Origin of the sequence: Shimia litoralis, from assembly GCF_005518135.1 — a bacterium.
Taxonomy (GTDB): Bacteria; Pseudomonadota; Alphaproteobacteria; order Rhodobacterales; family Rhodobacteraceae; genus Shimia_E; species Shimia_E litoralis.
This window is the reverse complement of the sequence record NZ_SULI01000001.1, coordinates 344,131-400,563: the sequence shown is the minus strand read 5'-3', so window position 1 is coordinate 400,563 and position 56,433 is coordinate 344,131. Positions and strand designations below refer to the sequence as shown.

Sequence of the window (56,433 nt, the reverse complement as noted above, 5' to 3'; positions counted from 1 at the left end):
GCGCATGCAGGAATAGCTGATGCCCCGCCAATTCCCAAAAATGGTGCGATGCACATGGCCAAAGAACAGATGCCGGATACGCGCCTTGTGAGGGGCGATGACATCATAGAGCGCCTCGGCATCCTGCAACATGATCCGGTCCATAGATACGATGCCTGTCTTGATCGGCGGGTGGTGCATGAACAGGATGACTGATCCATTGGTTTGCTCCAGTTCGCGATCCAACCAGGCTTGACGCGCGGAGCAATAGGCGCCCGCATGGGTTTCTGGGTCTTTTGTGTCCAGCAAGAGGAACCGCCCGAACGGGGTGTCAAAACCGCTTTGTACAAACCCGTTTTCGTCGCGGGGAATCTCTGGGAAGGCCTCAGTAAATGCCGCGGTGTCGTCGTGATTGCCGACCAGTAGGTGCAGGGGGATGTCGAGCTCTTTGATTTCGCGCGAAAACCGCGCATAGGCCGCCGTGTCGCCCCAATGTGTCATGTCACCGGTCAGGACAACAAAGTCCGCATCGCCGTGTTCTGCATTGATAGACGCGACAGCGGCCCGCAGCCGCGCGGCGGGGTCTTGGCCATAAAGCTCCCCTTCGCCGATGACATGAGTGTCGGTAAGATGGATAAATTTCATTCTACGGCCAAGGGCTTGGCCCAATCGTTCCACTCGGTCCCAGCACTAAAAATCGGTCCGTCCCAAGTGAACGGGATTTCATGAATGGTGGTACCCGTGTCCTGTGCAAGGATCACCCCATAAGACGGGGCCATCGGAGCGCCCTGCAGCAGCTCCTGCTCGTTCAGATTTGGCAAGGATTGGTTCCCGGTCGAGCGGACGGAAGCAAAAGGAATTCCGCACCAAGTCCCGTGCACAGGCGCATGGACATGGCCAAAATGGATGTAGTCGATACGATCACGGTACTTTGTCAAAAGCTCGGCCAGTGGTGCGCGGTCTTCTGGCACAAGGGCGATCTTGTCTTCGGCAGGCAGGCCAAGGGACATGGCATTGTGATGCATGAACAGGCGCGCATGGGTGCAGTGTAGGAGTTCGGCCTCCAGCCAGTCGCGGCGGCGGCTGCAAAAATGGCCTTCGTGGGTGCAAGGCTCGGTCGTGTCGAGGTAGATCAGGCGCGTGCCGTCCACCGTTTCTGCGTGGTTGATGAAACCCGCCGCGTCTTTGGGGTGGTCCGGGAAGGCAGCAAGAAAGGCCGCGCGGTCATCGTGGTTGCCGATCAAAAGACGCACGGGACAGGGCAGATCGATCAGGGCATCCACAAGGGCCGCATAGGCAGCGGGTTCGCCCCAGTGGGTCAAATCGCCTGTTATGATGATCCGCGCGGCATCGCTGTGCTGGGCCCGCACATCGTCGAGCGCTTGGGCGAAACGTCTGTGGGGGTTCAGACCCCCCATGCGTTCACCGGGGACCGTCAAATGAATGTCGGAGATTTGCACAAGCTTCATGGATCTTAGCCTTTCTAGAAGAGATATCTGGCCGCCCTCGGAAAGGGCGGCCAGAGGTTGGTTTAGCCATTTGGCAGAAGATCCGCGATTTCCTCGACCAGCTCGTCTTGCAGTTCTTGCATGTCGGTGGCATCGCCAGTGACGATGCGTTCGATCCCGTCATAAATCACCTGCGTGATCGCCAAGCCGTTGTCGCCGGGATAAGCCAGCCAGTCACGCAGCAGCGGAAGTTGGTCCACGGCAGTCTGCTTGTTGGGATTCTGCTCGTAGAAATCGGCCAGAATGATCTCGTTGGCAGCCTTGTTGGGGGGCATGTAGCCGGTCGTCATGGCGACCTGGGCAGCGCCCTCACCGGAGGTGATGAACTTCAGCCATGTCCAAGCAGCGTCGCGCACCGCAGGGTCATCCGAGGTCGAGGTCAGCAGCGCCGCGTTGCCGCCCGCAGGCAAACCCATTGGGGCGTCGTCAAGGCCCGGGAACGGGCCGGTCACCAGCTCGAAATCGCCCTGGCTGCGTTCAACTGTGCCCAATGCGGAAGTGGACCAGAACATCATGCCAATATCGCCTGCAGAGAAGGACGCAAGCGCCGCCTGCCAGTCGAGGTTCTGCATTTCACAGCCCTCGAAAATCTCTTGCATCTGCTCCAACGCAACCAGAGCCTCTGGGCTGTCCATGGTCACGTGGCCTTCTTCGACGATAGCTTTGTCCTGGCTCCACAAAAGGGCTTGTACGAACCAGTTGCCGGTGATGTTCCAGCCCCAGAAAATCGGGTTCTCGACGCCATTGGCTTTCATGGTCTGACAGGCGGAAATGACCTCGTCCCAAGTTGTTGGAAGTTCGGTGATGCCACCTTCGCGCATGATATCCATATTGTAGTAGCCAACCGGCAGGGAGATCGAGAACGGCAGGCCGTAGACTTCATCGTTAAATGTGGACAGGGACAGCATGGCTTCGTGGTAGCCATTTGTTTCAAAATCGGCCTCGGCGGCAATGAACGGTGTCAGCGACTGGGCGATGCCCTTGTCGACCAACGGTGCCTGACGGTTCAGGCCCTGCATGGTGACGTCTGGTAGATTGCCAGCTACGGCTTCGCGCAGAACAGTGTTTGTGGCATCCTCGTAGGATTCGTAGGTGGCGCGGAAGACGACGTCGATGTTCGGGTGGGCTTCGTTGAAGGCCGGCATCATTGCTTCATACGTCACATCAAACAGGTGGCTATAGGGATAGGCGAACTCGATCGTCACCTTGTCCTCGGCGAAAACGGCGGTGGCGGTAAGCGCCAAAGCCATTGCAGTTACGGTATTTTTCATTATCTCTACTCCAGTTGTCGGGGACGTCCGGTTTGGCGATTGGTAGACCCCAATGATGTTCCCCGTTTGGGGAGGTGATTATCCCCTTGCGGGGCTATGTGTAGGGCGGGCCAAGGCGCGCCCTACTTCATTCCAGACAGCGTGATCCCCTCGATAAAGCGGCGTTGGGCTAGCAAAAATGCGACGATCAAAGGTGTGACGATAACAGTGGCCGTGGCCATCATCGGACCAAAGAACGACCCATCCCCGTCGCCTTTGAATTCGCGCAGACCCAGTGGCGGCGTGAACAGATCGCGGTTTCCGGTCACGACGATGCGCGGCCAGAAATAATCATTCCAATGGGCCACCACAGAAAAGATCGCGAAAGCCAAAAGCGCGGGTATCGCGGTGGGCAACATGACCCGCCAGACGATGGCCAGCTCGGACATCCCGTCCATCCGCGCCGCATCAATCAGATCGTCAGGCACAGTCATGAAGAACTGACGCATCAGGAAAATTCCAAAGACCGAGATCGTCCACGGCACGACAAGGGCTGCATAGGTGTTGGTCAGTCCCAGCTTCGCCAACCCGATATAAAGCGGCAACGCAATGGCGTGGACAGGGATCAACAGGCAGAACAGGACCAGCCCAAAGACAGCATCGCGCCCCCAAAATTTTAGCTTTGCCAGCGCATAGGCGGCAGGTAGGGCCACAACAATCTGGATTAGGAAGATCGATGCCGTGACGAAGACGCCATTCAGCAGATAGCGGACAAGCGGCGCTTCGGAGAAAGCTTTGGAATAGTTGAACACAATGGGCCGCATGGAACAGTCCGCCTCAGCCTCGGCCAAAAGAGAGGCCTGCACGCTGGCGTCGTCTTGCCCCACAAACCGCGCGCGGGCGGCTTCGATATCGGCACGGTCTGGCTGGCGCAGGGCGACGCAGCGCGGATCGACCATCATCTCCTGCCGACCAAAGAAACCGCCTTCACCACGGTCGATTTCTCCAGGGCTTTTGAACGAATAGCTGACCATCATGTAGAAGGGCGCCAGCACGATTATCGTGCCTAGGATCAGCACCATATGTTTCCACCAATCATGTGTCATCAGTAGTGCACCTTGCGTTCGACCAGCCAGCGCTGGATCAGGGTCAAAAACATAACGAACAGCAGGAACAACATCGTGATGGCCGAGCCCATTCCGATCAGATTCTGCTGGATGCCTTTCTCGAAAATCGCGAACATCATCACGTAAGCGGATTTGTTCGGTCCGCCCCCCTGGGGCCAGAAGGCCTCTATCGTGTCAAAGACTTGAAAGGCGCGGATACAGGAAATGGTCACGACAAAGACGGTGGTTGGCCCGAGGGCGGGCCAAGTGACCAGTCGGAACCGCTCCCACCCGGAGCGGGCACCATCCATTTCGGCAGCGTGGTACAGCTCTCGGTGCACCGACGTCAAACCGGCCAAAAACAACACCATATTGAAGCCGAAGCCCTGCCAGATTCCAATGAAACAAACCACCCAGATCGCATAGTCACGATCCCCGAGCCACAAAGGGAAACCCTCGGAGCAGCCACCTGAAAAGAAGGGGATTATCTCAAACCATGTCCCGCAGGTCATCTCCAACGTGCGGTTCACCATGCCAATGGTCGGATGCAGCATGAATTCCCAAGCAATGGCCATCGCCAGCATCGTGGCCATCACTGGTAAGAAATAGATCGTCTTGTAGATGTCCCCGATCCGGCCCAACGAGTGGACCAGCAAGGCCGCCCCTAGGCCAAGGCCCACGGAAATTGGCACCACGGTCACCACATAGGTAAATGTCGCGACGAACATCTTTTCATAAGTGGAGCGGGTGAACAGGCGCTCATAGTTCTGCACTCCGACCCAGTCGAAGCCGGGATTGCCCAACGAATAGTTGGTGAAAGACAGCACACCGGCCACGATAATCGGTACCAGAAGGATCAGAACCATAAGAAACAAGGCTGGCGATGCCAACGCCCAGCCTGTGCGCGCTTGCCTGTTGTCGACTTTGAGCGTGGTAACGTCTGCTGCGACGTTGGGATCAACTGCCACCATGTCAGGCCACCTCACGTGCGGTGGTTGCGGCAAGTTCGATGTGGCGCAACCGCATGCCCTCAGCGTCGAATATCATGGCCGCGCTCAGATCAAAGCTCAGACCAACCTGCGCACCCAAACCTAAACTCTGGCGCTGCGCTGGCATGGCCCGCATGGTCACCCGCGATCCATCGGTGTCTAGGGCAACTTGGGCAAAGATTTCGGACCCGAGATTTTCTATATGCACAATCCGTCCGGTCAGACGTGGCGCGGATTGTGTCAATCGCAGGGCTTCGGGCCGCAGGCCCATCTGCATCATCTTCGGGCTCTCGATGGAGAGGCCAGAATTCAGGACCTGATCAAACACCGTTAGCTCGGTGCCGTTGCGCTCCAAAGGCAAGACATTGATCTTGGGCGAACCGATGAATTCGGCTACGCGAATGTTGTCAGGGTCTTCATAGATCACATCAGGGGCGGCACATTGCAGGATTTCACCGCCCATCATCACCGCGATCCGGTCGGACATGGTCATGGCTTCGACTTGATCATGGGTAACGTAGATAAACGTCGCCTTCAGGCGGCGGTGCAGCTCGGCGATCTCTGCGCGGGTCTGAACGCGCAGTTTCGCATCAAGGTTTGACAGCGGCTCATCCAACAAGAACGCCGCCGGATCGCGCACCAAAGCGCGGCCCAAAGCAACACGCTGTCGTTGCCCACCCGACAATTGCCCGGGCTTGCGGTCAAGAAGTGCCGCAATTTCCAAAATCTCGGCCGCATGCCGGACCGCTTGGCCAATATCGGCTTTTTGCGTCCGCGCTCCTGGCAGGATACCGCCCAGCACTGGCAACCGCTGCAGCGCTGTCATTTGGCGCATCTGCAAAGGCACAGCAATGTTCTCGGCCACAGTCAAATGCGGATACAGCGCGTAGGATTGAAACACCATCGACAAATTGCGATCCGCCGCGCGGAGCTGTGTCACATCCATTCCACCGATTGCGATGTTACCGCTCGTCGGTGTTTCAAGCCCAGCAATGATCCGCAACAATGTCGATTTTCCGCAGCCAGAAGGCCCCACCAACGACACGAATTCTCCATCCTTCACATCCAAGGTCACCCCTTTCAAAACGGAGGCTTCGCCGAAGTGCTTGGTGACAGATGCGATCTGCAAATCTGACATTTGATTCCCCTTTGGTACAGCCAGAGAAGTAGGGGCTGAACACAACCGTTTTGTGTCGTCATATTAGTGAAACCGATGGGTTCTATCTGGGAGGCGAAAGGAAAAATCATGCGCCCAAACCACCATCAGTTCGAAGCATTTGCCTATGTCGTCCGCGAGGGGAGCTTTTCCGCCGCTGCCGCGCGGCTGGGCGTCACCCAATCCACGATCACACAACATATTGCGAATCTTGAAAAAAGTGTCGGAACGCATCTCCTGCTGCGCGGTCGGGATGGCGTGGAACTCACCCCGACCGGACAGGATTTTTACGACCTCGCGGACCGCATGATCGCGCTGAGCGCAGAAGTCACCGAGCGGCTCGAGGGGTTCAATGCCATGAAAGAAGGTCGCCTCAAGATCATCGGAAATGCGCCACAACCAGCATTGAAGATCATTGCGCGGTTTCAACGCCGATTTCCTGATATTCGTGTCGATTTCGGGCTTTACGATTGGACGACAGCCAAATCAATGATCGGGAACCGCCTTGCGGATGTCGGCTTGATCACGGATGCGCCTGATCATGAGCATTGGGAAAAGATCCACATAGAAAGCGCGCGTTATATGATCTATTGCCGCAGCGATCACCCCTTCGCCAAGCGCGCTAAGATTTCACTGGCCGAGCTTGAACAAGAGACGGTCATTGTGCCGGAGAAGGGGTCGCTCACGCGACGCTTACTTGACCGAGCTTGCGATCGCTACGACATATCGTTCAATCGCGTGGCCACGATGACGACCTTCCCCTTGATGTGCGAAGCTGTGTTGCAGGGAATTGGTGTGGCGCTGTTTTTGCAAAACAGCAGCCTCATCAAAAACAATCTTTGCGAAATTGACATCGAAGAAATGCCAGAAGCCCGGAACACGTCCCTTATCGCCACCAAAGACCGCACGCGGTTGAAGCTCGTTTCCGAATTCATCAATGCCGCCATTGAATGAGCCCCCTGAGCGTTCAGTTTCACTTTGTGAACCTAAGACGAGTGGTTCATGTATCTTGCAGCGCTGGACGGTTTGGGCTCCTTTGTCCCGCAGATTGTTGTTGCCGCCATTCGCGCAACCGCTGCGGGGGCAAATCTGACAAGGAGAAAAGCGCGGGCAGCGCTCGGTTCTACGGGGGTTGTGCGTAAGGTTTGCATTGGTTGATGCGCATACCCAACGACCGTGTGAGGACTGACGGCAAAGGTAGGTCGGTTTTCTTGCCACGAGATGGCCGACTGGCCTTCCTTTTTACGACCGCTGGCCCAGACTGGCGGGGATTTTGGGGAGATGGCCGCAGCGAGTGGCCGGGCAACCGGGGATTGCAGTTTCGGAAATCGTGATTGGGTCATGCGACCTCCGCCCATGGTGGCACCCGGGATTTGGGTGCCGCGCCGCGCAGGAACGTTTCGCCGAGACCCATTGCGACACCGCTGGGCTCGGGTACTTCGGGCAATGTCGGTTGCGCCCGCGGAAGAGCCAGCATGCGGTCGGGATTCACGGTAATAGTCGCGCAGAATTTCCCGCAGGTTTGGAGGCCGTATCACATGGCGGTCCTCGCGACCCTTGCCCTGGTCAACACGGATTAACATGTGGTCACTGTCGATGTCGCCGATCTGCAAATGGCTGATAGCGCTGGCGGGCAGCCCGCCGCCATAGGCAACGCTGATGGCAGCGCAGTATCGCAAGCCGGGTGTTGAAAGTCGGTGCACCGACACACCGTTCCTTCATATCCAGTTGAAACGCCCTCAGTTCGTCCGGTGTTGCTCTATCCCCCGCGTGACCCAGAAACCGGATGAAATCCCGCATCACCGCAGGTACATCGCATGCAACTTTGGCTACAGCCCCTTGATCAGCATGTCTTCTATTAATCGCTGGCGTCGTTTGGGAATATTTTGATCCGTCATCAGATTGAGAAGGTCCCAATCGTCAGACAGGTTCGTCAGTTCGCAACATCCACAGCTCCAATCCGCGCGCTGTACCCGCACAAACACCAATACCGCAAGACCAGTCTCGTCCTCGCCACGCATAAGAAACGCAGTAGATAGCCGCAGAATAAGCCTGTTTCCCGTGCTGCGAAACGAATATTTATACCCTCTCACACGTCAAAAATCACGAGCACAAAGGTCGTGAACCGTATTTGAGCTTTGAGGAGTTTGCTCAGGTTGCAGGGGGTGATGCACACCGCCAGCCGCCGAAAGCTCCGGTACACCCATATCATCCGTGAAGGGAGCGGGGGTACAATTGGCAGACATGATCGCGCCGAAAAGCCATTGAGGCGTCACAGGTAAAACGTACGTAGAAGGGGGGTAAGTGGTACCACCTCCCCGGCTCGAACGGGGGACCTCCTGATCCACAATCAGGCGCTCTAACCTACTGAGCTAAGGCGGCACTGTCACGCGATTTACATATCCTGTTCAGCGATTGCAAGCGCCTAAAACACAAAAACATCGCTTTGTTTCTCAAGAATGCCCCGAGTACCTGACGCGGGCCGCAAAACACGGCTATTCGCCGAGCAATGACGGACACCGACAGCACAGGTCGACGAATTTTTCATTTTGTTCAGAGTCTAATGCGCGTTGTACCTTTGCGCGCACAATGGATTTCTGCTGTGCGCATCACGTGGCCGGAACACGGTCCCTGAGGTCACCCAGCTTGCCAATTGCTTCAATTCGCGCTAGGCGAATTCTTGAAACAGGAGTACAGAAATTGGGCATCAACACCGAACGCGACATCGAAGCCAACCTCCAAATCGGCCCGACCGATCAAGGATTTGTGCGTATTTTCATCGAGGCCAATGGCGTAGAAGTTCCTATGGATTTCTCCCCAGAGGAAGCTGACGAAATTGCCGAAGAAATCAGAGCCGCAGCCGCGACCGCCCGTACAGTCGCCAAATAAGCGACGCTGGTCATAACCCAGCCCCCTGCCCTTTGGGAACCGCACTGACACTGCGCAGTTTGCTTGCACCCCCTTGTCGCGCGCACACCGAAGGATTAGGTAAGCCTTGGCGGGTTCTGCCCTTCTCGTGATACGGTAGCATTCCGGTGGCCTTAAGCAAATCCGAGGGAGCTGGCTCTGTTCTGACCCTGGTCTGATTACCTGGCGCCCACCTGTACATACAGGTCCTCGGGAATGAGAGTACCACACGGCTGCGATTGCGGGCCCGCCACATTTCCCCTCATAGAATCAAAAAGCAGCGCCCCTCAAGGCACTGCCATCTTCCTGAACTTTCGGAAATCGGGTCGCTAAGTAGACTGCTCGCGTTTTGCAGGAGCTTTCGCAGCAACCGGAATCGGAATCAGACTGGGCTGCATCACAGGTAACTCATCCCGCTTGCCGCCGGACGGTGTGTCTTTGTCGGCCATCCGCATGATTGTGATGGAAAATTGCACACCAGCGAACACGACACCGTTGAACATGAACAACATCACAACCGCAATAAGACCACCCGATGTATGCGTGACAAGGTGCCAAAGGTTTCCAACATTCAGATACAGCAGCATGCCGACAAACATCGCCGACAGGCCGAAACCTGCAAAGACTTGAAGAATATATAACCGAATAAGCTTGGGCATCGCACCGTCCTCTTCTGGATAAAGATAATATTCCAAAGCAGGAATATCGCAAGTCACAATTAGCGATCGCACAGATATGCAGATCGGCTATGCGTCAGGGCTTGTGCACGGGAACTCCCTGCTCTTAGGGTGAAACCGACCTCAAAGGATGCAGAGAATGTCTGACGCCAAAACCACTGCTCGCAATACCGTCAAAGCCCGCATGCCCGAAATCTCAGACTGGACGCGAACCATCTGGGACTACGGCGAGACCGCGTGGCGCGAGTACAAAAGCTGTGATTTCTATGTCGCACGGCTGCGCGAAGAAGGGTTTGAGGTCGAGGTCGGGTCTGGCGGAATGCCCACAGCATTTTGCGCCACTTGGTCAAACGGTGATGGCCCAACGATTGGTGGATATGCCGAATACGACGGCATCCCCGGGAATTGTCAGGCCGCAGAGCCGGTGAAAAAGCCGCGCCAAGGGTTAGGTCCGCATGCTGGCGGCCACACGGATCCGCATTCCGCCCTTGGGATGGGCGCATTCGGCGGGTTTCTTGCGGCAAAGGCCGCGATGGAGGCCCATAACATCAAGGGGCGTCTCAAGTTTTTTGGCGAGCCCGCAGAAAAGGTGCGAGGGTCAAAGCCGATTCATGCGGCCGCTGGATATTATGATGATCTAGATGCGGCACTGTCCTTTCATCCGTTTTATATGGCGCCGCTGTGTAACACAGTGCGATGGGACACCCATTGCGGGGTTGGCTATGGGGTAATCTATGAATTTACATGTGATGCACCCGAAACATGGATGGCGGGTGCCGAGGCATCGCCGATCCCCGCAAGCCACGCCGCGGCCCGTGCACCCGGGGCAACCGATGCCATGATGCATATGTACAATTCTGCCAAAGCCCTGCGAGAGCATGTCATGGCCCCCGGCCAAAGCTGGTCAATGAATGAAACCATCCTCAGCCACGGCCAAGCCACAGCCGACAACATCCCCGCACAAATTGCGCAGATTCAATATTTCATCCGGATTTCGGAAATCAGCGAGGCCGAGCATATCATACGTGGGCTGGATCACTTTGCGGACTTGGCTGCGAAACTCTGCCACTGTCAGTGGCGACGTCACTGGGTGGCGAAATCGCGCCCTGGCTTGGCCAACCACGCGTTGGCCAAGGCCACATATGCCAATCTGGAAACCGTCGGTGCGCCAGTTTGGGGACAAGAGGCCCAAGACTTTGGCCGCGCCATTCAGACCGAACTTGGCTTGACCCCAATGGCATCGCCCTTCTTGCCAATGATCTCGGAATTGACACCGCCAGAGCAAGCCGAGGAAGCGTTGCGTCAGATGCTCCCCCCGACGCAGAGACATTTCACATCTGATGATTATACCGAGTTTTGCTGGCATGCGCCCACCGTACGTCTGTATATTGGCCGCCCGGCCTTGGCAGCGCCAGAAGGGTTTGCCTATCCGGCGTGGGCGATGAATGCTATGGGGGGCGACCCGGCCTGTATTGACCCAATGATCGAAGTCGCCGCCCAAGTGATTGCCATGACCGCGCTGGATTGCCTGATGCCCGAAAGTTCGGTTCTGGCTGATGCAAAAGACGAATTTGTCACGCGTACGGGCGGCGGTGTTGGCGGCGATGCATGGATCGCACCACTCTGCGACTACGCGCCGCCGTTAAATTTCCGCTGGCCGGAATATGTCACCACACGCCGCGGAGAAGACTGGGTCATTCCACGGCGCTAGGTCGTCTTGAGATGGTCTGATTTTAGCATGCACGCGCGGCATGCGCCGCGAAACTTAAAATGCTTCGGGGCGAGCTTCGCGTGCCATATGATCGAGAACAGCGTTCACGAATTTGCCTTCTTTTCCATCAGGGAAAAAGGCTTCGGCAACGCCGACAAACTCGGAAATTGACACTTTTGGCGGCGTGTCGGTCTGTGTGAATTCTGCGCCCGCAGCGCGGAAAAGCGCGCGCAATGTCGGATCAATGCGCGCGATTGGCCACTTGGCCACAAGTGCACGGTCCGTCATTTGGTCAATCGCAGCCTGATGGTTCACCGCGTTTTCAAGCAAGATCGAGAACAAACCGACATCGCCGTCGATCATCTCGTGGTCTTCGAATACCTCGCCAAACCGATGGTCCAGAAACTCGATCCGCACCTGATCAAAGGTTTGGTTGGATTGTTCCATTTGATACAGCGCCTGCACAGCATAAAGCCGCGCCGCTGATTTCATCTTACGTTTCTGGTTACCTGAAAGGGTCATGCGGTAGGGTTGTCCTTGAGTTCGCCGGCGAGCTTGAATTCTTGGGCTTCTGGCATAAAGCCCACGCCTTTGCGTTGGGCGCCCCATTTACGGGTCAACGCAATCAGATGCAAGGCCGCAGCAGCAGCCCCGCCACCTTTGTTTTGATCCGCCGGATCGGCGCGCACTTCGGCTTGTTTGCGATTTTCCACGGTCAGGATGCCATTGCCGATGCAAAGCCCCTGAAGCCCCAACATCTGAATCGCCCGCGAGCTGTCATTGCACACGGTTTCATAATGGGTGGTTTCCCCACGGATCACACAGCCCAAGGCGACATAGCCGTCAAAATTTGACAACCGTTCAGCGATGCCAATGGCCGTCGGAATTTCCAAAGCGCCAGGAACTTCGATCACTTCGAACGTCCCGTTGGCGGCTTCGATCTCGGCTTTGGCCCCTGCCAGCATATTGTCAGCAATGTCTTTGTAATACGGCGAGATCACGATCCCCAATTTGACCGGCTTGTCAAAGCTGGCCCGTGGCATGATGTAATGTTGTTCTGCACCGGCCATGGGTTAACCCTCGCTTTGATCTGATGAAATTGGGTGGGTTCCCACAATCGAGAGCCCATAGGCATCCAAGCCTAGGTATTGGGTCATAGGCGAATCTGTCAAAAGAACCAGCTCGGACAAGCCAAGAGACGACATGATTTGCGACCCGATCCCAGTACGTTTGATAATACGCGGCCGATCATCGTCCTCTTCACCAAAGTCCAGCTTGGGGTGCGGTTCGCGGAACAAAAGAACCGCGCCACGGCCCTCTTGCGCCACAATGCGCATCGCATCGGTTAATTCGTCACGCGGCTTAGGGCCAAGCCCAAGGACATCTGCCAGCTCGTTCAGCGCGTGCGTACGCACCAACACAGGGCTTGGCGTGGTGATATCACCTTTGATCAGCGCGACGTGGTCGGTGCCACTGATCTGATCTGTAAAGACCCGCATTTCCCACTCACCGCCGACTTCTGCGGTGACGGTTTGACGGCGGGTCTCACGCACAAGGTTATCATGCTTGTGACGGTACGCGATCAAATCAGAAATTGTGCCAATTTTCAGACCATGTTTTTTGCCGACCTCAACAAGGTCAGGCAAACGCGCCATGGTACCGTCTTCTTTCATGATCTCACAGATCACACCGGATGGGTGCTTGCCTGCCAAACGCGAGATATCAACCGCCGCTTCGGTGTGCCCAGCACGTACCAAAACGCCGCCTGCACGCGCGCGCAGAGGAAAGACATGCCCGGGTGTCGCAATGTGTGCACTGGTATTTTGTTCGTCGATGGCCGTCGCGACCGTCAATGCGCGGTCTTCGGCGGAAATTCCGGTGCTGACGCCTTCGCGCGCTTCGATCGACACAGTAAAGGCCGTTTCATGACGCGACGAATTATTGACCGCCATCATGGGCAGCCCCAGATCGTCTATGCGTTGCGACGTCATCGGCAGGCAAACCAACCCACGACCATACATGGCCATAAAGTTGATCGCGGCAGCATCCGCAGATTCGGCCGGAATCACAAAGTCACCTTCGTTTTCGCGGTCTTCGTGATCGACAAGGATATACATCCGACCCTGACGGGCATCTTCGATGATTTCTTCAATCGGGCTGATTGCGGCGCGCAGCGCCTCTTCTACGGGGCCGGGTTTTTCAAAAGACATGGGCTCTCTCTCGCCAAACTATTGTCAGCCAGATAGCCCAACACCGTCCTGAACACCAGAGGCAGCCGCGCCAGTTCCTTAGCCAAACGCGACGTAGTTCGGGTCAAAGCCTTTTTTGATATGGTCTACGCCGCTACTCAGCTTCGGCAAGACGCGCCACATACCGCGCCAACGTATCAATTTCCAAATTGATACGATGCCCGACACGCGCATCCCCCCAAGTCGTCGCAACCTTGGTATGCGGAATAAAGTTGATACCAAAATCACAACCGGACACTTCGTTCACCGTCAAGGATGTCCCGTTCAATGCCACAGAGCCTTTGGGGGCAATAAATTTCGCCAATGCCTGTGGCGCACGCAAGGTCACCCGTGTGCTGTCGCCTTCATCATGCATCGCGATAACTTCGGCGACACCATCAACATGGCCAGACACAATATGCCCACCCAGTTCATCCCCAACCTTAAGCGCGCGTTCGAGATTCAGTCGCCGGCCCGTGGCCCATACATCCAAATTGGTTTTCGATACCGTTTCCGCAGAAATTTCTACATCAAACCAGTCATCACCCAGTTCTATGACCGTCAGGCACACACCATCACAGGCAATCGAAGCCCCAAGATCAATACCCTGAGTATCATATGACGTCTCGATCCGAGCGCGCAAATCCCCGCGTTTTTCAAGGTCGCGGACCGTGCCAATATCGGTGATAATCCCTGTGAACATGGGCCTATTTCCTACTAAGTAATTCGTCGGATCAGACCTAGCGTGCCCCAGCCCTGCGCGCAAGTCGCCTTACTTTCGCCCAAACATTCCGCTAAGGTCTCTTCAAGAACTTGCGTATAAGACAGGTTACAATGGCACATTCGAGCGGCGACAATCGCGTATTTCTCTTTTTACAGGGTCCCCACGGCCCATTTTTCAACGTCTTGGGAAAAATGCTCCGCAAATCTGGCGCAACCGTTTGGCGTGTGGGGTTTAATGCGGGTGACCAAGCCTTTTGGCGCGATACCGACAGCTATTTACCCTTTGAGCAGACCCAAGACTGTTGGTCAGACACATTTTCTTCAATTTGTGCGGACAAACAGATCACCGACCTTGTGCTGTACGGCGATGTGCGCCCCATTCACGCCCAAGCCGTCGATCTGGCCCGCAAGGCAGGCATTCGAGTTCATGTCTTTGAAGAAGGATATCTGCGCCCCTACTGGGTCACCTACGAGCGCGATGGATCAAACGGACATTCGCGGCTTATGAAAATGGATATCGCTGATATGGAAACAGCGCTGGAAGGCGCTGACATGGATGCGCCCATGCCCCCCGGACACTGGGGGGATATGCGCCAACACGTATTCTATGGCGCGCTCTATCATTGGTTCGTGATGTTTCAGAATCGCAAGTATCGCAATTTTCGCCCCCACCGCGCCCTGAGCGTGACCCGCGAATTCAAACTGTATGTGCGCCGCCTATTGTTGATGCCGGTGCATGCGATCGAACGACGCTTGGCGACGTTCCGCGTGAAACACGGTGGGTTCCCGTATCATCTTGCGCTTTTACAACTTGAGCACGACAGCTCATTTCAAAAACATTCTCCGTTTTCAACCATGACCGAATTTCTGGATGTCGTGCTTGATGGTTTTGCCACTGGCGCCCCAAGTCACCATCATCTGGTTTTCAAAGCCCATCCACTGGAAGACGGGCGTGTCCCGTTGCGCCATGAAATCGCGCGGCTCGCCAAAAAATACGGTGTCAAAGATCGGGTGCACTATGTGCGGGGCGGCAAGCTTGCCCAACTGTTGAATCATGCACGTACAGCCGTCACCGTGAACTCAACCGCAGCGCAACAGGTACTGTGGCGCGGCATTCCACTTAAGGTGTTTGGCGATGCGGTCTATAACCAGCCTGAATTCATCAGCCCCCAACCCTTGAGCCAGTTTTTCGCCACGGCCACACGTCCGGACAATCGCGCCTATAAAACCTATCGCCGGTTTCTTTTGGAAACCAGTCAGGTTCCCGGCGGCTTTTATTCCTCGCGCGGCCGTCGACATTTGTTGCGCCAAGTGGTTGATATGATGCTTGCACCCGAAGACCCATATGATGCGTTGCGCTTGGGAACAGCGGCACCGAGGCAACAGTTGCGTCTTGTGAAACAATAGACACAAGGTCTAGCGCTGGATTTTCAGTTCGGATTCCGGTAAGTTAAGAAAAAAACCTGAGGCAGAACAATAACAGGTCGAGGAGACCGAGCAGTGAAATCCGTACAAAACCGATGGGTGAGGTGCGTCGCCCTGTTGGCGACAGTCGCCATGGTGTCCTCGTGCAGCCTGTTGCCGCGGACAGGTCCGAACAAGCGCGAAATTTATTCCGGTTCGGTTCAACGTGAAGGCGACGCCTTTGTTGTCGCCGTCAATGATCGCGTGACACGTACCACCGCAGTTGTCCCTGCGTTGGGGTTTTCCAATGATTTTCGCAATGCCGCGCAATTGGGGTCTGACACGATCAGACCAGGTGATGTGCTGTCTTTGACGATCTGGGAAAACGTCGACAAGCCGTTGCTTGGTCCCGCCGGACAGGTCTCTGCCGTTTTGACCGAAGTTCAGGTCGACGGCGCTGGCTTTATCTTTGTGCCGTACGCAGGGCGCATTCGTGCGGCTGGCAACACCCCCGAATCTATTCGCCGCGTCATCAGCAGCAAGCTTGAAGAGCAAACACCTGATCCACAGGTCGAAGTCCGCCGTGCTGCCGGTGACGGGTCAACCGTGTCATTGGTTGGCAGCGTTGGCGGCCAAGGCGTCTATGCCATCGAGCGCCCCACACGCACATTGTCCACAATGCTTGCACATGCAGGCGGTGTGACCATCACGCCGGAAATCGCACAGGTCACCGTTTTGCGTGGCAATCAGCGCGGCCAGATTTGGTTCCAAGATTTGTATGAATACCCAGAACTGGATATCGCCTTGCGCGCCGGAGACCGCATTCTGGTCGAAGAAGACACCCGTGCCTTTACCGCACTGGGGGCCACAGGCACACAAAGCCGCGTCAACTTTACGTCTAAGAACCTTTCCGCGATCGAAGCCATTGCCCAAGTTGGCGGTCTGACGTCCAACAGCGCAGATCCAACGGGCGTCTTTATCTTCCGGAACGAACCTGAAGAAATCTCTAATCAGGTCCTAGGTCGTACCGATCTCACAGGTGCACAACGTATGGTGTATGTCTTAAACCTGACTGAACCTAACGGCATGTTTGTGGCCCGTGACTTTGTCGTCCGAGACGGCGATACGCTTTATGTCACAGAAGCCCCCATCACCACATGGAACAAAACCATTGCAGGTCTAACCGGCTCGCTGGGTGGCATCAGTTCGGTTGACTCACTGGCGCAAATTGCTGGTCTGTAATGCCGTTACCTAAACTTGACGACACAACCGCCGCTGAGCATGGCTCGCGGCGGTTGTTTGCCTTTAACGGCGGTTTTTTCTGGCAAAAACGTCTGCGACGCATGCTGTCGCTGGCGGGGTATGATCTGCGTTTGGGTCGACCAAAGCCAAAGGATTTGATTGCTGTCTGGGGGCAAAGCCCGACATCGGGGCGCGGTGCGGCGGTGGCAAAACGCACAGGCGCACGCACCCTCTATGTCGAGGACGCACTTCTGCGCTCGGTCTTGCCGGGACGCGCGGGACAGCAACCTCCGATCGGGGTTATGTATCGACCACAAGGCCCCACATTTTGATCCGACAACGCCCTCTGATCTTGAGACCATCCTGTCCTCGGCGCACCTAGATGACAGCGCGGTGCTAAATCGTGCCCGCACAGCCATTGCCCGTATCAAAGCGGCCCACCTGTCAAAATACAGTGGCAATGACCCGACCCTGCCCGCGCCGGACCCGGGATATGTTCTGGTGATTGACCAAACCAGAGGAGATGCCTCTGTCACTGCCAGCAAAGGCAATGACGCGCTGTTCCGCGAAATGCTGGTGTTCGCCCAAGAGGAACATCCCGGATGTCGCGTTCTGATCAAATCACATCCCGAAACCGCCCAAGGTCTGCGCGCGGGGTATTTCGGCCCGCAGGATGAGAGTGATCGCGTCAAGATCATCAGCACCCCGCACAGCCCGTGGGCCCTGTTTGAAGGTGCTGTGGGTGTCTATACCGTCTCTTCGCAGATGGGGTTCGAGGCAATTTTCGCAGGCCATAAGCCGCGCGTCTTCGGTCAACCCTTCTATGCTGGATGGGGATTGACCCAAGACGAATTTCCGGTGCCGCGGCGTACGCGCATACTTACCCGCAGCCAGCTTTTTGCCGCCGCAATGATCCTTTATCCGATCTGGTATGACCCGCATAACGATCAGCTTTGCGAGCTTGAAGACGCCATTGATGCCCTCGAGGCGCAGACAAGCGAATGGCGCGAGGATCGTCATGGCTGGGTGGGGCACGGCATGCGTCTCTGGAAGCGCACACCTCTGCAAAAGATGTTCGGCCGATATAAGCCCATGCGCTTTGACCATTTTGCCGATGGCGCGCGGGACATGGCGTGGGGCACGACCTATGCGCCACCAAATGCAGTGCGCATCGAAGACGGCTTTTTGAGATCACGCGGTTTGGGCGCACAATTGGTCCCTCCGCTGTCATTGGTGTGCGATGATCTGGGCATTTACTATGACCCCCGGCACAAAAGCCGCCTCGAAGCCCTGATCGAGACACGGCGCAACTTGCGGCCGGATCAAACACAACGCGTCGAAGCCCTCATGGCACAAATGTGCACCTTGGGGGTGAGCAAATACAATCTGACAGGTGCCTTGCCCCAATTGCCAGAGGGGCGCAAAATTCTGGTTCCAGGTCAGGTCGAGGATGACGCGTCCCTCACCTTTGGCGGCGCGGATATTCGGACAAACGCCGCACTTTTGGCACAGGTACGAGCGCAAAACCCCGACGCGATTGTGATCTATAAACCGCATCCGGATGTCGTGGCTGGATTGCGCAACGGCGCCGTGCCCAACGCGACTGACTGGGCCGATGTGGTTGTGACCTCGGTCGATATGCATGATCTGCTCACGGCCATCGACGAAGTTTGGACAATGACCTCGGGCACGGGGTTCGAAGCGTTGATCCGCCGCAAGAAAGTGGTCACGTTTGGCGTTCCCTTTTATGCTGGCTGGGGCTTGACCGAGGATCGTGCGCAATGTCCTGACCGTCGCAGTGATGGCCTTGCACTCGAGAGCCTCGTGCATGCTGCATTGATTGATTATCCCAGATATTTCGACCCCAACACAGGCTTAGCCTGTTCCGTAGAGGTCGCCATTATGCGCCTTACAAGCGGAGACATCGTCAAGCCGTCGTTGGCCATTCGAAATCTGGCAAAGCTTCAGGGCATATTTTCAGGATGGAGCAGGCTGTGGCGCTGATCGATTAGGCGCGCATGCGTTCGGGTTTGCGCCAAATACACATGATATCCTGCCCCAAACGTCGTTGTTCCACGAGATCAAACCGCGGGGCACGCGCCAAGGCAGCAACCCCCAAAGCCCCCACAGACGGAGTGCCTTCGGCCCCAATAGCGATGCCCGCCGTGAAGGTGACCAATTCATCCACCACGTCCGCCGCAAGCAACGACGCCGCAAGTGCACCGCCGCCCTCACAGAACACACGCGTCAGCCCCTGCGATCCCAATGCCTGAAGCACAGCGGTCGGGCCCAAATGCCCGCCCTGCTGGGCGCACGGCAACAGCATCGCCCCCAAATCTTGCCACGTGCGCACCAAGTTCGCATCCGCATCATGCCCATGCAGCAACCATACAGGCACATCATTTGCCGTGCGCGCCAGTTTCCCCATCAGAGGCACATCCAAACGGCGTGACACAACAACACGAACCGGTTGATGAGACACACCGATATCTCGCACTGTCAAAGACGGATCATCGGCGCGTGCGGTTCCAGCGCCAACCATCACCGCATCATGCGTAGCACGCATCGCATGCACGCATCGGCGGGACTCTGGTCCGGTGATCCACTGGCTTTCCCCTGTGGCGGTCGCTATCCGCCCATCCAAGGTGCTGGCCAGCTTAAGTGTCAAAAACGGACGCCCTTGCTCAATTTTTTGGAAAAACCCCTGCAAATCAGCTGCGGCTTCGGATGCCATGACACCAGTGGTCACCTCAATCCCTGCGGCACGCAACATATCAAAGCCCTGCCCGGAGACCCGCGGATCACTGTCGGTGACAGCGGCGACGACGCGCGCAACCCCCGCGTCAATCAGCGCCTGAGAACACGGCGGCGTTTGTCCATGGTGGGCACAAGGTTCCAGCGTCACATATGCTGTTGCCCCCCGCGCCTGTGCGCCAGCCTGCGCCAGTGCCTGCGGTTCGGCATGCGGACGACCACCCGGTTGCGTCCAGCCACGCCCGACAATCCGGCCATCGCGCACGATCACGCACCCCACAGCAGGATTGGGCCAAGTACGTCCTTGACCACGTCGGCCCAAAGCAAGGGCCAACGACATATATCTTTGATCTGACAGGATTAATCTTCCGGCGCTGTTTCCGGGCGCAATTCCGAGACAAATTTGTCAAAGTCATCGGCCGCCTGAAAGTTTTTATACACACTGGCAAAGCGCACGTATGCGACGGTGTCGATCCGCGCCAAAGCTTCCATGACAATTTCACCAATCGTTTTGGATTGGATGTCAGTTTCGCCCATGCTTTCCAATCGCCGGACGATGCCGGAAATCATCTGGTCAATGCGCTCGGGCTCGACAGGGCGTTTTTGCATGGAAATACGAATGGACCGCTCCAGCTTGTCACGATCAAAATCTTCGCGTCGCCCATTGGTTTTCACAACCACCAAATCGCGCAACTGTACACGTTCATATGTGGTAAAGCGCCCGCCGCAAGCAGGACAAAACCGCCGACGACGAATGGAGACATGATCCTCTGCCGGACGCGAGTCTTTTACTTGAGTGTCAATATTTCCGCAAAACGGGCAGCGCATGGCCTTCCCCTTTATGTTCTTCTGCCTCTTGGACTAGGGCATCTTCCCAACTTATCCACAGGTACTATAGGGAACCCTCTAGAGTTTGGGTAGAGGATAATTGCAACCCCTAGATACAGAGGGATACCGCGTAAGGGGAATTTTTTCTGTATTTCCCCCTGCTGCTCAAAAGCCGCAGCACCTATATCAGTATCAAGCCAAGTCCCTTCGGCTTATCAATTCATAAACTTTATGCGCCGCAGCCTCGTGCTTGCGGCGTTTTTTTATGTCGACACATGCGCAACCACATGGCGGGTGTGCGGCGCGGTACGGTGCTCAAACACATAAATCCCCTGCCACGTCCCCAGAACAAGGCGCCCCGAAACCATGGGAATTGACAAAGACACCGGCATCATCGCGGCCTTGATATGGGCTGGCATGTCGTCTGGCCCCTCGTACGTATGGGTTAGATACGACATCGATGGATCAGTTGTCGGAGGTACTAGGCGGTGGAAAAAATTGCGTAAATCCGTCTGGACCTCGGGATCCGCATTTTCCTGTATCAACAGGCTGCAACTTGTGTGGCGCACAAATAACGTCACAAGCCCGTCTGACACGTCTTGCCCCTTTAGCCAGCGCGTCACATCACGGGTGAATTCATAGAGCCCCTGCCCTTGGGTCTGGATCGAAAACTGGGTATGCATTTGACGTACATATCCCGAGGCTCCGCAGCAAGGCAACGCCCGTTCGATGCTGCAACGCTAGCGTGGACCGCGCTGACCCGCGAGACAATTGTCAAAGCCCCCTTTTCAATCTTATCGGACTGGGGTAAAGGGGCCACTTCACGCGGGAATACAGCCTTGGAGGATTCCCGCCCTAAACATATTGGAGAATTCTAATGGCTGGACAGATCCCTGATCTTCATGCCGAAGTCCGGACGGGGACAGGCAAGGGCGCCGCTCGTCAGGCACGTCGCGATGGCTTGGTACCTGGTGTTGTATATGGTGGCGAGGCAGAGCCTTTCGCAATCAACATCCCTTTCAACGTTCTGTTGAAAAAACTCAAGCAAGGCCGCTTTTTGTCGACCCTTTTCAACCTCAAGGTTGAAGGCCACGACGATGTCCGCGTCATTTGCCGCGGCGTTCAGCGCGACGTTGTAAAAGACTTGCCAACACACATCGACCTTCTGCGTCTGCACCGCAGCACCAAGATCGACCTCTTTATTCACGTTGAATTCATCAACGAAGAAGAGTGCCCCGGTCTCAAGCGCGGTGGCGTTCTGACTGTTGTACGTCCTGACGTAGAGCTGAAAGTAACTGCTGGCGACATTCCTGAAAAGATCGTTGTTGATCTGGCAGGCTTGGATGTAGGCGACACAATCACAATCTCTTCGGTTGATCTGCCTTCTGGCGCGAAACCAACCATTGATCGTGACTTTGTGATTGCAAACATCTCTGCACCATCAGGTCTGCGGTCTTCGGATAACGAAGATGAAGACGATGATGCACCAGAAGCAGAGGCCGCAGAAGAATAAATCTGCGTCCTTGCGACACGAATTTGAAAACGCGCTTCTTCGGAGGCGCGTTTTTTTATGTCTTGCGTGGTAAGCGTTTGAACCCAAGCGTGCGTCCGTTGGAAGACACCGGATCATAGGTCAGGCCAGATTTCGACATACAGGTGATGATTTTCTGAATTGTCTGTGGCGGATATTTGGACGGATGCAATTCCAGCACCACAAATTTCACAAATTTCGGCCAGCGCGCATCAAACAGATATTGTTCGGCGCCTTCGATATCCATCATCACCAAGCGCGGCCTGTGCGTCTCTAGGAGATCCGGCAACCGCAAGGCGGGCACCTCGACCACATTGTTAAGATCTGTCCCTGTCTCAACGATGGTTCCGCCCCAAAACAGGTCTCCGGCACGAAACAACACCGTGTCTTCATCATAGCTGCCATTGACCACCGCACCATGCACCACCGTGACATCCCGTGCACCGTTCAGCCGGAGGTTTTCGCGTAACGCGTCCAGCATGCGCGGGTTGGCCTCGACACAGACCACACGGTCCGCCCCTGCCTTGCGCGCACATATCGCCGACACAAACCCCAGCCCTGCGCCCAATTCCAGCACACGCATCCCAGAGCGCACCCGTTGATGCGCCGCCTCGGATTCCTTGTTTTCATAGGTTCCGTTGCGAATTTTGGTTTCGATCGGGCCACCCCGAAGCCAATCGGGCAACACCAATTTGATATCTTTGTGAACCATGTCTGACATCACGCCGCCCTCTTCCCTTGATTGATTCCTAGGGGTTGGATCACTATAGAACAACAAAACAGATACGCAGAACAGGTAACGCATCATGAGACTTTTTGTGGGGTTGGGAAATCCGGGCGGGAAATACGCAGGCAATCGCCACAACATCGGCTTCATGGCGGTTGAGCGCATTGCGCAAGATCACGGCTTTGCGCCGTGGAAAGGCAAGTTCCAAGGCGCAATCACTGAGGGGCGCTTGGGCTCTGAAAAGGTGCTCTTGCTGCGGCCAGAGACCTTTATGAACCTGTCGGGGCAATCGGTGGGCGAAGCCATGCGGTTTTACAAACTGACGCCAGAAGATGTGATCGTGTTCCACGACGAACTCGATCTGGCTCCGGGAAAGTGCCGCGTCAAACACGGTGGCGGTCATGCGGGGCATAATGGCTTGCGGTCGATCCACCAGCACATCGGCGACACCTATGGGCGCGTGCGTTTGGGTATTGGGCACCCCGGTCACAAAGATGCAGTGGCCGGATATGTGTTGCGCGATTTTTCCAAGGCCGATCAGGGCTGGCTTGACGACGTACTGTCAGGAATTTCTGATGGTGCCAAGGAGCTGGCCAAAGGCGACAATGGCAAGTTCATGAATGCGGTTGCGCTTCGGGTGGCACCGCCAAGGTCATCCACAACCCCCAAGCCTGCGGGCAAACAAGCACACGACATAACGCCAGCGGCCCCCGCCCAAGAGACCCGCTCAAAAATGCAGCTTTTGATGGACAAATTCAAATGACCACGCCGCTTGAGTCGGCGCTGCTTGAACAAGCAGACCACTGCGAGGCCTTGGACAGCCCGTTTATGGGCCGCATGTTGCGGGTTCTTGCAAAAATTTGGCCGCACCACACCGCGCTCGCAGCCAAAGTCGCAGCTTGGCCAGGCGATATCGGGCCGATGGCGGATGGTCTGCCGCTTCGGATCGCAGGCGGTCTGCATGCGCTCACGCTGACCCATCAAGACATCGATCTTTGCAATGCGTACCCGCCCAATGCGGTATCTGATCAGGTGCTTTCCGATGCTCTGATACGTGCGATCGAAACCCATGACGCATTTCTGTGCGCATGGATCGACACGGCACCGCAAACCAACGAAGTCCGGCGCGCAGCACCCTTGATTGCGACATCGCATCTCTTGGCGGATCGGTTTGGCCTGCCCCTGCGTCTTTCCGAACTGGGTGCGAGCGGCGGTCTGAACCTGATGTTTGATGCTTTTGCGTTGCAGATTGGGGGCGACACATACGGTCCCACAAACGCCCCAGTAACCTTGTCACCTGAGTGGCATGGCGGTTTGCCACCACACGCCGACGTCAAGATCGCGCAGCGACGGGGCGTTGACCTCAATCCTCTCGATCCCTCTTGCGACGCGGATGCGTTGCGATTGATGGCCTATCTCTGGCCCGATCAACGCGACCGCCTTAACCGCACGCAAGCGGCCATTGATCTGCATGACGCCACCATAGATCAGGGTGATGCCATCGCGTGGCTCGACACACATCTGACCGATACACCGGACCAGCTTCATCTGATCTATCACACGATTGCATGGCAGTATTTCCCAGCCGAGGCACAGGCCAAAGGCACCGCGCTCATTCAAGCGCAGGGTGCACGTGCCACGACAAGAACCCCCCTTGCTTGGCTCAGCATGGAATCCGATGGTCAGGCTCCGGGTGCGGCACTCACCTTACGTGTGTGGCCTGGTGATCTGCATGTAAATTTGGGTCGCGTCGATTTCCACGGCAGATGGGTAGATTGGCAGGCTCCGGCCAAACTTCCCCTACGTTAGACTTGCTATTGGCCCCTCGGTGCGTGTGAACTTGCCAAAACGGAGAAGGTGATATGCGTACGTTCGGAAAATGGCTCGGCAGAATTCTTTTGATGATGGTGCTGGCTGCGGCTGTCATCTATGTTTGGAAACGCGAAGAAATCACACGGCTTCTTGCTGTGAACAGCCTGTTTTCAGAAGAAAAAATCGTCGCGAACTTTTCACATATGAACGGGGCATTCTTAACCCGCGATGTGGATCGCGGCACCGGTCCCGTATCGGAAATCCCCAAGGGGCCAGACGCCACATTACCTGCCTCCACTGGGTCTTGGATCAAAGACCGCGCCGTGACCGCCCTTGTGGTGCTCAAGGACGGCCAGATGGTCCACGAAAGCTATTACCTCGGCACCAACCCTGAAGACCGCCGCATTTCATGGTCTGTCGCCAAATCCTATTTGTCAGCGCTGTTTGGCATCGTCATGGCAGAAGGTCACATCGGGTCACTGGATGATCAGGTGACAAAATATGTACCCGCCCTCACAGGCAGCGCCTATGACGGGGCCACGATCCGGAATGTGCTTCAAATGTCCAGCGGCGTGACATTTAACGAAGACTACTTGGACTATGATTCAGACATCAATAAAATGGGCCGTGTTGTGGCGCTTGGCGGGACCATGGATGACTTTGCGCAAGGTCTCTCCGAGACGTTTGTCGCCCCCGGTGCCCAGTGGCAGTACGTGTCGATCGACACGCATGTTCTTGGCATGGTCATTCGCGGTGCAACAGGGCGCGACATCGTAAGCCTATTGTCTGAAAAGATTATTCAGCCGCTGGGCTATGAAGAAAGCCCCTATTACATCACCGACGGACAAGGTGTTGCGTTCGTCTTGGGCGGGTTGAACATCCGCACGCGCGACTATGCCCGCTTTGGCCAGATGATTGCCCAAAATGGCATGTACGGTGGCCAACAAATCGTGCCTGCAGCATGGATCGCAGAAAGCACAGTCGCCTCTGCCAACACTGCCGATGGCGAAATTGGCTATGGGTATCAATGGTGGGTGCCAGTGGGCGCGACAGAGGGCGAGTTTCTGGGACGCGGGATCTATGGTCAGTACATATACATAAATCAGCCCTTGGGGGTTGTGATTGCCAGCAACGCGGCAGACCGCAAGTTTCGCCAAGAGGGTGTGAGCGCCAAGAACATCGAAATATTTCGCGAAATTGCCAATAGTCTCTGACGCCAGCTTTGTGAATTGATCTGTTTGCCCTAAGATCGGGGCAGACAGATGACAAGGTGGGGCTCCATGCAAAAAGAAGTATCAGTCAATGTACTTGGGACACCGCTTGAGCTGTGTTCGCGTGACCCCTTAACTGGGTTTTTCCGCGATGGGCATTGCAACACATGCAGCGACGACCAAGGAAGCCATACCGTCTGTGCGGTGATGACGGCAGAGTTCTTGGCGTATTCCAAATATGTGGGCAATGATCTCAGCACGCCCCAGCCCGCTTTCGGCTTTGCAGGACTCAAGGCAGGCGATCAATGGTGCTTGTGTGCCGCAAGGTTCCTACAGGCGCATGACGAAGGCTGTGCGCCGCATGTGCATCTGGAGGCAACCCATGCACATGCATTGGACATCGTGCCGTTTGATGTTCTCAAGTTGCACGCAAAACCGGCGGGTCATTAGATCATTAGTGCACGCGGCTCCCTTGCCGTTCCAGTTCGGCATGCACCCGCGTCATGTCAACGGCATCTAGCGCAACCTTGGATTTCACAGCAACCGCGGCGGCCACGCCCGCCCCCTGCCCGATCACCGCACAGCACGCCATATTTCGGGTGGCCGCATGGGCAATTTTCTCGCCTCCGGTGGCGCGCCCCGACACCAACAGGTTTTTGACTTTGCCCGGCAGCAGGTTCCGATAGGGAATTTCAAAATAACGCCCCGTGGTCGGCAAAATAAGCACCCCATATCCATCAATGAATTCCGGGAAAATGCCGATACTATCATCGAACCGGCCTTGGTGACGTACGTCGTGTTCAGTCATGACATAATTTGTGGTGACTTTGCGCGTATCACGAATACCCAAAGACATGCCAAAATTTCGCAGTCTTATGTTTTCACATCCGGGCGTGTACGCACGAAGCGCCTCGATGGCCAACATCGCTTGGCGCCGCCCTTCGATTTCGTATTTGGTCAGGTCATCGGGGTCTGTGCCATCGCATTGGGCCATATGAATCAGGTTCATATAGGTCAGTTCGCCGGTGTCATGCGCCGCCCCCCATGTGCCCGCAATGGTGTTCAAATGTGGCGGGATCATCCCGGCCTTGATCGCTTGGGCAAACGGTTTGTGCAAGAACGGTGAAAACATCTCGTCTTCTTTGCCCGTGGTTTCGATGTTCCATTCGCCACCGCCCCCCCAATCTGCATAGGTCTGCGGATCGGCTTTGACTCCGTCAATAAAGCGTGGCTTGTCGACACCCGCGACATGAAACATCACAGATGCCGCCATCAGGTCTTCTTTGGGGGGTTTGACACAAGGAGCCCCGGCGCGGTGGGCCACATCGGCATCCCCAGTGGCATCAATCACGTATTTGGCCATGATGGCCTCGCGACCTGCCTTGGATTCGGTGATAATCCCCTGAATGCTGTCGCCGTCCATAATTGGGGCCACGAAACTGCGGTGCAACATGGCGTGAATTCCCGCCTGCTGCACCATCTGATCCGCTACCAGCTTAAAGCCTTCTGAGTCGATCTCGTAGCTCAGGGACTGCGACTCGGGCACAGCCGCGCCTGCAGATTTGGCAGCCTCTTCGAACTCTCTGGCGATGCCTTCGGATTCTACCGTGGCTTCGTGGCGATACCAGTGCATGCCTTCAACGCCGACAACGGTGATATTCCCACCAAAGCAGCCGAACCGTTCGACCAGCGTAACAGACACCCCGGCACGCGCCGCAGCCAGTGCTGCAGAGAGGCCACCGGGGCCAGATCCAACGACAAGAACATCGGTCGAATGAATGACATCGATTTCGCGGGCAGGTTCGAGTATCTTTTCCATTCAGAGATGATTGCTACGGTGCAACTGGCAGTCAAATGAAATCTGAAACGGTCATACAAATTTCGGTCCTATACCCGTGACCACCCACAAAAAAACCCGCCATAACGGCGGGTTTTCAGAAAGGTTGCATCAGGTGACTTTAGTCGTTTTCCTGCATGTCAAATCCAAGGTGGCGCGCGACGGTAAATATGTCTTTGTCCCCGCGACCACACATATTCATCACCAGAATATGATCCTTGGGCAAGTCGGGCGCAATTTTCATCACATGGGCCAAGGCATGGCTTGGCTCCAGCGCAGGGATAATGCCTTCTTGTTCGCAGCAGAACTGGAACGCGGCAAGCGCCTCTTTGTCCGTGATCGAAACATATTCTGCACGCCCGATATCATGCAGCCAGCTGTGTTCGGGGCCAATTCCCGGATAATCCAAACCGGCAGAGATGGAAAAGCCTTCCAGGATTTGTCCATCATCATCCTGCAGAAGATACGTGCGGTTGCCATGCAATACGCCGGGGCGCCCACCTGTCAACGATGCACAATGCTCCATCTTCTGGTTCACGCCTTTGCCGCCGGCCTCGACGCCGATAATACGGACGGATTTGTCGTCAAGGAACGGATAGAACAGGCCCATGGCGTTTGATCCGCCGCCGATCGCCGCAATGAGCGTATCAGGCAACACACCTTGGCCTTCGTGTTCTTGCAATTGCTCACGGGTTTCCTTGCCGATGATCGACTGAAAATCACGCACCATCGCTGGATACGGATGCGGCCCAGCCACGGTTCCGATGCAATAGAACGTGTTGTCGACGTTGGTCACCCAATCTCGGAGTGCGTCATTCATCGCATCCTTGAGCGTTCCACGTCCGGAGGTAACAGGCACCACTTCGGCCCCCAACAGGCGCATACGGAACACGTTCGGCGCCTGACGTTCCACATCATGTGCGCCCATATAGACAACACACTTAAGACCAAAGCGCGCGCAGACAGTTGCGGTCGCAACTCCGTGCTGCCCTGCCCCTGTTTCGGCGATGATGCGGGTCTTGCCCATACGGCGTGCCAAGAGAATTTGGCCCAGCACATTGTTGATTTTATGTGCACCCGTATGGTTTAGCTCGTCACGCTTAAGATAAATCTTGGCGCCCCCAAGAGCATCGGTCAGCCGTTCGGCATAATACAACGGGCTTGGGCGGCCGACATAGTGTTTCCACAGGTCATCCATTTGCGCCCAAAAGCTGTCGTCGGTTTTGGCTTTTTCGTATTCTGCCTCAAGATCAAGGATCAGTGGCATCAAAGTTTCAGAGACGAACCGCCCCCCGAAAATTCCAAACCGGCCCTTTTCGTCGGGGCCAGACATGAAGCTGTTGAACAAGTCGTTGGACATGGATGTCTCTCCGATAGAAATCTCTGACGTGTTTAGGTTGGATTCACGCATATGGCCATAGCAATATGGCCCTATCGCAATACCGGCGGGACGTTTTCATTGCCTTTTGCCGCCGCGATAAAGGCCCGTATCAATCCGATATCTTTCACACCAGGGGCACTTTCGACCCCAGAAGAGACATCGACCTGACGTGCGCCAGTCTTCTGGACGGCCAATCTGACATTTTCCGGGGTCAGCCCCCCTGCCAGCATCCAAGGACAGGGCCAATATTTCCGGTTTACCAACTGCCAGTCAAACGCCAGACCATTGCCACCGGGCAACACAGCACCTTTGGGCGGCTTTGCATCCACAAGCAGTTGATCCGCAACCGCCCCATAGGTGTGCAATGCCTCCAAATCGCTGTGTTCAGCAATCCCGACGGCCTTGATCACAGGCAGGCCATAGCGCGCTCTGATCTCGGACACACGTGCCGCTGTTTCACTCCCGTGCAACTGCAACATGTCCAACGGAACGGTCTCGATCAGTGCATCCAGAAACGCATCATCTGCATTCACCGTCAGCGCAACCTTGGCCAAGCCCACGGGTGCCGCAAGAGCCAGATCGCGCGCTTGGGCGATCTCGACGTTGCGGGGGGATTTTTTGAAAAATACAAATCCTGCATAAGCCGCGCCAGCCTTCCCGACTGCGTCAACCTCTTCAGGCCGCGAAAGCCCACATATCTTAACTCTGATGTCCATTATTAGGACCTAGTGCTTTGGGCAAAAGATGCAAGCCATGACGCCTGCATCTTGCCGAAATTGCGACCTCCAGCCGAGGTGAGGCAAACAAGCTTAAGACGCGTCTTCGAGTAACACGAGCACTTCGTCTTTGCCTTCTGATTGCTTGCCTTTGATCCGGCGCATCTCACGCTTGGTCTGGGTCAGTTCTTTCTCGACTTTGCTTTTGCCCGAACGGTGCTTGTGCTCGCGCAACCATTCCCAAACAAAACCCACAAGAAGGCCCACCACAAGACTGGCGAAGATCACAACAAACAGGGGCACTGACAGGCTGTGGTTCAACCCAAACAAATCCGACAGGGCCGCAGGCAGCAACGTCAGGGTGACATGCCCACGATTAGCAAGAGCCACCGAAATAAGAACGATGCCCAGAGCGCCCAAAAACGCATAGCGAATATAACGCATAAATTACTTTCCGTTTAAGCGATCACGAAGCAGCTTGCCGGTTTTGAAAAACGGGACATGCTTTTCCTCGACGGTGACTGAGTCGCCGGTCCGAGGGTTACGCCCGATGCGCGCATCTCGCTTCTTGACCGAGAACGCGCCAAACCCGCGCAGCTCGACCCGATCGCCTCGGGCCATGGCTTCTGTGATCTCGTCAAAGATCGTATTAACGATCCGCTCTACATCCCGCTGGTACAAGTGCGGGTTTTCATCAGCAATTTTTTGAATCAGTTCCGAACGGATCATCGGCTAAGTCTCCCTGGCGTGCATGTCTAACGCTTGCATCAAGGGAACTATAAGAAAAATCGCGTAAAACGGAAACAGATACGACCGTCAGATTCAGGAAATTCGATCCGTTTTTGGTTATTTTTGCCTTAGATCAGCGGACAACCGCTGGAATTCTCTGGGACAAGAAGGTGCGGCGGTATTGCCGCAATGCAGAGAAGCTATTGATTCGGAATGAAAAAGCGCCATGATTTTGCCACATTCCGGCGACCTCGCCTGCTCTCTGCCACCAGAAACACCGCCAAATGTGCCAAACGAATTCGGCCCCGTGCATCTCTGCACGGGGCCGAAAAATACTCATACCTTTTCAGGTGTGATTATTCGTCGCCAGTTTTCAGTGCTGCGCCGAGGATATCCCCCAACGATGCGCCTGAGTCAGAAGACCCATACTGTTCGACGGCTTCTTTCTCTTCAGCAATCTCGCGTGCTTTGATCGACAGACCCAAGCGACGTGTTTTGCTGTCAACGTTGGTCACGCGAACGTCGACCTTGTTGCCAACCGAGAAGCGCTCTGGGCGTTGCTCAGCACGGTCACGAGACAGGTCGGAGCGGCGGATAAAGGACTTCATGCCTTCATATTCCACTTCAACGCCACCATCTTCGATCGCAGTCACTTCAACAGTGATGATCGAACCGCGCTTCACGCCGCCAACAGCTTCTGCGAACTTGTCACCGCCCAAGGCTTTGACCGACAGAGAGATACGCTCTTTCTCGACATCAACCTCAGAGACAACGGCCTGAACCATGTCGCCTTTGCGATAGTTCTGGATCGCATCTTCGCCACGTTCGTCCCATGACAGGTCCGAAAGGTGAACCATGCCGTCGATTTCGCCGTCGAGACCAATAAACAGACCGAATTCGGTGATGTTTTTGACTTCGCCTTCGACTTCTGTGCCTTCTGGGTGTGTTTCTGCAAACACTTCCCATGGGTTGCGCATGGTCTGCTTGAGGCCAAGGGAAACGCGACGCTTGGCGCCATCGATTTCCAGAACCATGACTTCGACTTCTTGCGAGGTCGACACGATTTTGCCTGGGTGTACGTTTTTCTTGGTCCAAGACATTTCGGACACGTGCACCAAACCTTCAACGCCAGGCTCGAGCTCAACGAATGCACCGTAATCGGTGATGTTGGTCACGCGACCAGTGTGTGTCGATTCCAGTGGGTACTTGCCAGCAACCAGATCCCATGGATCTTCTTGCAGCTGTTTCATGCCCAAGGAGATACGATGAGTTTCTTTGTTGATCTTGATGACCTGAACCTTAACGGTTTCGCCAATCGCCAAAATCTCAGAAGGATGGTTCACACGGCGCCATGCCATGTCCGTGACGTGCAGCAAGCCGTCAACGCCGCCCAGATCAACAAACGCACCGTATTCAGTGATGTTTTTGACCACACCGTCGACCGCTTGGCCTTCGGACAGGTTGCCGATGACTTCAGCGCGCTGTTCGGCACGTGATTCTTCGAGGATTGCGCGACGCGATACAACGATGTTGCCACGACGACGGTCCATTTTCAGAACTTGGAACGGCTGCTTGAGACCCATCAATGGGCCTGCGTCACGTACGGGACGGACGTCAACTTGCGAACCGGGCAGGAATGCAACTGCGCCGCCGAGGTCGACAGTAAAGCCGCCTTTGACGCGACCGAAGATTGCGCCTTCGACACGCTCTTCGTCTGCATATGCTTTTTCCAGGCGATCCCATGCTTCTTCACGGCGCGCCATCTCACGAGAGATAACCGCTTCGCCGCGGGCGTTTTCAGCCGATCGCAGGAAGACTTCTACTTCGTCGCCAACAGCGATTTCAGGAGCTTCACCAGGGTTTGCGAATTCTTTTAGGTCAACGCGGCCTTCCATTTTATAGCCGACGTCGATGATGGCTTGGCCCGCTTCAATCGCGATGACTTTGCCTTTGACAACCGAACCTTCGTTCGGTGTGTCCATTTCGAAGCTTTCTTCAAGAAGGGCTTCGAAGTCCTCCATAGATACGTTTTGAGCCATGAGGTCTCATGTTCCTTTACTAGCGTTTTTTCTGGCCGTGCGGTTGTCTCCGCCGGTCTTGGGTTACGCCCGCCTTAGGCGGGACAGATTGGTCAGACGATCCATAAAACAAAGAGGGCCGGAGGTCCGACCCTGCTCGTCTCTATTGTTTTATGGCGTTGATCGCCTTATCGACCCGCGCTCTATACCGATAATACCTGATTACGACAACCCTGTTTACCCGATCAGGCGATCTTTGCGCAGTGTTGCACGTTCGATCGCATCCAAACGCTCCAATGCCAAGGCGGCATTGCGTGCCCCGCCTGCCCGAAACCATATCCGCTGTGCTGAAATCGGGCTCCATGGCAGAGCGGCTTGGGAGAGCCAGCCGCGCAATTCGGCCGGCAGTGCATCGTAATTGGTCATCGCATTGCCACGTCGACGTTTGCGCGGCAAGGCCGTGTTCAGATTTCGGGGCAACTCAGATCTCCTTGGGGTGCTTCAGCTGCGCATGACGCGCCATTCGGAAATACATGTTACGTTATTACATCTCAAGGTGTTGTGCTGTGAAATCCATAAAAAAATGCACACTCGACCAGCAAGCATGCATTTCAATCAATCATCCGTCGATTGCTGGCAGGGTCACGCGATCTCAGTCACAAAATCAGCGCGAGGCTTGCGGACCTTTTTCATTGGCAGCAACCAATCGGCCTCTTCCTGACGGTGTCCAAGTGGCAACAAAACAACCGAACGCAGGCCGCGATCTTGGAGACCCAAAATTTCGTCAACCTTTGCCGGATCAAACCCTTCCATCGGGGTGCTATCCACTTCCAGTTCAGCAGCCACAGCCAAAGCAAACCCCAATGCAATATACGCCTGACGAGCAGCATGATCGTGGTTCACCGTCTCATCGCGCGGCAAATAGGTGGATTTCAGGTTTTCATAATATTTGTTGAGCATCGGGATTTCACCGCGTTCTTCGGTCATTTGCGCGGTGACCGCGTCAATACGTGCATCCGAATAGTTATCCCACGCCGCAAACACCAAGAGATGCGATCCATCGGTAATTTGCGCCTGATCCCACGCGACCTTGCGAATCTCTGCGCGCAGTTCTGGGTTTGTAATCACAAATAGCTCGAACGGCTGGGTACCGCTGGACGTCGGCGCCATACGTACCGCTTCGACGATTTGCTCGACCTTGTCTTGGGGAACAGCCAAAGCTGGGTCCATTTTTTTGGTGGCGTACCGCCAATTCAGTTTTTCGATCAACGCGCTTGCAGCCATTGGGATTATCCTTGTTTGATGTTTTTCAAAGAGTGGTATACATTTAATACCGACGATATATGTGACACCAGATATCGCTACAAGAAGGCACATTCATGAGACCCGGTTACACGGAGGAAACCACCTTGGCCCCTGCTGCCCAATGCCCAGATTGCAAACGCATCAACGAAGTCCTGTCGCGCGTAGGAGATAGGTGGAGCGTGTTGATTGTTGTGTCCCTAAGCCAATACGGGAAACTGCGGTTTAATGAACTCAAGCGTAACCTTGGAATTTCCCAACGCATGCTAAGCCTGACACTGCGCGAACTAGAACGGGACGGTCTGGTCAGTCGCACCTATTTTCCGACCATTCCACCAAAGGTCGAATATGCCCTGACGCCGCTCGGTGAGTCGTTCAAAGAGCCGGTCAAGCAACTGGCGCTTTGGGCTTTGGGTAACCTGTCTGAAATCGACAACGCGCGTCGACACTATGACGACGCGCAACAGGCAGCATCTGAACCTGCCTAAATGTTAGGAACGTTGCGCATTGATGGCGGCAATCGCTTGCGCGATGGCGGCATCGATTTCGAGCGTTGAGGTATCCACGATGACGGCATCTTGTGCGGGTTTAAGAGGCGCCTCGGCACGATCCATATCGCGTGCGTCGCGTTCCTTCACATCTGCCAGAACCTGATCGCGTGTAATCTGGGTTCCTTTGCCGATCAGTTCCAGATACCTGCGCTCGGCGCGAACCTCCGCACTTGCCGTGATAAACAGCTTGGCCTCGGCATCCGGGCAAATCACGGTGCCAATGTCGCGCCCGTCCAACACGGCGCCCCCTTGGCGGCGGGCAAACGCGCGTTGAAAATCCACCAACGCGGCCCGCACCTCTGCGATCACCGCGACTTTGCTGGCGGCCTTGGCCACATCCGGCGTGCGCAGGGTATCGGCCTCAAGATCTTGCGCACACAAGGTCTGCGCGGCTGAAATCGCGCCTTCACCGCGCAATGTCTTTGCCCCGACCGCGCGGTACAACAATCCGGTATCCAGATGCGCCACACCAAAATGCGCCGCAACCGCCTTGGAGATTGTACCTTTTCCCGCTGCGGCGGGACCGTCGATCGCAATTGTAAAAGTCATATTCACATCCATTTTGGCCGTCACAGGGTTATTGCGGTCCGCTTGCGTGCATGCAACCCCGTGGACAGGTGGGGATCAAGAAATTCAGTGCCCACACTTATGCCGCGCTTATCTGGCACGCGCCGGAAACGGGCGTGTCCGGAGCCAACGCACGCCAAGTGCCGCGAGGGCCAGTAGAGCACCTGCAAGTGTCACATACTTTGAAATTGTGTAACTGCTGGCCCGTAAAACCAACTCTTCGGACAGCGTGTCGGCGGTGGTTTGTACCATCTCGGCAATAAGCGCATTTTCTGCCAAATCCATCATCACAAACCCTGCTGGTGCGATCAACATAATCACCCGCGACCACGGATGAATATTGCGCGTGATGCCCCACTGGAGCCAGCCCATCCAAAGACCAAACAAGATTGGGAACACTGTATCGAGCATCCGAAGCGGCCCCACATAGAGCGCCGCCTGATCTGGTGTCAGCAACGCAATATACGTGGTGGCATCAGCATACGTGTATCCGAGAATACGCAGGTCAAAGGGACGCAATCCCTCTGACCCGAGAAACAAATATCGTGACCCAAGCCCGATCAACACTGCATAGGCCACCATAGTGGCCAATGTCAGGGCAATCAGGGCTTTGCGGTATGGTGTCAAACAGCGCCTCTTTTGATGTCTGCCCCCAACATCTTCATGAGGGGTTCAAAGATAGGGAACGACGTCGCGATTGGCCCCCCGTCATCCACGCTTACAGGGCTAAGGCTGGCCATACCTAGGATCAGGAACGACATTGCAATTCGATGATCCAGATGGCTTTGGCATGTGGCACCGCCGGGAACATTGCCCTGCCCCATGCCCTTCACGATCCACCAATCATCACCGTCTTCAACGTCCACGCCGTTGGCGCGCAATCCGCTTGCCATGGCTTCGATCCGATCGCTTTCCTTGACCCGAAGTTCTTTCACACCCCGCATCACGGTATCGCCTTGGGCATTTGCGGCCACGACAGACAACACAGGATATTCGTCGATCATGCTCGCCGCGCGTGTGGGGTCAACTTCGATACCGTGCAGGTTCGGGCTAAAGCGCGCGCGCAAATCTGCAACGGGTTCTCCGCCTTCGGTCCGTTCGTTTTCATATGTCAGATCCGCCCCCATTTCACGCAGCGTGGTAAACAACCCTGCACGTGTGGGATTCAGACCGATATTGGGCACCAGCACATCAGATCCGGGCGTGATGATCGCCGCACAGACAGGAAACGCCGCGCTGGAGGGGTCACGCGGCACAACAATCGTTTGAGGTGCCAGTTCGGGTTGCCCGACCAACGTGATAACGCGCCCCTCGTCAGTGTCTTGTGTCGAGATATCGGCGCCAAAACCTGCCAGCATGCGTTCTGTGTGATCACGCGTTGCTTCTTTTTCGATCACAACGGTGTGGCCCGGCGCATTCAACCCAGCCAATAGTACCGCAGACTTCACCTGCGCCGACGGCATCGGCACAACATAGCGCACAGGAACGGGGTTTGGTGCGCCGACGATGGTCATCGGCAAACGCCCGCCGGAGCGCCCTACAGATTGTGCACCAAACAGTGAAATCGGGTCCGTGATGCGTGCCATGGGGCGCTTATTCAGCGACCCGTCACCGGTAAACGTGGCGGAAATACCCGTGGTCGCCATGGCTCCCATGATCAAGCGCACGCCAGTTCCAGAGTTTCCGCAATCTATCACGTTATCAGGTTCGGCAAAGCCGCCGACACCGACGCCAAACACGGACCACTTTCCTTCGCCGTGGTCGATGACCTCGGCTCCAAAGGCACGCATGGCTTTGGCGGTGTCCAAAACATCTTCACCTTCCAACAAGCCGGAGATTTTTGTCTCGCCAACAGCCATCGCCCCGAGAATAAGCGACCGGTGAGAGATAGATTTATCACCTGGGACATTGGCCTCGCCCGAAAGCGGACCGCAAGCATGCGAGGTCATTGGAATGGGTGTACCGTGTCCGGACATGAAAGTACCTCTAGAGTGGTTATACAAGTGTTAGCGCAGCCATTTTAAAGCGTAAATGCGCGAATTGCCTCTGCGACGACCCGGCCCATCGGGGCATAAAGCCCGCTAAAACCCGAGTATTGGGAAATGGCGCCAAAATGTCGATCTGACACCCTCAGCAGGCGGGGATCCCCCCCCACGCCGAGCGCTGTTGTTCTTAGGTTTTGCGAAACGTGAGATAGTGCGGAGTACGTCCTTCGCGAAAGGCTTTTTGCTCATAGCGGGTCGAAATCCAGTCCTCCCAGCTGTTGCGCCAATCATCCGGAGTTTCCGCAAGCCATTCAAATCCATGTGCAGGTACTTGCTCAAGCGTTTGGCGCACATAGTCGGGAATGTCAGTTGCCACGCGAAAAATTGCCCCTGGTTTGAGCACGCGCGCCAAAGGCGCAAGATGTTCTGGCGTCACAAATCGTCGACGGTGATGGCGTTTTTTGGGCCACGGGTCGGGATACAGCAAAAACGCCCGCGAGATGCTCTGCTCTGGCAACACATCAAACATGTCACGTGCATCGCCGGGGTGCACACGAATATTGTCGGCCTTTGCGGCACGGATTTTACCCAGCAACATTGCCACGCCGTTTATATAGGGCTCGCATCCTATGATGCCGACATCTGGGTTTTGCGTGGCCTGATGCACCATGTGCTCGCCGCCGCCAAACCCGATCTCAAGCCAGACATCGCGATCCCCGAACAGGGCATCCAGATCGATATTGTGCCGCTCTGGGTTTTCTTCCCAGCCGACAGCCCCGGGTGAAAGCTGTACCAAATCTTCTTCAAGATACCCTTCTTGGGACTTGCGCAGCCCCTTGCCCTTGAAGCGTCCGTAAAAGTTGCGCCATGGCGCACCTGAAGGATGTTGACCGTCTGTCATGTTTCCGCCTGTTCAAAATCCAGAGTGCATGTGCCCGTTCAAGAGCACGGGGTCAAGTTTTAGCAAAAAACGCCTTGAGCAAAACCAATGCGGGCAGTGTCACCAGATACATTGTGATGCCATACACTGCGGCGGGCACGGCAAATTCAGGGATGCCACCAGTTTGCGCCACAAGTCCGGCAACCGTGATCCCAAGTGCTGCATTCTGCACCCCCATTTCGATGGAAATACAAATCCCGTCGCTGCCTGACAGACCCAAAAGCCGCGAAATCCCAACACCCAGCACCAACAAAACCACATTCATCCCGATCAACACCGGGCCAAGATGGCTTAGGTTACTAATGAAAACCTGCCAATTTGTGGCCAGCGCGGCAAGCAAGACCACAACAAACAACCCCGTCGCGACGGTCGAGACTGTGGACTCGGTTTGCGCGGCGATATCGCTCGCCACAAACCGCACCAACAATCCCAACGCAACGGGAACGGCCGTGATGGCAAACATAGACAGTGCAATCGCGGTCACATTGATATCCATCGCAGCGGCCCCCAGAAACGTTTCAGAGGCCCAGCCAATCAGCACTGGCACCGTGAGGACCGACAACAAACTGACCACCGCTGTCAGCGTAATCGACAAAGCTACCGTGCCCCCCGCCAGCTTGGTCAAAATATTTGACGTCACACCACCCGGACAAAAGGCCAAGATCATCACCCCAAACGCCAGTTCAGGCGGCAAGCTCACCAACTGTAAACAGCTAAACGCGACCAGCGGCACGACGACGATCTGTGATAGGATACCAACACAGGTTGCCTTAGGCACAGCCAGCACCCGTCCAAAGTCCGAAAACGTCAGCCCATATCCGAGCGAAAACATGATAAAAGCCAACGAGAGCGGCAGGGCGACATCGAGTAACATGATCGATCCTTCAAAAATTTCAGCGGTGTGGTGTGGGCAATCTGCCATACGAAATGCAAAAGGCCAAAGCAATCCGATGTTGGATGCTTTGGCCCTGATTTTGTGTGACCCGAAAGTCTGTTTCGATCAAACGGCCTTTTTCAAGGCGTCCACCAAATCTGTACGTTCCCAGCTAAAGCCACCGTCGGCTTCTGGGGCGCGCCCAAAGTGACCATAGGCTGCGGTGCGCTGATAAATTGGCTTGTTCAGGCCCAGATGCTCGCGAATTCCGCGCGGCGTCAGGTCCATGATCTGATCCACGGCGGCTTCGATCGCAGCGTCAGCAACTTGGCCGGTGCCATGCGTATCGGCATAAATCGACAAAGGCTTGGACACACCAATTGCATACGACAACTGGATGGTACATTTTTCGGCCATGCCTGATGCTACGACGTTTTTCGCAAGATATCGCGCAACATAGGCCGCCGAACGGTCCACTTTTGTCGGATCTTTACCTGAGAATGCGCCGCCGCCATGCGGGGCTGCGCCGCCATACGTATCCACGATGATTTTACGACCAGTCAAACCGGCATCACCATCAGGCCCGCCAATCACAAACTTGCCCGTCGGGTTCACGTGCCATTGCGTGGCATCCGTCAACCAGCCCTCGGGCAACGTTTCCGTGATATACGGTTGCACAATCGCGCGGACATCTTCGGATGTCAGGTTCGGATCGAGGTGTTGTGTCGACAAAACGATCGAGCTGACACCAACTGGTTTGCCGTTTTCATAGACAACCGAAAGTTGGGATTTCGCATCGGGACCCAGCGCTGGCTCGGTGCCGTTTTTACGGACCTCGGCCAAACGACGCAAAATCGCATGGCTATACTGGATCGGTGCTGGCATCAGAGCATCTGTTTCGCGGGTGGCATACCCGAACATGATACCTTGGTCGCCAGCGCCTTCGTCTTTGTCACCAGCCGCATCAACACCTTGCGCAATATGCGCGGATTGCTCGTGCAACAGGTTGGTGATCTCGACGGTTTCATGGTGGAACTTGTCCTGCTCGTATCCGATGTCTTTGATACAAGCGCGGGCGATCTCATCAATCCGCCCCATATATTCGGTCAATTTTGCTTGGTCAGAAAGACCAACCTCGCCACCGATCACAACACGATTGGTCGTCGCAAAGGTTTCTGCGGCCACGCGGGCTTCGGGTTCTTCGGCAAGGAATGCATCCAAAACCGCGTCGGAAATGCGGTCACATACTTTGTCGGGATGCCCCTCAGAAACGGACTCTGAGGTGAACGTGTAATTCTGTCTGCTCATGGGATGCTCCATTGTTTATATGTTGCCACGCCAGGAAGCCGTTGTGACAAACGATTATTGGGGCTTACGCCTCCAAACGCGATGGGTCAATGTGTTTTCCACCGCGCGCGCAGCAGCAACAAACTGTTTACCAAAACGAGCAAAAGCCCGATCACCCAATCCCCGGTTCGGGAATACAACGTCGGGCCAAAGGATTTTGGCAGGGCAGCATCCAAATATCCTTGGGTATTTAACGCCAGTTTCGCCGTGATCCGCCCTTTGGCATCAATCATCGCGGATACCCCGGTATTGGCCGCCCTCACCATCGGCAACCCCATTTCGATGGCCCGCATCCGTGCTTGTGCAAGATGTTGATAGGGGCCGGAAAACTGCCCGAACCATGCATCATTGGTGATTTGCATCAAAAAATCAGGGCGCTCGGACACGCCCGTCACATCCTGTGGAAACACCACCTCGTAACAAATCAGAGGGAGCGCCTTTCCCAAAGGCCCCAAATCCATCGCGACCGCACCGTTGCCCGCAGAATACCCGCCCCCGTCTTTTGCAGCCAAACCATGAATTCCGAACCGAGACATCAGCCCTGCGAACGGCATGTATTCTCCAAAGGGCACCAGATGATGCTTGTCATAGATCTGCTCCACTTCGCCGGTCTCATCCAGCAGCACCGCCGAGTTATACACCCGCAGACCTTCAAACCTGTTGATGCCAACCACAACCGGAATCCCCGATGCAGCACCCGCAATCGCGGCGCGTGTATTCACCGAGTCATTGAGTGGCGCAGGCACCGATGTCTCGGGCCACACAATAAGGTCAGGACGCGTCGGACCCGCCCGAGTGGCCAAGAGCGCGCGATCAAAAAAGACCCGCATATAGTCAGGGTCCCATTTCTGATGCTGAGGCGCATTGGGTTGAACCAAGCGCACAGTCGGGGCCGTCGGCAAGACGCGATCAGTGGACGGAAACATCGGCCATACCGCAAGCGCAAGGATCCCGATCCCAATTGCTTTGATCCGACGCGACGATGCCACCACGGCTGCCGCACCAACAAACACAATCAGGTTAAGCCCATGCGGTCCGACCCATGCCGCCACCTGCCCCACCACGCCATTCACCAAAGCATACGCTGGCATCCCCCAGGGAAAGCCGGTCAGAACATAGGCCCGCAAAATTTCGGCACCCGCCAACAGCGGCACCAGCCCCCAAAGGCCCACAGACAGTTTTTTGGCGATCCCAAAGGCCGCGGCCCAAAATAGCGCCAAGCCAACAGACAGGAACACCAACGCAAACGGAGCCATCCAGCCGTGCCGCGCGACATCCACCAAAAACGGCTCCACAATCCAGTGCAGCACCACCATGAAATAGCCGGTGCCAGCCCCCAATCCGATCAAGAACGAATGGCGCGCCGTGGTGGCCCGAGCACACAGAAAAAATGCTGCGGCAAGCCCTACAAACATCAGAATGGAAAAATCAAACGGGGCTTGACCAAGCCCCGCAATCGCGCCCGCGACCATGCTCAGGCCAACGACCTGCCACGTTTTTTGCGGGACCCACACCAACGCCCCGTCTGGGTCAGCCATTCTGGGCCTCTGGCAACAACACACGCAAACGCTTAATCCGGCGCGGATCTGCATCCACGATCTCGAACTCGGTCCCGTCGGGGTGACAGACAACTTCGCCGCGTGCTGGGACATTCCCCGTCAGAGTAAACACCAACCCGCCCAACGTATCCACGTCTTCGGCATCGACGTCGTCATGCGTCGTCAATGTCCGGCCAATTTCTTCTTCAAAATCTTCAAGAGGTGTTTTTGCCTGTGCCAGATAACAGCCGGGTCTCTCGAGGGCCCAGTATTTGTCTTCGTCGATGTCATGTTCGTCTTCGATCTCGCCGATGACCTGCTCGATCAAATCCTCGATGGTCACCAATCCATCCACACCACCGTATTCATCAATCACCAAAGCCATATGCCTGCGTTCTGTTTGCATCTTGGTCAACAGCACCCCGATCGGCATGGAGGGCGGAACAAACAACAAGGGACGCAGCATCTGATCCAGTGAAAACGTCTTGCCCGCCCCGTTGAAACCGTGGCGCAGCGCAAAGTCCTTGAGATGGGCAAATCCGATGGGCGTATCCAGTGTTCCTTCATACACTGGCAGGCGTGTCAAACCGCTGTCGCGGAAGACCTGTACCAATTCATCTTTGGTGATCGTACTTGGTACCGACACGATGTCTGCTTTGGGAATTGCGACATCCTCGACGCGCATGCGCCGCAAGTTAATCATCCCATGCGTCTGAGGTCGGAGACCATCCACCGTGGCGACCTGAGGGCTTTGAACCACCTCTTCAGGGCTGAGGGCCGAAATAATGCGACTAAAAAAGCCGCTTCGGGTGTCTGCTGAAGCCTTAGGCTGCGCGCTTGGCGCTGCGTTAGAAGACCCGTCTGTTGTGTCGCCCATTTTACCTTTCCAGTGAGGGGGTTATCCCCGTTACACCATATATGGGTCACAAATACCCATTTTGCCAAGTATCTCTGTTTCAAGGCCTTCCATCAAAGTGGCATCTTGGTCACGGATATGATCATACCCCAACAGATGCAGCACGCCGTGCACCATCAAATGGGTGGCATGATCCACCAGTGATTTGCCTGATGCGGCCGCCTCTTTTTGACAGGTGTCAAAAGAAATCGCGATATCGCCCAGTTCCTCTGGAACGCCGTCAAATGCGACCTCGGGCGGGTGGGGCTGCCCCCCATCCTGTTCCGAAGATCGCTCCTGAGCTGGCCAACTCAACACATTGGTTTCACTGTCCTTTTCCCGAAAGTCAGCATTCAGTTCTGCGATCCGCGCATCATCACATGCCAGCACGGCAATCTCAAAGATATCAGGGTCAATATCCAAATACCTGAGGGTTGCACAGGCAGAGACCTCGGCGATCTCGGCCAAGCCGACATCTTGCCAACGCGGGTCTTCGAACACGGTATCAGTCAGCATGTCACACACATTTAAATTTTCAACGCCCTGTTGCGGGTGGCCCCACTATCCTCTGGGGGTGTCCGCGTCATACGCCTTGATAATCGCCGCCACAAGCGGGTGACGCACAACATCGTCCGCAGTAAAATAGTTGAAGCTGATCTTTTGGATGCCACTCAGAAGTCGCTCGGCATCCGCGAGCCCAGACGGCACGCCGCGTGGCAAGTCGACTTGACTGCGGTCTCCGGTGATCACCATACGCGACCCCTCACCCAGACGCGTGAGGAACATCTTCATCTGCATTGTGGTCGCATTCTGCGCCTCGTCCAGAACAACAAACGCATTGGACAGGGTACGCCCCCGCATAAACGCCAGCGGTGCGATCTCGATACGTTTTTCTTCCATCAACTTGGCCAGTTGCTTGCCCGGCAAAAAGTCATTTAGCGCATCATAAAGCGGCTGCATGTACGGGTCGACTTTCTCTTTCATATCCCCTGGCAAGAATCCCAATCTCTCGCCAGCCTCAACGGCAGGTCGCGACAGAATAATCCGATCAACATGCCCGCCCAAGAACATCGACACCCCGACGGCAACAGCCAAATAGGTTTTGCCCGTTCCCGCAGGACCAATGCCAAAGGCAAGTTCGTTTTTGAACAAGGACTGCACATAAGCTTTCTGAGCCTCAGTGCGTGGCTCAACCAGCTTTTTGCGGGTTTTGATTTCAACAGGCCCTGCCTTGAACATCTCAAGCTGATCTCCGGCACGGATGCCCGTGCCCTTTTCCGAGTCGCCCATGCGAATCTCTCGGTCGATATCCCCGTGCTCCACAGATTTTCCAGCCTCAAGACGCGCGTACAATGCCTCGAGCACCTCTGCCGCCTCTTGTTGCGCGGCCTCTTCACCGTGAATGGCAAGCAAATTGCCACGGCGAATGATCTGAACAGACAGCTTTTTTTCGATTTTGGTCAGATTGCGATCGTATTCACCGCAAAGGTCGATCAGCAATCTATTATCCGGAAATTCGACCAATATTTCAGTCTTGTTTTCCGATACGGGCGGCGGGGTCATTGCACCAGGGGCCAATCAACTCTCCTGCAGGTTTGAGAACATGCTGAATGGTGCCAACTTGTGCGCCGGTGCGCAAGCAATTGACCGTCAAATTTCACGTGATCGGCACAAAAAAGCCGCGCAAACAGATGCGCGGCTTAATGAATGCAAGTGTGTGGCGTTAGATTTGGTCTTTGAATGCCGACCCTTTTTTGAAGGGGCCTGTTGCAACACCGGGAGGTGCCGCGCCTGAACATACAGGTTTACCATATTTATCAAGGCGTTGAGAAAGGTACCCTTCGACACCATCATCGATGATCCAATGATCACACCCATTTGGATCAACCCAGATCCCGGCCTTAAGCTGGCTCAAGTGCTTGGTATCAAACCCGCGGTCGACAGTTTTGTCGACTTTGTTGTCACAGGCCGCAATCGCAGCCACAACACCCACCAAGAGAATCCCTCGAACGATTTTCATATCTTGTTCCCCTTAGCGAATGCAGATGATTTCAACACGGCGATTCTGCGCCATGCCGGACGACGTACCGTTAGAGGCACGTGGCATACGTTCGCCATATCCACGAACATCCACGACGCGCGCGCCTGTGGACCGTGCGACTTTGGCAACCGAGTTGGCGCGATTATAGCTGAGCTTCATGTTGTATGAGTCAGACGCACGGCTATCGGTGTGACCTGTCACGATGAACGCAGACGCCGTTGCCGTCTTGAAGAACTCTTGCAACCGCTGGCGGTTTGCAGAGTTAATGGAATACTGATTGGTCGCAAAGAACTGATCAGCGTTCATAACCCCACAGACATTGCCGCGGCGGCAAACAGGAATACCCTGACGGGTTACGTGAGGAGTCATGTATCCTTCGACACCGTCATCCATAACCCAATGTTCGCACCCATCGGGGTCCACCCAAACAGTTGGCACATATTCTTGTCCAAGAACGGTACGTTGGGTTTGTGCGGCTGCGGGCTGCGCGATGGAAACCAGCGCCAAGCAAATGGCTGCAAATCCTCCCAAGGCGACCCGAGCTTTGGTAAATTTTTTATCCGACACAGCAATATCCTCTGCCATATACCCGGCGCAAAGCCACGACTTTAGATGGGCGCACGGTTTTTATAATATGCGCCATTGTAGCAAGTTTAGAGAACCTGTGAAGGATAATTCACTATATCTGGTGTCAGAATATGGCAAATTTATGGCGAACGCGTCCGCATTCGTCTGCCAAACCGGTCATTGTCAACGAAATCAGAACAACGCCCGCTTTGGCAAATTCATTGTTTCGGATCACCAAGATGGCCTAGATGCATTCGCCCTTCAGGGAATTGGTGCCACTCTCAACGATTCTTACTTTGGCGATGTCGCCGACTTTGGCACCGGACCCCGCCACGTGAACCGCATGAAGATATTCAGACTTGCCAACCATTTGGTCATCAAACCGGCCCGGCTTTTCGAACATGACGCTCACGTCACGCCCAACCATGCTGTTTTGAATGTCTCGCTGTTGTTGCGTGATCAACGCTTGAAGGCGATGCAACCTGTCAGTCGCGGCCGCTTCATCGACAAGCGCGCGCTCGGCGGCCGGTGTCCCCGGCCGGGACGAATATTTAAAGCTATAGGCCTGTCCGTATTGAACTTCTTGGATCAAGGACATTGTGTCCTGAAAGTCTTCTTCGGTTTCTTCAGGAAATCCTACGATGAAATCGCCGGACAGCAAAATATCGGGACGCGCCTCGCGAATGCGCTCGATCAGGCGCAAATAGCTATCGCGGTCATGGCTCCGGTTCATACGCTTTAGGATCTTGTTGCTGCCTGACTGAACCGGCAAATGCAAATACGGCATCAACTTTGAACAAGTGCCATGTGCCTCGATCAGGTCGTCCATCATGTCGTTGGGATGGCTGGTGGTAAACCGAATACGCTCGAGCCCATCAACCTTGTCCAGCTGCCAGATCAGTTGGGCCAGCGTCATATCGCCTGATGGCCCAGCGCCGTGATACGCATTCACATTCTGGCCCAGCAATGTGATCTCGCGCACGCCACGCTCGACCAGATCGCGCGCCTCGGTCAAAATGCGGTCAACCGGGCGGCTCACTTCTGCACCACGGGTATAAGGCACCACGCAGAATGCACAGAACTTGTCACACCCCTCCTGAACCGTCAGGAAGGCAGCCGGGGCACGCTTGGCTTTTGGCCGCAATTTGAGCTTTTCGAATTTGTCTTCTTCGGGGAAATCCGTGTCCAACGCCTTTTCACCGGCCTGTGCTTTGGCTTCCATTTCGGGCAGACGATGATAGCTTTGTGGCCCCACCACGATATCGACCATCGGTTGGCGACGCATGATCTCTTCGCCTTCGGCTTGCGCGACACATCCAGCAACCCCGATCTTCAGATTCGGATTCTCAGATTTGAAGGGTTTAAGCCGCCCCAAATCAGAGTACACCTTTTCAGCGGCTTTCTCGCGAATGTGGCACGTATTCAAGAGAATCATATCAGCATCGTCAGGTGTTTCGGTGACCTCATACCCCGAGCCCCCCATCGCCTCGGCCATGCGTTCACTGTCATACACGTTCATCTGACAGCCATAAGTCTTGATATAAAGCTTTTTTGTCTCGGCCATGTGCCCAATTCCGTCGCGGTTTCAAGACGTCTGACTACATCAAAACAGGGGCAGCTTGCAATGCGGGTCAAATTCATCGAATTTGGGGCGCAACAGGACAGGGTTTGGCAATGAAATACGCGTCGGTTCAAGAGTTTACCCAAAACAACAAGGCTGCTTTGGCGAAAGGCCCTGTTGCATTGATTTTTGCCGAGGACCGCACAGAGCTCGGGACAACCATCCGCCACCATCAGGATTTGGGGTTTCGGCAGGTCTTGGTGTTTATGTCTGACGCCTTCGACCTTGACGATGATTTGGCCCAAACGGTGCATCGGATCAGGCTGGAGAACGTCTCTGGTCAACCCATGATCGACGTGGTGAACCACATCATAAAAACGGCCCCGAATATCTGGCTGTATTACTGCTATAATGCCGAATACTTGTTCTATCCTTTCTGCGAAACCCGGACCGTAGGCGAGTTGACCACATTTTAGATGGAAGAGCGTCGCGAGGCCATTTTGACCTATGTGATTGACCTCTATGCGGGCGACTTGGAAAACCACCCGGATGCGGTTTCCCTTGAAGAGGCGCAGATGGATAAATCCGGCTATTACGCGCTCGCACGTCCTGATCCACAAAACCACAACCACCCCAAAGAGCGGCAACTTGATTTCTTTGGCGGGTTGCGTTGGCGATATGAAGAACACATCCCGTCAGACAAACGCAAAATCGACCGGATTTCCCTATTTCGAAACAAACCCGGGCTGGTGCTAAATTCTGACTTCACCTTCAACGACCAAGAATACAACACCTACAGCTGTGAATGGCATAACAATATCACGACCGCGATCTGTTCTTTTAGAACGGCAAAGGCATTGAAAACCAATCCGGGAAGCACGTTTGATATTTCCACGTTCCGCTGGCACAACTCGGTTCCGTTTGAATGGCATTCACGCCAGCTGCTCGACCTCGGGCTGATGGAACCTGGTCAATGGTTCTGACCACGTTTCGCGCGTTCTGGGCGGTTTGTGCGCTTGGGCTGGCGTCGGCCTGCACCTACGTGCCATTTGATGAGCACCGCACACCAAGCCTGTCGCTGAGTGCAACACAGGAACATTCGCTTAACCCCTCTGTCAGCCAACGATTGGCCGGCCTTCCAAGCAAGACTGCATATTTTGAGCTTGATAACGGGACGGATGCCTTAGGGGCGCGTCTGCGCATGATCGAAGCCGCAGAAACATCCATTGATATTGCAACGTTTTTGGTCAAACCAGACACAGCAGGCAAGCTGATTGCCAATCGCCTGCTCGCGGCAGCCGATCGCGGCGTGAAGGTTCGTTTTTTGCTTGATGATGTGTTCACAACGGCAGACGATACGATGCTTGCCAGCTTGGATGCGCATCCCAACATTGCGCTGCGCGTCTTCAACCCTGCGTCTCGCCATGCTCCCAAATCCATGGGGTTTGTCTTTGATTTCAAGCGTGTGAACCGACGCATGCACATCAAAACCTTTGTGGTCGACAGTTCGATGGCGATTATGGGCGGCCGCAACTATGCGGACGAGTACTATGAGCTTAAGGACTCCGAGGCCTTTGCTGACTATGACGTTTTGATATTTGGGCCGGAAGCGATCGAGCTTGATCAAGCCTTTGATACCTACTGGAATGATGTGTATTCCGTGCCAATGCACGCCTTGGCGCCAACCGAGATCGCAACATCCAAGGCATTGGGCCAAAGCCTGCGGTATGACATCACCCAAGATGAAATCGCCGCGTATGAGAATGCAATCAATAGCCCCTATCTGGAACATATCCGAACGGGGAAAATAAGCCCGTTCTGGGGGCGCTCCACGTTGATTGTGGATACCCCCGAAAAACTGCGCAACAAAAACGGGGACGGGCCGCATGTGTTGGCAGAAACCTTGTTTCAGGAAATGCGGCGCAGTACACATCAGGTGACGCTGATCACCCCGTATTTTGTCCCCGAGAATTATGGCGCGCGTTTCTTTACTGACCTTGTCGCCCAAGGCCTGAAAGTGCGCGTTGTGACCAATTCGCTGGCCTCAAATAATCATGCCTATGTGCATGGCGGATACGCGCGCCACCGCAAGGCATTGCTTCAGGGCGGAGTTGAACTGTTTGAATTGCGCCATGATGCGCTTGAGGCCCTTGGTGAAACCATTGATGATACGCCAATGCCCCTGACGCTGCATACCAAACTGGCGGTGTTGGATCAGGATCGCGTGTTTATCGGGTCACTGAATCTTGACCCGAGATCGATCAAAACCAATTCCGAAATTGGTCTGTTTGTCCACAGTCCCGCCTATGCCAAATCCCTGACGCGCGAACTGCATCAAAGCGTTGAACGGTATGCGTACCGCGTGACACTGGATCAAAATGGCAATCTTGTCTGGACCTTTACCGGACATGGGAAAACCGAACGGTTTTCCCAAGATCCGAACGCCACATTCTGGCAGCATTTCCTCGCTAAGATGCCAATCTGGTTTGGTCTTGAGTCCCTGCTCTAGTTGAAATCAGGGACGCACCAAGATTGCCCCGGATCGCCCACCAGCCTCAACGGCCTCTTGGGCGCTGACAGCGTCGGCCAGATCAAAAACCTCTTGAACGTCAACTGACAGCGCCTGCGCCGCAAGGGCGTCATGCAAGCGCGCCACAGCCGCCTGCCGCTCTGCCAACGGCAGCAGATAGATCAGCACGATATCCAACGTCAGCGCCTTAAACAACAAAGGACCAAAATTCAGCGTCGGCGTCATGTCTTTTGCCGACCCATAAATCGCCACTGTTGCACATTGCTGCATGACGTCGGCCAGCATATCGATATTCACACCAAATTCGACCTCGACGGCGTGATCAACAAGCGCACCGTTATTTGCCGCGACAATATCAGCCGCCAAAGTCGCGCTTTTATAATCCAGCACCGTGTCGGCTCCAGCCGCTTTGATGCGATCCATGTCACGTGTCGAACCCGTCGCAATAACCTTGGCACCGCCCCATTTGGCCAGCTGTACGGCAAGAATGCCGACAGTCCCCGCACCGCCGCTGACCAACACGGTTTTTCCGGCAACGTCGCCTTGACCAAACACGCAATGCGCTGCCGTGAGGCCAGGAATGCCCAGCACCGCCCCTGTCTCCAAAGAGACCCCGTCCGGCAACGCGACCGCCTGTTCTTCTGGAAGTGCTATATATTCGGCCGCAGTGCCAAATGCGCGCTGCCATTGACCGTTCCAAATCCAAACTCTTGTGCCGATCTTCGCAGGATCGACGCCTGCCCCAACAGCTTCGATCACACCAGCCCCATCGCTGTGCGGGACAATTGCGGGAAACGCCGGTTTTGTGACGCCCGGACGCGTGCCGCTGCGCGATTTCACATCAGACGGATTCACCCCGGAGAAAGCAATGCGTACCAATACTTCGCCAGCCTGTGGCTCGGGCGTGGCGATGTCTTCAACCGCCAACACGTCGCGTGCAGCCCCAAAGGCGCGATAACAAACTGCTTTCATGATGGTCCCTTTCAAAGTTCAATCGGATGCTGACACGAAAAATCGCCCAACCGCAATCCGGTGGGACGTGACGACACTCTGAAAATTGTTCGATTTATTTGCGTCTAAGGCGGATCACAACGTCCACTTTGGACACCTCGGCCCCTTCGGGCACGTCCGGCAAGCGTATAATTTCAAGCTGATCCATGGGGGCATCGGTCAACACGCGCGTATCCTCCCAAAAGAAATGCGGGTGATCATGCGTATTGGTATCAAAATAGCTCTTGGAGCCATCCACTGTGATTTCCTGCATCAAACCCGCATCACAGAACGCCCGCAAGGTGTTGTATACTGTCGCAAGCGATACGCTTTCGCCATGCGTTTGCACGTCCGCGTACAAGCTTTCGGCCGTCACGTGCCGATCCATGCCATCACCGACCAACAAAGATGCCAGCGCCACACGTTGACGCGTCGGACGCAATCCAGCCTGCGTCAGCCAATCAGTACCAATATGTGTCGCTTCCGAAGTCATAACAGCCAATTTCTTGTTCACAGACTATATAAGGCCAGACAGGGGGCTTTTTCAATTGAAATTCAGTCGCAGTCTAATCTGGGTTGATAACGGCATTCTTCATGTCAACGAGACATGGCAACTCTTGCAGGACACATAGACAGGGTGCTAGAGGGAAGTTAGCCAAAAAATACAGTGACTATAGGGGGCTTGTCCACATGGCCGAATATCCAACCAGCTTTGACAAAGAGGGACTTATCAAATGCGCGAAGGGCGAACTTTTCGGCCCGGGCAATGCGCAGCTCCCGATGCCCCCGATGCTCATGATGGATCGTATTACCGACATTAGCGCCGACGGCGGCGAGTTCGGCAAAGGGCATGTTGTTGCCGAATTTGATATCACACCTGATCTCTGGTTCTTTGAGTGCCACTTCCCAGGCAACCCGATTATGCCCGGATGTCTGGGGCTGGATGGCCTTTGGCAATTGACCGGCTTTAACCTTGGCTGGCGCGGCATGCTCGGTCAGGGCATGGCCATGGGCGTCGGCGAAGTTAAGCTGAAGGGCATGGTCAAACCAGACCGCAAGATGTTGACATATTATGTGGATTTCACACGGGTCATCGATCGCAAACTGAAACTTGGTGTCGCCAATGGCCGCGTTGAGGCAGATGGCGAGTTGATCTATCAAGTGTCAGATATGAAAGTCGGGTTGGCCGCAGCCACCTGATCTTGACTAAGCAGTATTGAGGGAGAACGCACATGCGTCGCGTCGTCATCACCGGTCTGGGGATCGTGTCATCCATCGGAAACAATGCCGACGAGGTTCGCGCCTCGTTGAAAGCAGGGACTTCCGGTATAGAAACCAGCCCGCAAATGGCAGAGCATGGCTTTCGTAGCCAAATTGCAGGGACGTTGAAGATTGACGTGTCAGAGCATGTCGACAAGCGCACCCTGCGGTTCATGGGCGGCGGCGCAGCTTACGCGCATATCGCGATGCAGCAGGCGATTGCGGATGCCAATCTCTCTGAAGACGATGTGGTGAACGTACGCACCGGTTTGGTGGCGGGCTCTGGCGGGCCATCGACCTCGGCAATGTTGACAGCACACCAAACCGTGTTGAAAACCGGCGCCACCAAACGGATCGGGCCTTTTGCCGTGCCCAAGTGCATGAGTTCGACCATTTCTGCGAACTTGGCCACAGCCTTTAAGATCAAGGGCATCAACTATTCCATCACCTCGGCGTGCTCAACGTCTTTGCATTGCATCGGCAATGCGGCAGAGCAAATCATGATGGGCAAGCAGGACGTGATGTTTGCGGGTGGCGGCGAAGAGCTGGACTGGACATTGTCCTGTCTGTTTGACGCAATGGGGGCAATGTCTTCCAAAAAGAACGACACGCCAGCCGCCGCGTCACGCGCATTTGATGCCGACCGCGACGGATTTGTGATTTCTGGCGGTGGCGGCATGGTCGTTCTAGAAGACCTTGAGCATGCGCTTGCCCGTGGGGCAAAAATTTACGCCGAAGTCACCGGCTTTGCGGCAACCTCTGACGGCCATGATATGGTGGCCCCGTCAGGCGAAGGCGGCGAGCGCGCGATGCGTCTGGCCCTGCAAACCCTGCCCGAAGGCCGCAAGGTTGACTATATCAACGCCCACGGCACATCCACGCCTGTCGGAGATGTGGGTGAAGTCGAAGCCGTGCGCCGCGTATTTGGCGAAGGCAGCACACCGCCGATCAGTTCAACCAAGTCTATGACTGGGCACGCCCAAGGGGCCGCTGGCGCGCTTGAGGCGATCTTCTGTCTGTTGATGCTGGACGATGATTTCATCACGCCATCCATCAACGTGGACACGCTGGACCCAGCAATCAACGAAAATGAAATTGCCACTACATTGGTGGAAAATGCAGGACTCGACAGTGTCATGACCAACAGCTTTGGCTTTGGCGGCACAAATGGCTCGATGATCCTGTCGAAGTACAAAGGATAACCGCAGATGTCTGATCAAATGAAGGGCAAACGCGGCCTGATTATGGGCGTGGCCAACGAGCGTTCGATCGCGTGGGGCATTGCCAAAGCCATGCATGAAGCCGGTGCGGAACTTGCGTTCACCTATCAGGGCGATGCCTTTGGCAAGCGCCTTGCGCCTTTGGCGGAAAAAGTTGGCAGCGATTTTATGGTGGATGTAGATGTCACCGATGACGCATCTCTTGATGCCGCATTTGCGCAGTTGCAAGAGCGTTGGGGCACCATCGATTTTGTGGTGCATGCCATCGCCTATTCCGACAAAAATGAACTGACCGGACGTTTTCTGGACACCAGCCGCGACAACTTTAAAAACTCGCTGGATATTTCCGCGTATTCGCTGATCGAAGTCGCCCGCAGGGCGCATCCGCTGATGCAAGATAATGGCGGAACCATTCTGACGCTGACGTATCAGGGCAGCAACAGAGTTACCCCGTTTTATAATGTGATGGGTGTGGCCAAAGCAGCGCTTGAAGCGGCCACTCGGTATCTGGCCAATGATCTGGGTCCTGAAGGCATTCGTGTGAATGCGATCTCACCCGGCCCCATGAAAACATTGGCTGGCGCAGCCATTGGTGGCGCGCGCAAAACCTTCCGTCAAACCGAAGCCAATGCGCCTCTGCGGTCAAACGCGACGCTCGAGGCCGTGGGTGGCACCGCCGTATATCTGGCGTCTGATGCCGGGGCTTATACCACGGGCGAAATTATCCGCGTTGATGGCGGATACCACGTTCTGGGCATGCCGCAGTCAGAAAACCTCTAAACACATTAACCTCCCGCCATTTGGAGTGCCGCGCACATGCGCGGGGCGCCAAATGTTGGGCCGGGCCTCGCTGCGCTCGGCGTTCGCGCCATCTAGGAGTTTGCGGCCAATTCCAATGCCAGCGCTGCCAAAATTTCCTTGGCCGGGCCGGCCTTTGCCGACATCGCACCAGTTCCAGCCCATTGCGCACCATAGCCCGTATTTCCCTGTGCCTTGGCCGCCGCATTCAACGACTTGCCCGCATCGTAGGTGACGGGATAGGCCGGAACAGATGATATGTCTTGGTCTTGCCCCCACTGCACAAATTGATTGGCAAGGCATCTCGCCGGACGACCTGACACAACCCGTGTCAACACAGGCGGCTGACAGGCCGGATCATGCAGCGCCGCCCGATAGGCCGCATCTGCCGCCGATTCATCACATGCCACAAAGGCTGTACCCAATTGGCACCCCGCCGCGCCAAGCGCGAGCATCTGGGCCACGTCTTGACCGTTCATGACCCCACCGGCGGCAATCACCGGCAGGTCCAAATGATCCACAAGTGTCTTGACCAAAGCTGCCGTCGTCAGCTCTTGATCGGCAGCGTCTAGATCAAAAATACCCCGATGCCCGCCAGCCTCAATCCCCTGAGCCACAATCGCATCTACGCCAGCACGGGCACAGGCCTCTGCCTCTTGCAGAGACGTTGCAGAGGCCAGCAGCACGATGCCCGCGTGTTTCAGGGCGCTGATCTTGGCCACATCAGGAAGCCCAAAGTGAAAGCTCACCACGTCGGGCCTCACGTCAAGAAGCATCCTGTGCATCGCGTCATCCGTCAGATAACTTTGATAGATTTCAGCCAACTCCGCAGGTGGGGTGGCCTCAAATTTGTCGAACTCTGGGCGCAATACATCAAGCCACGCGCGTTCGGTTGCGGAATTTCTTTGAGCAGGCAGATGGCAAAACACATTTATGTTCAAGGGCTTGTCGGTGAATTTGCGCACCTGCGCGATCATCTCGCGGGCTACATCAGGCGTCGCGGCACCAACCCCCAATGACCCCAGGCCGCCTGCAGCACTGACGGCCGCTGCCATCTCCGGCGTCGACACGCCCGCCATTGGGGCCTGAATGATCGGCACCTCGAGAGAAAATCTATCGGTCAACCATGTGCGCATATTGAATCCTCGCTTTGCAGCTAGAATGACAAGACCCGCGCAAAAAGAAAGCCCGCAGAAATACTGCGAGCCTTCCGTGTTTGAATGCGAGGCTGAACTCAGCCGATGGAAACCAGTTCCAGCGCAAAAGTCAGGTCTTTGCCTGCCAAGGCATGGTTCGCATCCAGCATGACGACCTCTTCCGAGATCGAGATCACGGTTACAGGCACGACTTGGCCTGTCGGGGACTGCATTTGAAGTTGAAGACCAACTTCCAACGGAATTTCCGCCGGAATCTGGCTGCGTGGCACTTCTTGGCGCGCCTCTTCGTGGACGGGGCCATAGGCCTGATCAGATGGGATTTCGATTGTCTTTTTCTCACCGACGGCCATGCCGTCCACACCGCTGTCAAATCCTGCGATGACCTGACCTGACCCCAAGGTGAACTCGAGCGGGTCGCGCCCTTCAGAACTGTCAAAAACAGATCCATCACTTAGGGTTCCGGTATAGTGAATGCGGACGGTGTCGCCCGATTTTGCTACGCTCATGCGATTTCCAATTCTGGATTTATTAAACCAGCAAGCCGAATGGCCCGCCAAAAAAGATGCGGCGCACCCTAAGCGCAGACCCAGAGAAACGCAAACAGGCATATTTGAGCGTTTGACAGGGCCGAACTTCCTGCCAGTATGCCGCCCAAAAGGAGGATCGAAAGTGACGATCACAACATGTGTTTTTGATGCCTATGGCACGCTGTTTGATGTCGCGGCTGCCGCGCGCGAAGCCGCCGCCACCTCCGACAATGCCGCATTTGCCACGCACTGGGCCACAGTTGCCGAAAACTGGCGCCTGAAACAGCTTCAATATACGTGGCTACGGGCCATCACTGGCGCCCACACGGATTTTTGGGAGGTCACCCAAAACGGGTTGGATTGGGCGCTTGAGGCCAGCGGTCTTCAGGATGATGCAGCACTTCGAGCCCGCTTGCTGGCGCTGTACTGGGAACTGTCCGCGTATCCCGAGGTGCCAAAAATGCTGGCCGCGCTCAAAGAGCAAGGTATCACCAACGCAATCTTGTCGAACGGATCTCCGGATATGTTGAGCGGAGCCGTTGAAAGCGCGGGCATCGGAAACCTGCTCGACGGCGTCCTGAGCGTCGAAGACGTCAAGATATTCAAACCGGCCAAGGTCGTTTACGACTTGGTTGGCGCACGGTTTGGCTGCACCAAAGATCAGGTTCTGTTTGTATCATCCAACGGATGGGATGCGGCCGGCGCGGCAGGGTACGGGTTTCAAACCGCATGGGTGAACCGTGCCAATGATCCGGTGGATCGCCTGCCATGGACCCCCGATACGATTTTGTCAGACCTCACTTCAATTCCCGACCTCACAGGAGCCTGAATGCCCCGCTTTACCACCTCTGATGGCCTTTCGTTGCACTATACCGACCACGGCCAAGGGCCTGCGCTTTTGTGTTTGCCGGGGCTGACCCGCAATGCCAGCGATTTTGACTATGTGATGCCCCATCTTACGGGCATGCGCGTGATTTGCCCGGATTACCGCGGACGCGGCCAATCTGATTGGACCGAGGACTATGGCACCTATTCTATCCCGCAAGAGACACAGGACGTCATTGCGCTTCTGGATCATCTGGGGATTGATCGCGCCGCAATATTGGGCACATCACGGGGCGGCCTGATCGCACTGACGCTGGCCGCGCTTGTGCCTGATCGTGTGGCGGGTGTGTGTTTCGTAGACATCGGTCCCGTCATCGAAACCGACGGGCTGGCTACAATTCTCGGATTTATCGGCCTAAACCCGATTTGGAAAACCCTTGATGAGGCCGCCGAGGTCTTTGGCAGCCGCATTCAGGGCTTCGATAACGTCCCAGCCTCGCGATGGCGTGAAGAGGTTGAAAAGCACTTTGTCCC

The 56,433-nt window shown here is 55.5% G+C and carries 58 protein-coding genes, 1 tRNA gene, 2 pseudogenes and 1 riboswitch (2 of these 62 cut by a window edge); of the genes and pseudogenes, 19 read left to right on the top strand and 42 right to left on the bottom strand.

What is annotated here, in order from left to right; genetic code table 11:
• The 6 genes from FAP39_RS01905 to FAP39_RS01880 all read right to left on the bottom strand — a co-directional run.
• On the bottom strand, positions 1-624 hold the 5' portion of the coding sequence (locus tag FAP39_RS01905) for a phosphodiesterase (protein ID WP_138014664.1). The gene continues 159 nt to the left of window position 1, outside the view; the window shows 624 of its 783 coding nt (coding positions 1-624); it begins with the start codon at positions 622-624; its stop codon lies beyond the left edge, outside the window.
• On the bottom strand, positions 621-1,448 hold the full coding sequence (locus tag FAP39_RS01900; RefSeq protein WP_138014663.1) for a metallophosphoesterase: 828 nt from the start codon (positions 1,446-1,448) through the stop codon (positions 621-623). The genes FAP39_RS01905 and FAP39_RS01900 overlap by 4 nt, the downstream gene beginning before the upstream one ends.
• A 62-nt stretch (positions 1,449-1,510) precedes the next feature.
• Complete coding sequence (locus FAP39_RS01895; protein WP_138014662.1) at positions 1,511-2,758, bottom strand: ABC transporter substrate-binding protein; 1,248 nt, start codon at positions 2,756-2,758, stop codon at positions 1,511-1,513.
• A 122-nt stretch (positions 2,759-2,880) separates the two neighbouring features.
• Positions 2,881-3,843 carry a carbohydrate ABC transporter permease gene (locus FAP39_RS01890; protein ID WP_138014661.1) on the bottom strand — a complete coding sequence of 321 codons (963 nt, stop codon included), beginning with the start codon at positions 3,841-3,843 and terminating at the stop codon, positions 2,881-2,883.
• Positions 3,843-4,814, bottom strand: a complete 972-nt coding sequence (locus tag FAP39_RS01885) for a carbohydrate ABC transporter permease (RefSeq protein WP_138014660.1) — start codon at positions 4,812-4,814, stop codon at positions 3,843-3,845. The genes FAP39_RS01890 and FAP39_RS01885 overlap by 1 nt, the downstream gene beginning before the upstream one ends.
• 1 nt (position 4,815) lies before the next feature.
• Positions 4,816-5,970, bottom strand: coding sequence for an ABC transporter ATP-binding protein (locus FAP39_RS01880; protein ID WP_138014659.1), 1,155 nt, complete (start codon positions 5,968-5,970; stop codon positions 4,816-4,818).
• Between the two features lie 108 nt (positions 5,971-6,078).
• On the opposite strand from FAP39_RS01880, the gene FAP39_RS01875 reads away from it, so the two are divergent.
• Positions 6,079-6,942 (top strand): LysR family transcriptional regulator, encoded by an 864-nt coding sequence (locus tag FAP39_RS01875; RefSeq protein ID WP_138014658.1) that lies wholly within the window; start codon positions 6,079-6,081, stop codon positions 6,940-6,942.
• Between the two features lie 875 nt (positions 6,943-7,817).
• Here the strand turns inward: FAP39_RS01875 and FAP39_RS01870 are convergent.
• Positions 7,818-8,009 (bottom strand): hypothetical protein, encoded by a 192-nt coding sequence (locus FAP39_RS01870; RefSeq protein WP_138014657.1) that lies wholly within the window; start codon positions 8,007-8,009, stop codon positions 7,818-7,820.
• Positions 8,010-8,293: 284 nt separating this feature from the next.
• Positions 8,294-8,370: transfer RNA gene (locus FAP39_RS01865), tRNA-His, on the bottom strand.
• A gap of 318 nt (positions 8,371-8,688) precedes the next feature.
• Here FAP39_RS01865 and FAP39_RS01860 point away from each other — a divergent pair.
• Positions 8,689-8,877: a DUF6324 family protein gene (locus FAP39_RS01860; protein WP_138014656.1), complete on the top strand. Its 189-nt coding sequence runs from the start codon at positions 8,689-8,691 to the stop codon at positions 8,875-8,877.
• A gap of 347 nt (positions 8,878-9,224) precedes the next feature.
• Here the strand turns inward: FAP39_RS01860 and FAP39_RS01855 are convergent, their stop codons facing one another.
• Complete coding sequence (locus tag FAP39_RS01855) at positions 9,225-9,554, bottom strand: hypothetical protein (RefSeq protein WP_138014655.1); 330 nt, start codon at positions 9,552-9,554, stop codon at positions 9,225-9,227.
• Between the two features lie 157 nt (positions 9,555-9,711).
• Here FAP39_RS01855 and FAP39_RS01850 point away from each other — a divergent pair, with 157 nt between their 5' ends.
• Complete coding sequence (locus FAP39_RS01850; protein ID WP_138014654.1) at positions 9,712-11,283, top strand: zinc-binding metallopeptidase family protein; 1,572 nt, start codon at positions 9,712-9,714, stop codon at positions 11,281-11,283.
• A 54-nt stretch (positions 11,284-11,337) separates the two neighbouring features.
• Here the strand turns inward: FAP39_RS01850 and nusB are convergent, their stop codons facing one another.
• The 4 genes from nusB to FAP39_RS01830 form a co-directional block, all read right to left on the bottom strand.
• Complete coding sequence (nusB, locus tag FAP39_RS01845) at positions 11,338-11,805, bottom strand: transcription antitermination factor NusB (protein ID WP_138014653.1); 468 nt, start codon at positions 11,803-11,805, stop codon at positions 11,338-11,340.
• On the bottom strand, positions 11,802-12,353 hold the full coding sequence (locus tag FAP39_RS01840) for a 6,7-dimethyl-8-ribityllumazine synthase (RefSeq protein WP_138014652.1): 552 nt from the start codon (positions 12,351-12,353) through the stop codon (positions 11,802-11,804). The genes nusB and FAP39_RS01840 overlap by 4 nt, the downstream gene beginning before the upstream one ends.
• 3 nt (positions 12,354-12,356) lie before the next feature.
• Complete coding sequence (gene ribB, locus FAP39_RS01835) at positions 12,357-13,493, bottom strand: 3,4-dihydroxy-2-butanone-4-phosphate synthase (protein WP_138014651.1); 1,137 nt, start codon at positions 13,491-13,493, stop codon at positions 12,357-12,359.
• A gap of 133 nt (positions 13,494-13,626) precedes the next feature.
• Positions 13,627-14,214, bottom strand: coding sequence for a riboflavin synthase (locus FAP39_RS01830; protein ID WP_138014650.1), 588 nt, complete (start codon positions 14,212-14,214; stop codon positions 13,627-13,629).
• Positions 14,215-14,345: 131 nt separating this feature from the next.
• Between FAP39_RS01830 and FAP39_RS01825 the strand changes: the two genes are divergently transcribed.
• The 3 genes and pseudogenes from FAP39_RS01825 to FAP39_RS01815 all read left to right on the top strand — a co-directional run bounded on the left by FAP39_RS01825 (position 14,346) and on the right by FAP39_RS01815 (position 18,884).
• Positions 14,346-15,641: a capsule biosynthesis protein gene (locus FAP39_RS01825; RefSeq protein ID WP_138014649.1), complete on the top strand. Its 1,296-nt coding sequence runs from the start codon at positions 14,346-14,348 to the stop codon at positions 15,639-15,641.
• Positions 15,642-15,734: 93 nt separating this feature from the next.
• Entirely contained in the window at positions 15,735-16,880 is a 1,146-nt protein-coding gene (locus FAP39_RS01820) for a polysaccharide biosynthesis/export family protein (protein WP_246058897.1), read from the top strand.
• Positions 16,880-18,884, top strand: a pseudogene (locus FAP39_RS01815) (capsular polysaccharide biosynthesis protein). Before FAP39_RS01820 ends, FAP39_RS01815 begins: the two are co-directional and overlap by 1 nt.
• A 4-nt stretch (positions 18,885-18,888) precedes the next feature.
• Here FAP39_RS01815 and ribD read toward each other — a convergent pair.
• The 3 genes from ribD to FAP39_RS01800 form a co-directional block, all read right to left on the bottom strand.
• On the bottom strand, positions 18,889-19,974 hold the full coding sequence (gene ribD, locus FAP39_RS01810; protein WP_138014648.1) for a bifunctional diaminohydroxyphosphoribosylaminopyrimidine deaminase/5-amino-6-(5-phosphoribosylamino)uracil reductase RibD: 1,086 nt from the start codon (positions 19,972-19,974) through the stop codon (positions 18,889-18,891).
• A 20-nt stretch (positions 19,975-19,994) separates the two neighbouring features.
• A complete protein-coding gene (gene nrdR / locus FAP39_RS01805) occupies positions 19,995-20,462 on the bottom strand; it encodes a transcriptional regulator NrdR (RefSeq protein ID WP_138014647.1) in 468 nt (155 codons plus the stop codon).
• Positions 20,463-20,725: 263 nt separating this feature from the next.
• Positions 20,726-21,145, bottom strand: a complete 420-nt coding sequence (locus tag FAP39_RS01800; RefSeq protein ID WP_138014646.1) for a secondary thiamine-phosphate synthase enzyme YjbQ — start codon at positions 21,143-21,145, stop codon at positions 20,726-20,728.
• A 194-nt stretch (positions 21,146-21,339) separates the two neighbouring features.
• Between FAP39_RS01800 and FAP39_RS01795 the strand changes: the two genes are divergently transcribed.
• On the top strand, positions 21,340-21,975 hold the full coding sequence (locus FAP39_RS01795) for a 50S ribosomal protein L25/general stress protein Ctc (RefSeq protein ID WP_138014645.1): 636 nt from the start codon (positions 21,340-21,342) through the stop codon (positions 21,973-21,975).
• A 55-nt stretch (positions 21,976-22,030) separates the two neighbouring features.
• On the opposite strand, the gene FAP39_RS01790 is transcribed toward FAP39_RS01795, so the two are convergent.
• Positions 22,031-22,714, bottom strand: a complete 684-nt coding sequence (locus FAP39_RS01790) for an FkbM family methyltransferase (protein ID WP_171006761.1) — start codon at positions 22,712-22,714, stop codon at positions 22,031-22,033.
• Between the two features lie 85 nt (positions 22,715-22,799).
• Between FAP39_RS01790 and pth the strand changes: the two genes are divergently transcribed.
• From pth to FAP39_RS01770, 4 genes are all read left to right on the top strand, one after another.
• The gene (gene pth, locus FAP39_RS01785) at positions 22,800-23,483 is read left to right on the top strand and encodes an aminoacyl-tRNA hydrolase (protein WP_138014643.1); all 684 of its coding nucleotides are present in this window, start codon (positions 22,800-22,802) and stop codon (positions 23,481-23,483) included.
• Positions 23,480-24,529 (top strand): DUF2332 domain-containing protein, encoded by a 1,050-nt coding sequence (locus FAP39_RS01780; protein ID WP_138014642.1) that lies wholly within the window; start codon positions 23,480-23,482, stop codon positions 24,527-24,529. Before pth ends, FAP39_RS01780 begins: the two co-directional genes overlap by 4 nt.
• A 53-nt stretch (positions 24,530-24,582) precedes the next feature.
• The gene (locus FAP39_RS01775) at positions 24,583-25,746 is read left to right on the top strand and encodes a serine hydrolase domain-containing protein (protein ID WP_138014641.1); all 1,164 of its coding nucleotides are present in this window, start codon (positions 24,583-24,585) and stop codon (positions 25,744-25,746) included.
• Positions 25,747-25,812: 66 nt separating this feature from the next.
• The gene (locus tag FAP39_RS01770) at positions 25,813-26,193 is read left to right on the top strand and encodes a DUF2237 family protein (protein ID WP_138014640.1); all 381 of its coding nucleotides are present in this window, start codon (positions 25,813-25,815) and stop codon (positions 26,191-26,193) included.
• 4 nt (positions 26,194-26,197) lie between these two features.
• On the opposite strand, the gene FAP39_RS01765 is transcribed toward FAP39_RS01770, so the two are convergent.
• The 8 genes from FAP39_RS01765 to FAP39_RS01730 all read right to left on the bottom strand — a co-directional run bounded on the left by FAP39_RS01765 (position 26,198) and on the right by FAP39_RS01730 (position 33,708).
• Entirely contained in the window at positions 26,198-27,562 is a 1,365-nt protein-coding gene (locus tag FAP39_RS01765; protein ID WP_138014639.1) for an FAD-dependent oxidoreductase, read from the bottom strand.
• A 139-nt stretch (positions 27,563-27,701) separates the two neighbouring features.
• A complete protein-coding gene (trpB, locus tag FAP39_RS01760) occupies positions 27,702-28,940 on the bottom strand; it encodes a tryptophan synthase subunit beta (protein WP_138014638.1) in 1,239 nt (412 codons plus the stop codon).
• Positions 28,941-29,011: 71 nt separating this feature from the next.
• Complete coding sequence (locus tag FAP39_RS01755; protein ID WP_138014637.1) at positions 29,012-29,680, bottom strand: phosphoribosylanthranilate isomerase; 669 nt, start codon at positions 29,678-29,680, stop codon at positions 29,012-29,014.
• 90 nt (positions 29,681-29,770) lie between these two features.
• Positions 29,771-30,121: a LapA family protein gene (locus FAP39_RS01750; RefSeq protein WP_138014636.1), complete on the bottom strand. Its 351-nt coding sequence runs from the start codon at positions 30,119-30,121 to the stop codon at positions 29,771-29,773.
• 3 nt (positions 30,122-30,124) lie between these two features.
• A complete protein-coding gene (ihfB, locus tag FAP39_RS01745; protein ID WP_138014635.1) occupies positions 30,125-30,406 on the bottom strand; it encodes an integration host factor subunit beta in 282 nt (93 codons plus the stop codon).
• Positions 30,407-30,762: 356 nt separating this feature from the next.
• Positions 30,763-32,445, bottom strand: coding sequence for a 30S ribosomal protein S1 (rpsA, locus tag FAP39_RS01740; protein ID WP_171006760.1), 1,683 nt, complete (start codon positions 32,443-32,445; stop codon positions 30,763-30,765).
• A 216-nt stretch (positions 32,446-32,661) separates the two neighbouring features.
• Positions 32,662-32,904: a DUF6525 family protein gene (locus FAP39_RS01735; protein WP_246058896.1), complete on the bottom strand. Its 243-nt coding sequence runs from the start codon at positions 32,902-32,904 to the stop codon at positions 32,662-32,664.
• A 162-nt stretch (positions 32,905-33,066) separates the two neighbouring features.
• Positions 33,067-33,708, bottom strand: a complete 642-nt coding sequence (locus FAP39_RS01730; RefSeq protein WP_138014634.1) for an NAD(P)H-dependent oxidoreductase — start codon at positions 33,706-33,708, stop codon at positions 33,067-33,069.
• 95 nt (positions 33,709-33,803) lie between these two features.
• On the opposite strand from FAP39_RS01730, the gene FAP39_RS01725 reads away from it, so the two are divergent.
• Positions 33,804-34,214: a winged helix-turn-helix transcriptional regulator gene (locus FAP39_RS01725; protein ID WP_138014633.1), complete on the top strand. Its 411-nt coding sequence runs from the start codon at positions 33,804-33,806 to the stop codon at positions 34,212-34,214.
• Between the two features lie 3 nt (positions 34,215-34,217).
• On the opposite strand, the gene FAP39_RS01720 is transcribed toward FAP39_RS01725, so the two are convergent.
• The 13 genes from FAP39_RS01720 to miaB all read right to left on the bottom strand — a co-directional run bounded on the left by FAP39_RS01720 (position 34,218) and on the right by miaB (position 46,595).
• A complete protein-coding gene (locus FAP39_RS01720) occupies positions 34,218-34,826 on the bottom strand; it encodes a (d)CMP kinase (RefSeq protein ID WP_138014632.1) in 609 nt (202 codons plus the stop codon).
• Positions 34,827-34,934: 108 nt separating this feature from the next.
• Positions 34,935-35,471: a hypothetical protein gene (locus FAP39_RS01715; RefSeq protein WP_138014631.1), complete on the bottom strand. Its 537-nt coding sequence runs from the start codon at positions 35,469-35,471 to the stop codon at positions 34,935-34,937.
• Positions 35,468-36,820 (bottom strand): 3-phosphoshikimate 1-carboxyvinyltransferase, encoded by a 1,353-nt coding sequence (gene aroA, locus FAP39_RS01710; RefSeq protein ID WP_138014630.1) that lies wholly within the window; start codon positions 36,818-36,820, stop codon positions 35,468-35,470. Before aroA ends, FAP39_RS01715 begins: the two co-directional genes overlap by 4 nt.
• Before the next feature lie 196 nt (positions 36,821-37,016).
• Positions 37,017-37,730 carry a tRNA (guanosine(46)-N7)-methyltransferase TrmB gene (gene trmB, locus FAP39_RS01705; protein WP_138014629.1) on the bottom strand — a complete coding sequence of 238 codons (714 nt, stop codon included), beginning with the start codon at positions 37,728-37,730 and terminating at the stop codon, positions 37,017-37,019.
• Between the two features lie 52 nt (positions 37,731-37,782).
• Positions 37,783-38,643, bottom strand: coding sequence for a bile acid:sodium symporter family protein (locus tag FAP39_RS01700; protein WP_138014628.1), 861 nt, complete (start codon positions 38,641-38,643; stop codon positions 37,783-37,785).
• A gap of 126 nt (positions 38,644-38,769) precedes the next feature.
• The gene (metK, locus tag FAP39_RS01695; protein WP_138014627.1) at positions 38,770-39,951 is read right to left on the bottom strand and encodes a methionine adenosyltransferase; all 1,182 of its coding nucleotides are present in this window, start codon (positions 39,949-39,951) and stop codon (positions 38,770-38,772) included.
• Between the two features lie 4 nt (positions 39,952-39,955).
• A riboswitch (SAM-SAH riboswitch) is annotated at positions 39,956-40,004 on the bottom strand.
• A 33-nt stretch (positions 40,005-40,037) separates the two neighbouring features.
• On the bottom strand, positions 40,038-41,528 hold the full coding sequence (gene lnt, locus FAP39_RS01690; protein WP_138014626.1) for an apolipoprotein N-acyltransferase: 1,491 nt from the start codon (positions 41,526-41,528) through the stop codon (positions 40,038-40,040).
• Positions 41,521-42,405, bottom strand: coding sequence for a hemolysin family protein (locus tag FAP39_RS01685; protein ID WP_138014625.1), 885 nt, complete (start codon positions 42,403-42,405; stop codon positions 41,521-41,523). Before FAP39_RS01685 ends, lnt begins: the two co-directional genes overlap by 8 nt.
• A gap of 30 nt (positions 42,406-42,435) precedes the next feature.
• Positions 42,436-42,939, bottom strand: coding sequence for an rRNA maturation RNase YbeY (ybeY, locus tag FAP39_RS01680; RefSeq protein ID WP_138014624.1), 504 nt, complete (start codon positions 42,937-42,939; stop codon positions 42,436-42,438).
• Between the two features lie 45 nt (positions 42,940-42,984).
• Positions 42,985-44,001, bottom strand: coding sequence for a PhoH family protein (locus FAP39_RS01675; protein ID WP_138014623.1), 1,017 nt, complete (start codon positions 43,999-44,001; stop codon positions 42,985-42,987).
• A 145-nt stretch (positions 44,002-44,146) separates the two neighbouring features.
• Entirely contained in the window at positions 44,147-44,443 is a 297-nt protein-coding gene (locus FAP39_RS01670; RefSeq protein WP_138014622.1) for a hypothetical protein, read from the bottom strand.
• 12 nt (positions 44,444-44,455) lie between these two features.
• Positions 44,456-45,037 (bottom strand): OmpA family protein, encoded by a 582-nt coding sequence (locus tag FAP39_RS01665; RefSeq protein ID WP_425471387.1) that lies wholly within the window; start codon positions 45,035-45,037, stop codon positions 44,456-44,458.
• A 238-nt stretch (positions 45,038-45,275) separates the two neighbouring features.
• Positions 45,276-46,595, bottom strand: coding sequence for a tRNA (N6-isopentenyl adenosine(37)-C2)-methylthiotransferase MiaB (miaB, locus tag FAP39_RS01660; protein ID WP_138014620.1), 1,320 nt, complete (start codon positions 46,593-46,595; stop codon positions 45,276-45,278).
• Between the two features lie 110 nt (positions 46,596-46,705).
• On the opposite strand from miaB, the pseudogene FAP39_RS01655 reads away from it, so the two are divergent.
• Both FAP39_RS01655 and FAP39_RS01650 read left to right on the top strand, forming a co-directional pair.
• Positions 46,706-47,575 (top strand): annotated as a pseudogene (locus FAP39_RS01655) (glycosyltransferase family 2 protein).
• Positions 47,566-49,101 carry a phospholipase D family protein gene (locus tag FAP39_RS01650; protein WP_171006759.1) on the top strand — a complete coding sequence of 512 codons (1,536 nt, stop codon included), beginning with the start codon at positions 47,566-47,568 and terminating at the stop codon, positions 49,099-49,101. Before FAP39_RS01655 ends, FAP39_RS01650 begins: the two are co-directional and overlap by 10 nt.
• A gap of 6 nt (positions 49,102-49,107) precedes the next feature.
• Here the strand turns inward: FAP39_RS01650 and FAP39_RS01645 are convergent, their stop codons facing one another.
• Both FAP39_RS01645 and irrA read right to left on the bottom strand, forming a co-directional pair.
• Positions 49,108-50,094, bottom strand: a complete 987-nt coding sequence (locus tag FAP39_RS01645) for an NADPH:quinone reductase (RefSeq protein ID WP_138014618.1) — start codon at positions 50,092-50,094, stop codon at positions 49,108-49,110.
• 94 nt (positions 50,095-50,188) lie between these two features.
• Positions 50,189-50,605, bottom strand: coding sequence for an iron response transcriptional regulator IrrA (gene irrA / locus FAP39_RS01640; protein ID WP_138014617.1), 417 nt, complete (start codon positions 50,603-50,605; stop codon positions 50,189-50,191).
• A 197-nt stretch (positions 50,606-50,802) separates the two neighbouring features.
• Between irrA and fabA the strand changes: the two genes are divergently transcribed.
• Genes fabA through FAP39_RS01625 form a run of 3 tightly spaced genes read left to right on the top strand, consistent with a single transcriptional unit; the run spans position 50,803 to position 53,372 of the window.
• Complete coding sequence (gene fabA, locus FAP39_RS01635) at positions 50,803-51,312, top strand: bifunctional 3-hydroxydecanoyl-ACP dehydratase/trans-2-decenoyl-ACP isomerase (RefSeq protein ID WP_138014616.1); 510 nt, start codon at positions 50,803-50,805, stop codon at positions 51,310-51,312.
• A 32-nt stretch (positions 51,313-51,344) separates the two neighbouring features.
• Complete coding sequence (gene fabB / locus FAP39_RS01630) at positions 51,345-52,574, top strand: beta-ketoacyl-ACP synthase I (RefSeq protein WP_138014615.1); 1,230 nt, start codon at positions 51,345-51,347, stop codon at positions 52,572-52,574.
• A 6-nt stretch (positions 52,575-52,580) separates the two neighbouring features.
• Positions 52,581-53,372, top strand: coding sequence for an enoyl-ACP reductase FabI (locus FAP39_RS01625; RefSeq protein WP_138014614.1), 792 nt, complete (start codon positions 52,581-52,583; stop codon positions 53,370-53,372).
• 92 nt (positions 53,373-53,464) lie between these two features.
• Here the strand turns inward: FAP39_RS01625 and FAP39_RS01620 are convergent, their stop codons facing one another.
• Together FAP39_RS01620 and FAP39_RS01615 are read right to left on the bottom strand one after the other, a co-directional pair.
• Positions 53,465-54,526: an NAD(P)H-dependent flavin oxidoreductase gene (locus FAP39_RS01620; RefSeq protein WP_138014613.1), complete on the bottom strand. Its 1,062-nt coding sequence runs from the start codon at positions 54,524-54,526 to the stop codon at positions 53,465-53,467.
• A 98-nt stretch (positions 54,527-54,624) separates the two neighbouring features.
• Entirely contained in the window at positions 54,625-55,053 is a 429-nt protein-coding gene (locus tag FAP39_RS01615) for an FKBP-type peptidyl-prolyl cis-trans isomerase (RefSeq protein ID WP_138014612.1), read from the bottom strand.
• Between the two features lie 163 nt (positions 55,054-55,216).
• On the opposite strand from FAP39_RS01615, the gene FAP39_RS01610 reads away from it, so the two are divergent.
• Positions 55,217-55,903, top strand: coding sequence for a haloacid dehalogenase type II (locus FAP39_RS01610; RefSeq protein WP_138014611.1), 687 nt, complete (start codon positions 55,217-55,219; stop codon positions 55,901-55,903).
• Positions 55,904-56,433, top strand: the 5' portion of a protein-coding gene (locus FAP39_RS01605) for an alpha/beta fold hydrolase (RefSeq protein ID WP_138014610.1). 310 nt of this gene lie beyond the right edge of the window; the window shows 530 of its 840 coding nt (coding positions 1-530); its start codon is at positions 55,904-55,906; its stop codon lies beyond the right edge, outside the window.

Bases quoted from the DNA above. Each gene is read 5' to 3' on its own strand.
- FAP39_RS01620 (WP_138014613.1), bottom strand. From the start codon at position 54,526: ATGCGCACATGGTTGACCGATAGATTTTCTCTCGAGGTGCCGATCATT.
- FAP39_RS01730 (WP_138014634.1), bottom strand. From the start codon at position 33,708: ATGGCTGCAAGCGCGTTGATCGAAAAACTGAATTGGCGGTACGCCACC.
- FAP39_RS01625 (WP_138014614.1), top strand. From the start codon at position 52,581: ATGTCTGATCAAATGAAGGGCAAACGCGGCCTGATTATGGGCGTGGCC.
- rpsA (WP_171006760.1), bottom strand. From the start codon at position 32,445: ATGGCTCAAAACGTATCTATGGAGGACTTCGAAGCCCTTCTTGAAGAA.
- FAP39_RS01890 (WP_138014661.1), bottom strand. From the start codon at position 3,843: ATGACACATGATTGGTGGAAACATATGGTGCTGATCCTAGGCACGATA.
- FAP39_RS01685 (WP_138014625.1), bottom strand. From the start codon at position 42,405: ATGGGCGACACAACAGACGGGTCTTCTAACGCAGCGCCAAGCGCGCAG.
- FAP39_RS01880 (WP_138014659.1), bottom strand. From the start codon at position 5,970: ATGTCAGATTTGCAGATCGCATCTGTCACCAAGCACTTCGGCGAAGCC.
- FAP39_RS01855 (WP_138014655.1), bottom strand. From the start codon at position 9,554: ATGCCCAAGCTTATTCGGTTATATATTCTTCAAGTCTTTGCAGGTTTC.
- ribD (WP_138014648.1), bottom strand. From the start codon at position 19,974: ATGTCGTTGGCCCTTGCTTTGGGCCGACGTGGTCAAGGACGTACTTGG.
- fabA (WP_138014616.1), top strand. From the start codon at position 50,803: ATGGCCGAATATCCAACCAGCTTTGACAAAGAGGGACTTATCAAATGC.
- FAP39_RS01825 (WP_138014649.1), top strand. From the start codon at position 14,346: ATGGCACATTCGAGCGGCGACAATCGCGTATTTCTCTTTTTACAGGGT.
- metK (WP_138014627.1), bottom strand. From the start codon at position 39,951: ATGAGCAGACAGAATTACACGTTCACCTCAGAGTCCGTTTCTGAGGGG.
- FAP39_RS01775 (WP_138014641.1), top strand. From the start codon at position 24,583: ATGCGTACGTTCGGAAAATGGCTCGGCAGAATTCTTTTGATGATGGTG.
- FAP39_RS01790 (WP_171006761.1), bottom strand. From the start codon at position 22,714: ATGTCAGACATGGTTCACAAAGATATCAAATTGGTGTTGCCCGATTGG.
- trmB (WP_138014629.1), bottom strand. From the start codon at position 37,730: ATGACAGACGGTCAACATCCTTCAGGTGCGCCATGGCGCAACTTTTAC.
- pth (WP_138014643.1), top strand. From the start codon at position 22,800: ATGAGACTTTTTGTGGGGTTGGGAAATCCGGGCGGGAAATACGCAGGC.
- FAP39_RS01670 (WP_138014622.1), bottom strand. From the start codon at position 44,443: ATGAAAATCGTTCGAGGGATTCTCTTGGTGGGTGTTGTGGCTGCGATT.
- aroA (WP_138014630.1), bottom strand. From the start codon at position 36,820: ATGTCCGGACACGGTACACCCATTCCAATGACCTCGCATGCTTGCGGT.
- FAP39_RS01840 (WP_138014652.1), bottom strand. From the start codon at position 12,353: ATGGCCGGTGCAGAACAACATTACATCATGCCACGGGCCAGCTTTGAC.
- nusB (WP_138014653.1), bottom strand. From the start codon at position 11,805: ATGACCCTTTCAGGTAACCAGAAACGTAAGATGAAATCAGCGGCGCGG.
- FAP39_RS01615 (WP_138014612.1), bottom strand. From the start codon at position 55,053: ATGAGCGTAGCAAAATCGGGCGACACCGTCCGCATTCACTATACCGGA.
- FAP39_RS01885 (WP_138014660.1), bottom strand. From the start codon at position 4,814: ATGGTGGCAGTTGATCCCAACGTCGCAGCAGACGTTACCACGCTCAAA.
- FAP39_RS01765 (WP_138014639.1), bottom strand. From the start codon at position 27,562: ATGGAAAAGATACTCGAACCTGCCCGCGAAATCGATGTCATTCATTCG.
- trpB (WP_138014638.1), bottom strand. From the start codon at position 28,940: ATGTCCAACGACTTGTTCAACAGCTTCATGTCTGGCCCCGACGAAAAG.
- fabB (WP_138014615.1), top strand. From the start codon at position 51,345: ATGCGTCGCGTCGTCATCACCGGTCTGGGGATCGTGTCATCCATCGGA.
- irrA (WP_138014617.1), bottom strand. From the start codon at position 50,605: ATGACTTCGGAAGCGACACATATTGGTACTGATTGGCTGACGCAGGCT.
- FAP39_RS01850 (WP_138014654.1), top strand. From the start codon at position 9,712: ATGTCTGACGCCAAAACCACTGCTCGCAATACCGTCAAAGCCCGCATG.
- FAP39_RS01795 (WP_138014645.1), top strand. From the start codon at position 21,340: ATGGCTGGACAGATCCCTGATCTTCATGCCGAAGTCCGGACGGGGACA.
- nrdR (WP_138014647.1), bottom strand. From the start codon at position 20,462: ATGCGCTGCCCGTTTTGCGGAAATATTGACACTCAAGTAAAAGACTCG.
- FAP39_RS01700 (WP_138014628.1), bottom strand. From the start codon at position 38,643: ATGTTACTCGATGTCGCCCTGCCGCTCTCGTTGGCTTTTATCATGTTT.
- miaB (WP_138014620.1), bottom strand. From the start codon at position 46,595: ATGGCCGAGACAAAAAAGCTTTATATCAAGACTTATGGCTGTCAGATG.
- ihfB (WP_138014635.1), bottom strand. From the start codon at position 30,406: ATGATCCGTTCGGAACTGATTCAAAAAATTGCTGATGAAAACCCGCAC.
- FAP39_RS01875 (WP_138014658.1), top strand. From the start codon at position 6,079: ATGCGCCCAAACCACCATCAGTTCGAAGCATTTGCCTATGTCGTCCGC.
- lnt (WP_138014626.1), bottom strand. From the start codon at position 41,528: ATGGCTGACCCAGACGGGGCGTTGGTGTGGGTCCCGCAAAAAACGTGG.
- FAP39_RS01750 (WP_138014636.1), bottom strand. From the start codon at position 30,121: ATGCGTTATATTCGCTATGCGTTTTTGGGCGCTCTGGGCATCGTTCTT.
- FAP39_RS01770 (WP_138014640.1), top strand. From the start codon at position 25,813: ATGCAAAAAGAAGTATCAGTCAATGTACTTGGGACACCGCTTGAGCTG.
- FAP39_RS01780 (WP_138014642.1), top strand. From the start codon at position 23,480: ATGACCACGCCGCTTGAGTCGGCGCTGCTTGAACAAGCAGACCACTGC.
- ribB (WP_138014651.1), bottom strand. From the start codon at position 13,493: ATGTCTTTTGAAAAACCCGGCCCCGTAGAAGAGGCGCTGCGCGCCGCA.
- FAP39_RS01645 (WP_138014618.1), bottom strand. From the start codon at position 50,094: ATGAAAGCAGTTTGTTATCGCGCCTTTGGGGCTGCACGCGACGTGTTG.
- FAP39_RS01870 (WP_138014657.1), bottom strand. From the start codon at position 8,009: ATGCGTGGCGAGGACGAGACTGGTCTTGCGGTATTGGTGTTTGTGCGG.
- FAP39_RS01900 (WP_138014663.1), bottom strand. From the start codon at position 1,448: ATGAAGCTTGTGCAAATCTCCGACATTCATTTGACGGTCCCCGGTGAA.
- FAP39_RS01800 (WP_138014646.1), bottom strand. From the start codon at position 21,145: ATGCATACCCAGTTTTCGATCCAGACCCAAGGGCAGGGGCTCTATGAA.
- FAP39_RS01650 (WP_171006759.1), top strand. From the start codon at position 47,566: ATGGTTCTGACCACGTTTCGCGCGTTCTGGGCGGTTTGTGCGCTTGGG.
- ybeY (WP_138014624.1), bottom strand. From the start codon at position 42,939: ATGCTGACTGATACCGTGTTCGAAGACCCGCGTTGGCAAGATGTCGGC.
- FAP39_RS01830 (WP_138014650.1), bottom strand. From the start codon at position 14,214: ATGTTCACAGGGATTATCACCGATATTGGCACGGTCCGCGACCTTGAA.
- FAP39_RS01720 (WP_138014632.1), bottom strand. From the start codon at position 34,826: ATGACTTTTACAATTGCGATCGACGGTCCCGCCGCAGCGGGAAAAGGT.
- FAP39_RS01725 (WP_138014633.1), top strand. From the start codon at position 33,804: ATGAGACCCGGTTACACGGAGGAAACCACCTTGGCCCCTGCTGCCCAA.
- FAP39_RS01895 (WP_138014662.1), bottom strand. From the start codon at position 2,758: ATGAAAAATACCGTAACTGCAATGGCTTTGGCGCTTACCGCCACCGCC.